Origin of the sequence: Paenibacillus sp. Soil750 (assembly GCF_001428045.1) — a bacterium.
Classification (GTDB): Bacteria; Bacillota; Bacilli; order Paenibacillales; family NBRC-103111; genus Paenibacillus_E; species Paenibacillus_E allorhizoplanae.
In genome coordinates, this window is the sequence record NZ_LMSD01000008.1 from 57,672 (window position 1) to 115,342 (window position 57,671).

Sequence of the window (57,671 nt, forward strand, 5' to 3'; positions counted from 1 at the left end):
AGGCTGCTTGTCATACATGGTGATCTCGAACGGTGAAGCGGCCATCATTGATGGCGTCCGAATGACAGAAGTTTTTGAGAACTTTGCCCAAGATAAAAATGTAACCATTAAACATACGATTGATACGCATCTTCACGCTGATCACATCTCCGGTGGACGGCAATTAGCTGAAAAAACAGGAGGCACGTATTGGTTGCCGCCAAAAGATGCAGAAGAAGTCGTGTTTAACTACGCGAAGCTTGAGGAAGGAAACCGTATTGTAGTTGGGGATACCGAAATTCAGATACAACCTATTTATTCGCCTGGACATACGATCGGAAGCACCTCGTTAATCGTTGACAATCAATTCTTGCTTTCTGGAGACATTTTATTCGTTAAATCAATTGGTCGTCCTGATCTCGCGGGTAAAGCAGAGGATTGGGTAACAGACCTTAGAACAACGTTGTATGAGCGTTATAAGCAATTGTCCCATGACTTAATCGTGCTTCCTGCCCATTTTGGCAAGTTTACGGAGCTGGGAGAAGGAGGTCAAGTCTCTGCCCGCCTTGGAGATTTATATAAGGAAAATCCAGGGTTGAATATTGGAGAGGAAACAGCCTTCCGTCTTACTGTTACTGAGAATTTACCACCGCAGCCGAATGCTTACCAAGAAATACGTCAGACGAATATGGGGAAGATAACGCCAACAGACGAGGAACAGCGAGAAATGGAGATTGGACCTAATCGTTGCGCAGTTCATGATGCTTAAATCACTACTTACTTCATAGACAGGAGGCAACAACGATGTATAAAGAGCAAATGCCGGAAGAAGTTATGGGAAGAATCAACAGAAAAGAAAATATAGTTATTCTGGATGTGCGGGAACAGGATGAGTGGGAGTCTGGTCACATTCCAGGTGCCAAACATATTCCGTTAGGGCAAATTGCAAGAGCGCTCAACGAAATGGATCCCAAGCAAGAAACGATCGTCGTCTGTCGCAGCGGTAACCGCAGCGGGCAAGCATGTGATTTCCTCTCTTCGGTGGGTTATAACGTGCTTAATATGCCAGGCGGCATGTCGAAATGGACTGGGGAAATAACTTACGGTAAATAAGTATTTTAAATATATGGAGGTAATGTTCATGTCAACACTGCAAGTGAATCGAGTAATCGAATGTGAAGGTCTTGCGTGTCCGCTGCCAGTCGTTCGCACCAAAAAGGCGATGGATGAAATGAATGCAGGTGAAGTCTTGGAAATACGTGCAACAGATAAAGGCTCGGTAGCCGACCTGAAGAGTTGGTCCAGCCGTACAGGACATCAGTACCTAGGCTTAAAAGAAGAAAACGGCGTGTTTCACCACTTTATTCGCAAAGCCGAGTCGGCGGATACGAAAATAGAAAAAAAATACCCGCACATCGCTACAAATGAAGAAGTTCAAACTAAGATTTCTTCAGGGGAAGCGGCCCATATTATCGATGTTAGGGAACCCGCTGAATATGCATTTGGGCACATTCCGGGTGCCATCTCAATCCCTCTAGGTCAATTGGAAGAAAAAATAACGGAGCTTGATCCTAGCCAAGCCTATTATATAGTATGCCGTACTGGAACTCGAAGTGATATGGCTTGCCAAATCCTATCCGACAAGGGGTTTCATCATGTTAAGAATGTAACGCCTGGCATGACGCAATGGATCTTTGATCAAGAACAAGATTAATTATAAAAAGGAGACGAATTAACATGACAACTAAAAAAGTAGCTCTTATTGCATCATCAGGTGGTCTGGAGACAGCCTATAAAGTATTGAACATCGCAACAGCGGCGGCAGCATTGGATGCGGAGGTAGCCATTTTCTTTACTTTCGAAGGCTTGTCCATTATTCATAAGGAGTCGGAACACATGCTGCAGCTGAAGCCAGGTAATGAAGGAATGGTAGAAGGCTTTAAGAAAGCAAATGTGCCATCCGTGAAAGAGCTTATGGATATCGCCAAAGAATCTGGGGTACGTCTGATCGGTTGTCAGATGACAATCGACGTCATGGGTCTGGATAAAGAACATTTCATCGAAGGCATTGAACTTGGGGGCGCCGCGACATTCCTAGACTTTGCTTTTGATGCACAAGTGAGCTTGAACTTCTAAGAGAAATTAGCACTTACATTTTAAATAATAAGGAGAGATTATCATAATGACAAACTTAGTTGTAGATGCAAAAGGACTTGCTTGTCCAATGCCGATTGTTAAGGCGAAAAAAGGGATGGATTCTCTGGAATCTGGACAGATTATGGAGCTTCAAACAACTGATAAAGGTTCTATGAAGGACTTTCAAGCGTGGGTAAACCAAACGAAGCATGAACTCCTTGAATCCAAAGAAGACAACGGTGTATTCACCTTTATTGTTAAGAAGGGGTAAGGAAAGTTGAAGAGGGCTATCACTTCATGCAGTGGTAGCCCTCTTAAAGTCCTTAATAGGAGAAAGCAGAATTTTTTTGCCTTATTAAATACCCGTATGGGTATGCATGAATAAAAGGGGGATGATTTTAATGATAGAAAATAAGGAAAAATCAACGATTGTACTTTTTAGCGGTGAATTGGACAAGGCTATTGCTGCATTTATTATTGCCAACGGTGCAGCTGCTTATGACCACGAAGTTACGATGTTCTTTACCTTTTGGGGACTTAATGCGCTGCGTAAGGATGAATCCGTTCTGATCAAAAAAGGATGGCTGGAATCCATGTTCGGAAAAATGATGCCGCGTGGTGCGAACAAGTTAGGGTTATCCAAAATGAATTTCGGAGGGCTAGGTCCCAAGATGATTAAGCATGTGATGAAAAAGCATAATGCGCTGACATTGCCGCAGCTCATTGAATTAGCACAAGAGCAAGGTGTTAAGCTAGTGGCTTGTACAATGACAATGGATCTGCTTGGCTTGCAAAAGGAAGAACTTCTTGATGGTATTGAGTATGCAGGGGTAGCAGCTTATTTAGGTGACGCGGCAGATGCCAAAGTGAATTTATTTATTTAAGAGTAAAAGATAAGAACTTAGAAATGAGGTTTTAAATATGTCTACTAATGCCATCATTAATATCGTGATAGGGATTCTTCTCGTCTGGTTTGTGTATACCCGACTCGCTGGAATCAAGGGACTTAGGAATTTAACGTCCGTTCAATTTCAAGATGAATTGAAGCTAAACCTTAACAGAGTATTAATTGATGTCCGTGAACCTAGTGAAGTAAAACAAGGATATATTGCGGGAGCGAAAAATATTCCCTTATCTCAAATGAAACAACGACTCGGGGAGATCCCCATAGATAAAAGTGTGTTTTTGTATTGTCGCAGCGGAATGCGAAGCAAACAAGGGGCTCGAATTCTACACAAGCATGGTTTCCGAGATCTAGCACACTTGCAAGGTGGCATCATGTCTTGGAGAGGGAAATTAACCAAATAATTTTTTGATCATTAAATACCCATACACGTAAACGTAATGGCAATTGGAGCATAGAAGACACAAGGAGGTCTTGTAGATGGCATTAATTCAAGTCTCGGATCGTGATTTTGAAGAGATCGTTATGAAGTCTAAAGTTCCTGTACTTGTCGATTTTTACGCAGATTGGTGTGGACCCTGCCGACTAGTCGCCCCCATGCTGCAGGAATTGAGCGAGGAATTACATGATCGTGCGGTGATTGTAAAAGTAAATGTGGATGATAATCCAATGACCGCAAGCGAGCAGCATATCATGAGTATTCCGACAATGAAGCTTTTTAAAGATGGCAAGATGGCAGCCATGATGATTGGATTGCAGCCCAAAAATGAACTTACAAAAATGATTCATGATCTCATGCAGGATGGAGATCACAGATAGGAGGAGAAAGCTATGGATTATGGGTGGATTATTCTATTGTTCGGTATTGGTTTTATTGGATCCCTAATCTCTGGTATGGTTGGAATTGGAGGTTCCATCATCAAGTATCCGATGCTCTTGTATATTCCGCCAGCCATGGGTTTTGCAGCATTTACGGCCCATGAAGTATCGGCAATTAGTGCGGTCCAAGTCTTTTTCGCGACACTTTCAGGCATGTTAGCCTTTCGAAAAGGAGGGTATATCAATAAATCCCTTGTATTCATCATGGGGGGAACCATCGTTATTGGCAGCTTTATCGGGGGGTATGGTTCCAAGTTTCTATCCGACTCCTTCATTAACATCACCTATGCAGTTCTGGCTCTGATCGCAGCGATTATGATGTTTCTTCCCAAAAAAGGACAGGAAGACATGGACTTTGACAAGGTGAAGTTTAATAAACCGGTTGCGGCGGTCTTCGCGGCTATTATCGGAGTTGTTTCGGGTATTGTTGGAGCGGCTGGCGCGTTTATTACCGTACCTGTCATGCTGGTCATTCTGAAAATTCCGACACGTGTAGCTATTGCTTCTTCCCTAGCCATTACATTTATCTCTTCGATAGGCTCAACTGCCGGAAAAGTAGCGGGAGGACATATACTTCTTGTTCCGTCGGTTGTTATGGTTATTGCAAGTATCATCGCAGCTCCAATTGGAGCTAAAATCAGCAAGAAATTGAACGCCAAGCTGCTTCAATGGATTTTGGCTGCACTCATTGTGGCAACAACGGTTAAAATATGGATGGATATTTTAAGCAAATAGAGACCCCTGTTTTTTTTCTACTCTTTGGATACCCTAGTACTTATGGGTTAGAATACTAGGCTAAAGAAGGAGAATGAAGGAGATGTTCCATTATACCATTGAAACGGATAAGTCCGTGGATGAAGTGATCGAGGCGTTGACAACCAATTTATATAAAGAGCATTTCGGTATACTGTGGAAATTTAACATCCAAGAAAAGCTCCAAGAGAAAGGCCTCGAGTTTGAAGAGCCATATATTATTTTGGAGGTTTGCAATCCTTTCGAAGCAAAACGCGTATTAAGCGAACATGCAGTAGCGGGTTACTTTTTGCCTTGTAAAATTGCTGTATATGTGGAAAAGGGTACAACTAAAATCGGAATGCCTCGGCCAACGAACTTGATCGGGATGGTTGAAATGGATGCTTATGACCAGCTGTTGGAGATTGCTCAAGATGTGGAAAAACGTCTTATCAACTGTCTGGATAGGAGTATATAAGCTAGTAGTCTGATGTAGCTAAGCAGCGGTGGGGCTTTAAAAGGGTACAGTTGGTAAAGCTGGCAGCGATTATCTCGTTGTCGGCTTTTTTTTGTCAAAATAGATAAAATCGGATAACGATGTATAAATCGTCTCGTATCTTTGACTACCGGATTCGTCCTATATTTATCCATGTAATCCATCCACAAAGGGAAGTGAGTAACGAGAAGCGCAGTTGTTAGGCGAAATGAAATCGAGGAGGATTTATTTATGAGGAAAACCGTTATATGGTTGTTACTTTGCACCATGTTGGTTGCACTGTTTCCAACGATGTCAACGCGCGTTCAGGCAGCAAGTTTACTTAATGTGCTTAATCCCGGGTTCGAAGAAACAACGGTGAGTCAAACGAAACTGATACCGACGAATTGGACCACATCCTTATGGAGTAGAACGACTCCCGTGGATACTAGCGTAACGACAGCTGTGTACAGCAGCGGGACGAAATCACTTTATATTAGTGCAACAGATGCGGGAGCAGCAGGTTGGGTTTCCAAAGCAATTCCGGTTGACGGCAGTGCTCAAACCATCAAGACCACGGTGAAAGTGAAGAAGTCGGCTGATTATGCCGGCAATAATCCTTGGGTTTTCATCAGCTATGGAAATAGTGGTAGTTTCCTCGGGATAAGCTCATCCAATATGACCACCGTAAGCAGCACAGAATGGACAGAGATCACGTTAACGGTCAACGGCAGTCAGTTTCCAGCGGGAACGAATATGCTTTGGTTGAACTTAGCGACATCGAAAGCAGGCAGCGGAAGCAACGCCGGGACACTCTATTATGACGATGTAACGATGGAACTGCTGGATACAGAGGCGCCAACAGCTCCGACTAATCTTGCCATGTCTAGCCAAACGGCGACGGGTGTTACCCTTACCTGGCAGGCATCAACGGATAACGTTGGCGTCCAAGGGTACGATGTCTACAACGGTACAACGTTGATTGGGTCCACGACAGGGTTAACTTATTCCGTAAGCGCTCTCAATGTGGGTACCAATTATACGTTTACTGTAAAAGCGAAGGATATGGCGGGCAATCTGTCTGTGGCCAGTCATGCTGTAAGTCTGACTACGCCAAATGTATTGAGCATCGCCAATCCTGGGTTTGAGATCACGACATCCAGTGGAAGCAAGCTTGTTCCGGTCAATTGGAATTCTGCCTTATGGTCGCGAACGACACCGGTTGATACGGGGGTAACGACGATTGAGGCCAATAGCGGAACCAATGCCCTATATATTAGCGCAGTGGATGCAGGAGCCGCAGGTTGGGTTTCCAAGACGATGACGATTGACAATAACATGCAAATCAAAGCGACTGTGAAGGTCAAGAAGTCCGCTGATTATGTCGGTAATGATGCGTGGGTTTTCTTCAGTTATGCGAAGAATGGTTCCTTTCTCGGCACTGTGGTTGCGCCAAGTGTTGCGCTGAGCAGCAGTGAATGGAGAGAGTTTTCGGTCACTGTGAATACCGCTAACCTGCCGGCAGGCACGAATAACTTGCAGTTGAATCTGGCGTCCCTCCGTGGGGGCAGTGTTAGCCAGCAAGGAACGCTGTTTTATGATGACGCTACGATCGAATTGATTCCGGATACTGTGGCGCCAAGCGCGCCAACGAATCTCCACGCCGTAGGTCAGACGGCAGGAAGTGTTGATTTGGCTTGGAATGCCTCGACCGATAATATCGGGGTGACCGGATACAATGTTTATAAAGACACGGTGCTGGTAGGGACTGTGACAGGCTTAACCTTTACAGCAAGTGGCCTAATCGCAGCCAATAGTTATACGTTTACGGTGAAAGCCGTCGATGCGGCGGGGAATGTATCCCCAGCAAGCCAGGCTTATGTGACCAACGACACACAGGCACCGACAGCACCAACTAACTTAGCCGCATCCGACATTAAGATGAAAAGTGTCACGCTCACCTGGGACCCGTCAACCGACAATGGGGGCGTAACTGGCTACGAGATCAACGATGGAACGAAGTTAGTAGCAACAGTCACCGGGGTGACGTATACGGTAACAGGTCTTGAAGCATATAGCGGATATACGTTTACTGTAAAAGCGAGAGATGGTTCGGGTAATTTATCGCCTGCGAGCAATCCTGTCCATGTGCTTACCACGAGCTATTATGACGTAGCGAATCCTGGTTTCGAAGAAACGAAGACAAGCGGAACGAAACTTGTTCCTGTTAGTTGGAGCTCTTCCTTATGGAGCGGGGCAAGCGGAGTCGATATGGGCAGTACGATGGCAACGGTCAATAGCGGCACGAACGCGGTATATATCAACTCGACAAGTACCGGAGCCGCAGGGTTTTCATCCAAAATCATCCCGATCGACAGCGGTATGCAAACCATTAAGATTTCGGTAAAAGCCAAGAAATCGGCTGATTACGCAGGGAATGGCGCATGGGTGTTCATCAGCTACTTCAAGGATGGTGCCTTCCTCGGCACGGATGCGGCTAACACGCCAACTTTGAGCAGCACGGTGTGGACGGATATTTCATTTACGATAGATAATAGTCAGTTTCCGGCAGGAACGAATCAAGTTCAGTTGAATGTAGCAACAACCAAGTTACCTAGTGTTACGAATACTGGAACAATTTATTACGACGACGCCAGTATGCAGTCCGTTGAATATTTCCCGCTGAAGGCGGACGCCTTCGCAAACTGGTGGAAAATCGGCCAAAACGTGGTGTTCAAGGCTATCCAAGATCAGCTGCCCATTTCCGTGCAAACGTTGACGGGGACGGTTTATGATACGGATAGTCAGGTTGTTGGGCAAGTAACCGTAGATCGCTCAACGTTACTATCAACGGGTTGGAGTTGGACACCTAGTCACGAAGGTTACTATGAAATCGCTTTTGACTATACGAAACAAGGGGTTTCGGGAACACTACCGCTCCAACAATCGTACAGGATCTTGTCCAATCCTAAGAGAACGGCAGCAGAATTTGTACGCAATCGAACATCTGTAGCTGTTGTAGAAAGTCAATCCATAAGCAAAGCGGATCGTAATCCGCTGTTTGGATTTAGTAATGGTTTTAGTGATTTAAGAGCGATAGAACTCGCAGATTTGGTTGGCTTTGATTTTGCGAGAATTCATACGATCCCATGGGGAGGACAATTCACCGATACGAACATGGCAATTGAAACGAGTCGTGGTGTGTTTAATTGGGCAGGACTTGATGAACATGTCAATAAATTGCAAAGCTATGGCATGGACATCATCGGCAACATTATGTTTACACCGCTATGGGCGTCTTCGCACCCGGAAGATACAACTATTTATATCGGTGTTCCTGGTTATGCTGCCTATGCCCCAACCGACATGAATGATTTTGCTAATTTCCTGAGGGCGCTTGTGGCGCGGTATGGAGATCGGATTACCAAATGGGAAATATGGAATGAACCTCATTTGAAGGGCGGAAGTATTTTCTGGAATGATACACCGGAGAAGTTCGTAGAATTGCTACGTACCGGATATGAGACGATTAAAAGTGTTCAGCCGAATTCCGAAATTTGGATCGGAGGTATGGGCGGTCATCGATATTTGCCTTTTTATAATGAGCTGCTGCGTCTAGGCGGAGCAAACTATTATGATAAGTTGGCGCTTCATGGGAAGTTACCCGATCCCAAAGAGTATCAAGCCTATGATCAAATGTATAATGTACCATCAAAGCCGTGGGTGTCTTCGGAGAGTCATGCGGGTCTTGTGAATGCTTCAGAATCATCAAGTATCCAAACGGAGCCCGTGATTGCGAGAAAGATGCTGTACGATTATATGTACCAGATGAAGAATGGGGTCGAACAAATCGCTTATTTTGACATGGTCAATAATACGGAAGCGGAAGCTATCCCATTCGCCCATGCCGAAGGTTGGTTTACGGAATCTTCAGGCTTGTTTCGTAAAAAACCACAGCTTGAGCCAAGACTCGGTTCTGTGGTCATGCATCGATTTATCGAGACACTGGGGAATGATATTGTTTACAAAGGTGAGTATGCGCTAAGCGGAAATCAGAAAGCTGTCTATTTCGAAAGTGACGGATCACCGATTCTCGTCGTATGGTCCGAGGATGCAAATGCGGGTACAATCGCTCCAGCACTTGCCAATGCTTTTACAAGTAACACTGTAGTTCGGGATTGGACCGGCGGTACTGAGGCAGCAGCTTCGACGCTGCAAGTGAAACCGAACAAAATGTATTACATCAGCAACGTGAATGCCGCTTATTTAGCCGGACTAACATCCACTCAGGATGTCTTATTGTCTGACTATGAAAAAGCCGTACAAAATACGAATATTCCCATCGCAGCAGGGAGTAAGAGCAATTTGTTTGACCGTTCCACAGGCGCGTTGAGCACGGATATCCATTGGATTAACGACAATTGGGAGTTCAAAAGCTTGTCTTCCGAACAACCTTCAGGGTTTACCGCTCGAGCTGCCGTGGGGGCGGCCAATGATGGATTCGATCTCGTCATAGAAGTATCGGACGCTAGCTTCGTGCAAAATGAGACCAAAGGTAATTATTATATTGGTGACAGCATTCAATTTGGCCTGGATACATCAGGAATCGGCATGGTTGGGGCACAAGTGGAATTCCAAGCCGCACTGACCGCGAGCGGTCCTGTACTTTACAAGGGGACTACGCCGTATATTGGAGGAGATTTGCCATCCAACTGGACGCCTGCCGGTCAGTTCGTTCAGAACGGAAGCATGCTCGTCGACAGTTCCCAAAGCGGAAAGAAAATATATAAGATTCACATTGCTTGGTCAGAACTATATCCCTACATGCCGGATACGACGAAACCTATCTTTGTATCGCTGCTTGTTAATAATAACAATGGCAACGGTCGGCTCGGATATTTGGAATGGGCAAGTGGTATTGGCGGAGCGAAGAACGTAAGTCAGTACGGTAAAATCTTGTTGCAGAATCCGACCCCAGTGGCTGATGAGGTAAGCGTTCAGTTTAAAGATAGCAGCGGAAACGCCATCAGTGGTGGTGTCGTATCCTATTATGACGGCGGATGGAAAGATTTCGGCGTCACGAATGCTTCTGGAACTGTAAGTAAGTCTTTGCCGGATAAAGCGTACACGTTTGCCATGACCTACGAAGGCACGTATACAGAGAAAGTCCAAAATACAGGAACGGACCCTGTGGTCGCCTTCCAGACCGTTAGTGTGAAGCTGCAGTTGAAAGATAGTCTCGGCAATCCGCTTCCCAGTGGTGCGGCGAGCTATTATGCAGGGAGTTGGCGGACCTTCGGGGATATAGCTGGCGGGGAAATTCGCAAGGAGTTGCTGCCGGGCTCGTATACCTTTTCCATGAATTATGAGGGAACAATCAAGGAAAAGGTGCAAAATATCGGAGCTGATCCCGTGGTCATCTTCCAGACAGTCAACGTGAATGTTCAGTTGAAGGATAGTCTGAGTAATCCACTTAATGGCGGTTCCGTTAGTTATTATGCAGGGAGTTGGCGGACCTTCGGTAGTACGGTTGGCGGTGAGATTCATAAGGAATTACTGCCGGGTTCTTATACCCTTTCCATAATTTATGAGGGAACGATCAAGGAAAAGGTGCAAAATATCGGAGCCGACCCCGTGGTCATCTTCCAGACGGTGAACGTGAATGTACAGTTAAAAGATAGTCTGGGTAATCCGCTGGATGGCGGTACCGTCAGTTATTATGCAGGGAGTTGGCGGACCTTCGGTAGTACGGTTGGCGGCGAGATTCATAAGGAATTACTGCCTGGCGTCTATACGTTCGGCCTGTCCTATGGTGGCGTGTATAAGGAAACAGTAGCGAACACCTCATCCAACTTGGCAGTGAATTTCCAAATGTGACAAAGGAAAACTGGACCACGCGAAAGCGTAGGTTCAGTTTTTTGCTTAAATATAAGAATGTATAAGTTTCACATCATAATATGGCTATATTTCTCCACAAACGCTCCCGTCCTTGAAGGACGGCGCAGTCGTTTATTTTGGGTGGTTAATTCTAGATATAGACGAACTCGAGTGACTCTGCTAGCTTCTATTCCCTAACTATCTAGCATATACTTCTCAGAGATCGATAGTCCACGAGAAGAAGAGGTGCAGCCCTTTTGATAACACTGCCGTTAATCCGTAAAAGAACTCTGAGCACATGGCTCATACTTGGATGCTCTGTCCTAACCCTTGCTGGTTGTAGTGATGCGACTTCCGTTATATCAACGGTCACTCCGGAAACCGTCCCTGTGACGACTACGGTCAGCCCAACGCCTGCGACGCAGCATACTACAACGGTGGAAACGCAGCTCCCTTACAAATTCCCGTTAACCGGCTTGCCAGCCGATCACGAAGTGAAGACCCGTCCCTATATGGTCATGGTCGAAAATGCGCCGCAAGCCCGGCCCCAAACCGGCCTCGATCAGGCCGACATCGTCTATGAAATCCTTGCCGAGGGCGAAATCACTAGATTCGTCTCGGTGTTCCAGAGCCAAGCTGCTGAAGCGATCGGTCCCGTGCGCAGCATTCGGCCTTATTTTGTAGAGATCGGCGATGCGCTGGATGCCATTATTGTACATGCTGGATGGAGCCAGGATGCGATGGATATGATGGCAGGCCGCAATCTGGCCCATCTCGATGAGGTCTATGGCGATGGCGCCTACTATTGGCGCTCCACGGATCGGAAGCCACCGCACAATCTATATACCTCTGTGGATAAAATGAAAAAAGGTGCCGAGGCGCGCAAGTTCCGCACCGAGTGGAACGGGCCTTTGCTCACATTCGCCAAGGCAGGACAGGGCAAACTCACGGGCGCAGCCGTTCATTATATTCAAATTCCTTATCTCATGGGGTATTTCGCTTCGTATGATTATGATGCTGCCAAGGGTGTCTATATGCGTTCGATGGAAGGGAAACCACATCTCGACAAGGAAACTGGCAAGCAGCTGCTGACCAAGAATCTGCTTGTCCTAGAGAGCAAGCATCAGATCATCGACAAAGAAGGGCGCCGAATTGTCGATGTGTTCGGGCCGAACAAGGGCGTGATCTTCCAAGAGGGCTTCTCCCAAGCGATCACATGGGAACGCAAAAACGGCATGCTCCGCGCCTACGCCAGCGATGGCAAGGAAGTGCCGCTGCTGCCGGGCAACACGTGGGTGCAGATCGTGCCAGAGGGGACGAAGTTGAAGGTGGAGTAGTTATGTTTCATGATGTTTAACAATCCCTTTACATTCCCTTAATCACAGGCAAACACTGAGAACCTATGATTACAAGTCATAGGAGGGATAAGATGAAGCTATTTCAACGTAAAATTTCGATACCCGCTTATTTCATCATCATTGTGCTGGTGTTCGGCCTATTGGGCGTTTATTCGGTGTGGGGGCAACAAGATGTGGTGAAGGGCACGGTGGCAGGGAATGCCGCTGAGGCTGCTGAAGTTGGTGACGTTGAACCATTGGTTAATGGCGTTAAGAAAGTAGTCTGGTGGCACTCCATGAGCGGCGAGAACGGTCAAGTGGTGGACAGGCTCGTAACAAGTTTCAATGCTGCACATAAGGATATTAAGGTGGAGGCTGTGTTTCAGGGCTCCTACTTCGATAGTTTGACCAAGTTGAAAGCGTCCATTGGTTCCAATCTGGGACCAACCATGATGCAGGTGTATGATATCGGAACGCGTTACATGATCGATTCTAAGGCGATCACGCCGATTCAGAACTTCGTAGATCAAGACAAGTATGATGTGTCCCAAATGGACGAAGCCATACTCAATTATTATCGGGTGGCGAATACGTTGTATTCGATGCCTTTTAACACATCTAACCCGATTCTGTATTACAACAAAGATCTGTTCAAAGCTGCGGGATTAAACCCAGATAAACCACCAGTTCTCTATACAGACCTTGCCCAAGTGGCGAAAAAGGTAACAAGAGACGGTGTAGCCGGCGCCTACTTCGGCACGCACAGTTGGTACATGGAACAGCTTATTGCCAATCAGGGCGCTGAGCTGGTGAACTTGGGTAACGGGCGCGATGGCATAGCAACGGAGTGGCAGTTGAATGATGAAGCGGGTGTTAAGGCGCTTACTTGGTGGAAGGGGTTAATTGACAGCAAGGCGGCCATTCACTCAGCCGGTAAGAGTGATGAATCTAAGAGAATGTTCGCCGAAGGGAAGGTCGCTATGATCTTCGATACAACGGCAGGGCTGCGAGATATCCTCGATTCCGTAGATGGCAAGTTCGAAGTTGGAACAGGCTTCTTCCCCAAGCCAGCCGAAGGCGTTGGCGGTGTGGTGGTAAGCGGGGCAAGCAACTGGATCCTGAACAACAAGTCGGATGCGGAGCAGCAGGCGGCATGGGCATTCATGAAGTATTTGTCCGAGCCTGAGCAGCAGGCGTTCTTCCATGTCAACACAGGCTATTTCCCCATTACAGAGAAGGCATATGAGCTGCCGATCGTGCAAGACAATATGAAACAGTTCCCACAGTTCAAGACCGCCATTGATCAGCATAGTGCTGCCAAGCAGAATCTAGCGACACAAGGTGGTGTTCTGGGGGTTTATCCAGAAGCGAGAAAGCTGACGGAGAATGCCATCGGGCAGGCGCTAAGCGGAGAGAAAACACCGCAGGAAGCTCTCGACGCAGCAACCGTAGCAATTAACGCCAAAATTGATGCGTATAATAAGACGTTGAAATGAAGTAATGGAAGCCGCGCGAACCGGCTCCATTGGGAGTACTGTAAGTCGAAAAAATCGACTTACAGCGCCGAATCTCGCTCCATGGGGCTCCCTAAGTCGAAAAAATCGACTTACAGCGCCGAATCTCGCTCCATGGAGCTCTCTAAGTCGAAAAAATCGACTTACAGCACCGAATCTCGCTCCATGGAGCTCTGTAAGTCGAAAAAATCGACTTACAGCATCGAATCTCGCTCGTTGGAGTCCCCTAAGTCGAAAAAATCGACTTACAGCACCGAATCCGTCTCCATTGGACTCCTCCCTCTCGTCCAACAGCATACGCTACACACCAAAAACCCTGAGGCAGAGCCTCAGGGTTTTCTCATGCTCTTTTATCAAGCAAATGTGTCCTACGGTACTCGCCAGGCGAAGAGCCTGTGCGGTTCTTGAACATGCGATTAAACGAGGAGATGTTTCGGTAGCCGACTTGAATGCCAATGTCTTGAATGTTCGAGTCGGTATGGACCAGGAGCTCTTGCGCGTAACCTACGCGTCGATCATGCAAATGTTCCATGAAATTGGCTCCGGTTTTCTCTTTGATATAAGTAGAAAGGTAGGAACTGCTTAGCGTTAGTTGATCTGCGAGAACATCGAGTGAAAGATCCTCCGCATACTGATCCTTAATGACGTTAAGCACATGATCAATGATGGGATCATTCGTCTCTTTCTTCTCACGGATGAGCTGAGATACGATACGGAAATAAGTTTCAAATGTTCTCTTATACTCGTCCAACGTACAGCATTCCTCTAATTGAAGCAGGATGGACCTCAGCTGCAACGTATCGTCAGGTTGAACTTTGTAATGGTCTAGCACCATTTTGGCCTTATCGGTTACAGCAAGCACCATATGCTTAAACATATCCACAGATGCTTCTTTCTGGTCAAGCTCATCTAACCACGGAAGAAAGAGGTCGAGCGTTTCCTGCTCCTTGCCGGATTTCAGCGCTGTGGTCAATTCTTGCTCCTGTGTGAGAGTAAGGAAGTACGTAGCGCGATCTGAACGATACTCAACGACAATTTGCGTTTCTTCCAGTAAACGGGCTTGCGCAGCTAATTCATTCACTTGTCGGTAGGCATGACCGAACTGCAGAGAATGCTCGAACGCCGAACTGATGGCGGCAGTCACTAAACAGTATTGCCGGTCTTCGTCTAGAACGCGCTTCAACTCTTCGAGCATTCCAAGGATGCGTTCACGCTCATTGCCAGGGAACACCGTTAGAAACTGATGATGTTCCATCTGCAACGTATGGGAATCAGGAAACCGTTCCTCTGTTACACGTTTGATCTGCTCGCCGATCGTTTGCGAGATGTGTTCTCTGCTCATCGGGACTTCTATGAAAGCAGGCGAACGGAAGCGCAGCTCGTACAGCGCGATAGTGTAAGTTCCCTCGGTGCCTTGAATATGCTGCCATTCATCAGGGTCAGGATGGATATTCTTCAGCTTATTCATGAAATGATAGTTGATTAACTCCGATTGTTGTTCCTGCAGTTCCTGCTGAATTTCACCTTTTTCTTGGATCAATTGGCGGACGGGTCTATGGATTCGTTTACTAAAAAAGACAGAGACGACGAAGGCGATGGCAATAGAAGCGCCCAACAGAATCATCATGAGATTGTCCAAACGAAGAATTCTGGATGTGAATTCGGGACTCGTCATTTTCATGACGTAACGTAAACCGTCTTCATCTTGATACTCAATATTTACCGGCTCATGGAGCTGGCTGGACTCTTTATCTGTCTTATCTGTCTTATCTGACTTATTTGTCTCATTTGTCGAATAAATAACTGTTTGGTTCGGTCCTAATATCGTGATGTCCAGATCGGGCGTTTCCTTCAGAATCGCGTCACGCAAACGATTGCCGTCGATCATCGCAATCATCATATTGTCAGCTAGTGCAGGCTTAATGGAATAAGGAATTAACATTCTTCCTGTTGATTCACCTGATGATGATGGGCTCCCAAATATAGCCCCCGGATGAAGGACATAATTGTCACTGCGATCAAACTGCGATTGCCAGTAAGAGAGCGGATATAGGGAGCTTTGGTAGATGCTGCTGAATAAATCGACTGTTGTGCCAGGACCGAGCTTGCTCAGAGCAAGACTTGTGGATCGGAACATAAGGATCAAATTATCGACATAAAGCTCCGAATCGCTTGCGATGCTCTGCATGTCCAACACAATAGGACGGGTAGAAAGAGACTCGGGATCCTTCTTTAAAATCACTTGATTGTTAAGTGTAATGACCGTCTTTTCAGTAAATTGCTTATATAAAGCTTCTCGCACTTTATCCAATTGAAATTGATAGCGCTCAGCCACTTTCTGCAGGGTAAGACGATTCTGTGCCATCATCTCGCTGCGGAGGTGGTTTTTGACGAGCCAAAAAATCAAGAGATTAAACGAGCAGAAGATGAGAATCAAGATCATAAAGCTGGCTAGGATGTTTCGAAAAAGGGATCTCTGTATCGAGAAAAGTTTCATAAGTCGCAGGCTCCTTCTGATTGTTCCGCTGCCATGCTTCCGGCGAGTTATATACCTCAATTGTAGATGAAATCTGGCGTGAAGGGTATGGGCTTTTTATTGGAAGCTGGGCACTTTTATGTATTTTTCGCTTTATAAAAGCTTAAAAGAAGAATCGTAACAATCGCGCAGGAACGCAAATCATGTGTATAGGCAAGCCGTGAGGGGCTGGATATGATGGGCATGTATCAACGGAAGCTCATGGGAAGGAGAGCCAGGTATGGCGGTAAAAAGTAAGTGCAAATGAATCAATAAGGGGAAGAACACATGCGCAGTAGAACAGAGTTGAACATTAGGAAGAGCTTCTTCGTGTTCCTTTTGGCGGTCATCGTTAGCATAAGTGTAGCTAGTACGGTAGGAGCGCATGCTTCTTCGAGCGGTTACTCTGATATACAAGTAGGCTCAGATACGATGCAGTATCATCTATCTTTAGTCGAACACGACCTTCTACAAATCTTTCCTGATAAAGCAGATGGCGGAGACAAGATAAGTGATAAACAATTATCAACCTCTTTGGAAGCATTAACCAAGCTAGTTGATGACGGCATTATTGTGACGGGGGATGGCAAGGTTGGAACGGCGGTCGTTGTTAGCGCTAAGCATGAGAAACGCGCCAGCATGGATATGATTGGCATTGATATCCGATATAAATTCGCCGCTCCAGTGAAGCAGTATCTCGTGCAATATAACTTCTTCTGGTACAGCGGGGTCGATCCAGCCCATAGCAACTATGCCACGATTCAGGTGGGAGGCCAGACGATTCAGCAAGTACTTGGCAGTCAGAATTATATTGTGCAGATCCAAGGTCCTGGGGCTGGTTCAGGAAACCCGACCATGGCGTCAGCGCCTGCTAGCAAGCCTGCGGTCGATATTACAGCCAGTCATTCCTGGCAGAATACGCTAAAGACCTACGTCCTTATGGGGATGAAGCACATCTGGTCAGGGCTTGATCACATGCTGTTTCTATTCGGGTTGCTGCTGGCTTCTGAACAAAAAGTGTCCAAAATTGTAAAGTTGATTACGGCTTTTACGGTAGGTCATTGTATCACGCTGGTCCTATCCTCGCTGGAGATCGCTTATCTGTCACCCAAGATTGTCGAGCCTCTAATTGCGCTTAGCATTTTGTATATTGCCTTTGAGAACATATGGAAGAAAAAAGAGAGCGCACGTGTAACGGTCACCATGCTGTTTGGGTTAATACACGGCTTTGGATTCGCTGAAGTGCTGCGAGGCACACTGTCTGGGCAAATGGTGCTGCCATTATTCTCATTCAATCTAGGCGTTGAAATTGGACAACTTGTCGTTGTAGCGATTGTGATACCAGTTCTGCTGTTGCTGCGCCGCGTGCCGCTGAAAATCAATTGGAATTTATATGCTTCAGGAATCATTGGTGTATTCGGGCTGTACTGGCTTATTGAGCGAATTATTTCCCAATAGATAGAGATTGTTAATAACGATCATTTGATAATGAGAGGGCGTTAATACGTGTATAAAAAAGGTTTAAAACGATTGGTTTCCGGGATGACCGTATTCGGAATGATGTTCAGCATGCTGGCCCCCATGGCGAATGCGGTGGACAACGATATACAAGTGAATGACGTAGACTATTCGAAGGTGCCTAAGTTGCTGATTACGGAGTTAGTGCCAGATACAACAAATGTGGGCCCTTCAGATGGCTATGAGTTTATTGAAGTGTACAACAATTCAGACAGAACACTGGACTTCAAAGATTACAACTTGGTTTATCGTAATGCAGGAGCAGACACAATCTGGCCGGCTTCCTATAAACAAGTACCATACGGGAGTATGCCGATTCCATCACAATCCTCCATCGTATTTTGGGTAACGAATGCAGATAATGTGGAAGAAACACCAGCAAAGTTTAATAGTACCTTTACTTCCAACCTCCAAGAAGGTGTGAACCTTTTCCGCGTGGAAGGCGGGGGAGGCATGCATAACAGCAGTCCTAGGAGCTTGGTTATCCAAGAGAAAACCGGCAGCGATATTTCCATTGCTAGTTATCAAAATGATAATCAAACGAAACCAAATAAAGGTATTTTCTATAAGTCTCCTGTAGATGGCTCAAAAAATATGGTGATGTACGGTTCAGGTGAAGATACAACTCCAGCTAATGCAACGCCAGGCGTTGTGGATCCCACTCAAGTTCCAACGATCCCACGGACTTATTCAGAGCCTCCGTTAATTAACCATACGCCGGTTACGCAAGCGGATCAAAAGTTGGATGTAACGCTGCAAGCTCAAATCTCCAATCCTGAGCAGAGTGAATCCGTATCCGCGGCTGTTTATTTTAAAACAGGTTCTCAAGCTGCGTATGATTCGGTACCTATGACGGTACTAGGCAGCACCCAGTATCAAGCTACGATACCTAAGGAAAAGCTGACCGATACGCCATTGAAGTACTACGTTCAGGCCGATGACGGTTTTAGTACGATACGATCGAACGTGTATAGTGCGACCGTGGCTATTGATAAAACGGATTTCACCAAGATCCCATCGCTTCTGGTTACAGAAGTTGTACCCGATTCTACGAATGTGGGCACAGCAGATGGCTATGAGTTTATTGAAGTGTACAACAATACGGATAAAGCCATTAATTTCAAAGATTATCAATTGATCTACCGCTACACGGATACTGGACCTGATGCAGATGTCATTTGGCCAGCAGACAAAGAAGACATGATCATTCCTTCGAAAGGTACGCTAGTCTTCTGGGTGATCAACGCGCAGAATGCGAATACGCCTGCAGCAGACTTCAATACCACCTACGGCACGAATTTGGTTGAAGGCACCAATCTTGTACGCATACACAACGACGGTATGGCAAATGGGTCCAATCGTGGCATTCTCATTGCGACGAATACAGGCGTTGAAGTCTCATCAGCTTATTACGTAACTGGAGATGCGAAGGCGAATAAAGGAATCTTGTATAAATATCCAGTTGACGGCAAAACAACGATGACGAAATATAGCGCAGGGTTAGTGGCTGCGACACCAGGAAAGCTTGACCCGACTCAAGCGCCGATCCAAAGTGTGATTGTGAAGCCCGATACAACCAAGCCTGTAATCTCTGATTTGACCAAAGAGACCGAAATTGAGCAATCCAAGGATCTTGAAATCATCGCGGATGCCAAAGATGAAACATCGTTAAAGACAGTTGCGCTTTATTATAAAACGGAGAAACAGCCGAATTATTCGAAGAAATATTTGAAAGAAAGCTTCGCAGATACGTTATATCATTATACGGTTTTCTCACCTGAGCTTATCGGTAATGCTTACATGGAGTATTACTTTGTTACTTCGGATGGCGTGAATGAAACCACGACGAGTACGAAGCGCGTTGCCATTACGGGAGGCTCGGATCACTCAGCTCTGCGTCTTAATGTGAAAGACGGCGATGTGATTGCCAAACCCAAAGTGATTAAAGGAACAGGCGAAGGGTTAGGTGCGGATGACCTGAAGCTTGCCATTGATGGCAAAGAATTAACGCAATCTACCTATCATGCTGTTGAACATGACGCGTATATTGCATTCGAAGTAACGGGTGTAAATTACTATTTTAAAAACGCCATCACGCAAGATAAGGACATTCTCTTTACGTTCCAAGACACTGTGAATAGCTACACAACACTGTCTACGACGATTCAAGCGGACAGATTGAAGGAAGGCAGCAACTTATTTTCCATCCGAGCGGGTTCGAAAGCTTCACCTTTCGATGATCGACCAGCGGAGAATAAAGATAATTTTGACGTGAAGAACGTACGTTTAGTACTGGCTGATGGTACGGTGATTTATGATGCGAAGAACAATGATCCGGCCAAGGTTATTAAAATGGGAGATTCTTCAGGGAAACCGCCAGTTGTCGATTTCGATTTCGTCATTCCAGCAGAGAAATTGGCATCCAAGGCTTATGTTTGGGACACCACATCTACGAATGATGGTCAACATCAGATTACGGTGAGCCATGGCAATGACAAGGCTGCTACATCAACAGTGACAGTCGATAATACAGCTCCAGTCATCAAACCTTCAGTTGAAGAAGGCGTTATGTACCGTGGCGACTTTAACCTGGATGCGGTCATATCTGACGCACTAGCTGGTGTTGACAAGGTAGAGACTACGCTCGACACACTACCAATCACATTGCCATATGCCACATCATCTGCAAAGCTTCCAGGTGGGATGCATGTATTCAGCATCAAGGCTGTGGATAAAGTAGGTAACGTACAAAATGTGACGATCAATTTCGAGGTACCGAATGAAATCCCGAATTTGCCGGAACAATTGACACCAGGGCAAGGCGCTGTTGACGTAGATCGTAATGCTCCTTTGAGTGTTAAAGTATCGGATCCCATGAATGATGAAATGAACGTAAGCTTTAACCAAGGTTTTAAATACGATGCCAGCGTGCAGGGGCAATTTGCCGGGTTCCGCAACGCAGTAGACACGGAGCCTCCTAGACAGGAAAAGCCGGATGGTGAAACCGCATTTTCACAAGAGGATTATACTAAAATTAGTGCCTTGGACGGGCAGTATCTGGTCGATGATTCTGACGAGAAATTCCCGTATCAGCGATTTGAAATCTCGTTGGACGATGCGATCAAGAGCACAGATAAAGTGGAAATTAACTGGAAAGGCAAGTCGCTAGAAGGCCGAAAAGTTACTTTATATGCTTGGAGTCCTAGCGGTCAAAAATGGAACCTACTAAAGACTGTTATAGCTGGTACAGCTGATTTCGAGCTGCAAGCTACCGTAGCTGCGGGTACGTATGCCAACAATAAGAAGATTCAAGTGATGGTTCAGGATGAAATTGCAGCAGCGCCAGCTCAAGCGAATGCCGATGCGACAGCCGATTATGATTTCTCCTTTGTATGGATGTCGGATACACAGTATTACTCCAGAACCTATCCGTATATCTATCAAGAGATCGTGAAATGGATTGCTGATCATAAAGTAGATAATAAAATTAAATATGTGATTCATACCGGTGATATCGTAGATATCGCAGACCAAGAATATCAATGGATAGAAGCAGATAAAGATATGAAGGTTTTGGAAAAGGCCAACATTCCTTATGGGGTACTGGCGGGTAATCATGACGTGGGCCATCAAAACAATGATTACAGTTACTATTCCAAATGGTTCGGGGAAGATCGCTTCAAGGATCAGCCAACGTACGGCGAATCCTACGAAAATAACAAGGGACATTATGACCTTGTATCCTCCAACGGTAATGATTTTATCATCGTTTACATGGGTTGGGGCTATGGTGACAAAGAGATTGACTGGATTAACGAGGTTTTGAAAAAGTACCCGAATCGGAAAGCGATCTTGAACTTCCATGAGTTCATGTTAGTTTCCAATAACCGCGCGCCGATGGCGGAAAAAGTATTCGAACGTGTTATCAAACCGAATAAGAACGTTATTGCGGCGCTTTCTGGCCATTATCACGATGCGGAGCTGAAAGTCGACGCGATTGATGATAACAATGACGGAGTAGCCGATCGTAACGTGTATCAAATGCTTGCTGACTACCAAGGTGCACCAGAAGGTGGACTTGGATATATCAGACTCATGCAGTTTGACATGGCACATGGCAAAATCAACATGAAGACTTATTCACCGCATTTGGATGATTACAATTACTATGATCCAGCCGAGTATCCTGGCAAAGATGAGTTTTCCATCGATTTGAATTTGCAGCCTGTTACGAAACGCGTTGCTACGGACTATTTCGGAGTGAACGTCTATACGGATAATGTGATCGGCAGCATGAATCATGTGAAGAGCGGTGAGGTTGCTGGAGTCATCTGGAAAAATCTAGCGCCACTGACTAGCTACCAATGGTATGCTGCAGCCACAGATATGTATGGCGGGGTGAAGAAGTCAGATATTTGGAAATTGACTACGGGGACAACATCGACTGAATATATGACCGGTCTAAGTCTCAGCAGCGGAGATCTGAACGAGCCCTTCTACTTCTCAAGAACAAACTATACGCAAAGTGTGGTTAACAGTGTTGATAGCTTGACAGTCACACCAACGCTTACCAACGAAATAGCAAGCGTAACGGTGAACGGAAAAACGGTACGAAGTGGTCAAGCGAGTGAAGAGATTCCGTTAAGCCTAGGAGACAATACGATTACGATTGTCCATACAGCGGCGGACAGTTCGACCAGAACGTATACAGTCCATGTTACAAGGATGAGCAACAATGTCTTGCTTTCCAACATCGCTGTCAATCAAGGTAGCTTGAATCCGGCATTCTCTGCGTCCCAACGCGATTATGCGGTAGGAGTATCTAACTCCGTCTCAGAGGTAAATCTATCCATAACTAAAGAGGAACTCTATCAAAAGCTTACCGTAACAGGTGCCGAGTATACAGCTGTCACAGACAATGTTTATGCCTACAAAGCGGCTAATCTAAAGGTCGGGGCCAACCCGATTGAAATTATGGTCGAAGCGCAAGATGGTACGAAGAAGCCGTATAACCTGACGGTATACCGTGCTGAAGATTCTTCATCGGAACCCTATTATCCAACACCACCAACGACACCGATTGACGATAAAGTGACCTCGACAGATGGTACTTTAACACTTCCAATTGGAAAAACGGGCGAAGTGAGTTATAAGGACGAGGTTTCGGTCTTGATTCCAGCGAATGCTTCTATGAAAGAATTAAAGTTAACCATCGAAAAATTGTCAGGAACAGATAACCTATTAACGAATCATGAAGTTCTAGCAAGTCCAGTTTATGAGATTCTCAAAAACTTTACAGAGAACTTCAGTAAACCAGTCACATTGACGTTCGCTTTCGATCCTACAAGTGTCAAAGCCGATCAACGAGCATCCGTCTTCTATTTCGATGAAGTCAATCAGAAATGGGTGGAAGTCAAGGGTGGTAAAGTCAATGGTAATCACATTACTGTAGACGTTAATCACTTCACAAAATATGCGGTCATGGCTACACCGAAAGAAGATGGTAAGCCAATAACCGACAATCCTGGAACAGATGGAACCAATTTGACTGATATTAAAGGACATTGGGCAGAGGCTAACATTCGTGAATTGATTGGGCAGGGAGCGATCAATGGCTATCCAGATGGCACCTTTAAACCGGAAGGCCGCATTACAAGAGCTGAATTCGTCTCCATCGTTGTTAAATTCTTAAAGCTCGGTGATCAGGGCGATAAAACATTCAGCGATACCACAAATCATTGGGCTAATAAAGCCATTGCCACAGCGGCAGCTAATGGGATCATCTCAGGGTACACAGATACGACGTTTGGTCCGGATGATACGATTACCCGAGAGCAAATGGCTGTAATAATTGTACGTGCAGCACATATGAATGATAAAGGCACAGAAGGCATGGGATTCACCGATATTTCAGCTATATCGGAGTGGGCACAGGCGGCAGTAGCTGTCTTGACTTCGAAGGGGTTATTGAATGGTTACCAAGACGGCACCTTGAAACCGCAAGGGATATCAACGCGTGCAGAAGCTTCAGCAATCATTTTAAGATCATTGAAAAAATAGCAACATGTAAAGAGGCTCCTCCGTCTATGAAGACGGGGAGCCTTTTACGAATGAGTTGGCTTAGATGAGATGAGAAAAGAAGAGAAGACAACTATCTGCGCTTGCGCTTAGCCGTGCCAGATGTGGAGCGGCCTTTGCGTCTTTTACCTGTGCCGGATTTCTTACGGCGTTTGCGCTTCGGACGGAAGACTTCCTCTACGTCGCCAGAAGCAACCTTTCCTTTGCCGATAGAGCCAAAGAGGGTCTTCACCATCGGTGCCATTTGCTGAAACGTCGACATGAACTTCTGAACCTTGCCCATCGTGCCGATGATGCCGTCAATACCACCCATCCGCTCGACGAAGCCGGAGATTTGCTTCATATTTAAGCCGCTCAGCGGGTTCGAAGAACCTCCAGCGGCACCACCACCACCGCCAAGGAGATTGCTTAGGAAGTTACCGCCACCACCACCACCGGTATTTCCGCCGCCACCGCCAAATAAACCACCGCCTGCGTTGCCACCACCGCCGCCAAAGAAGCCACCACCAGCATTGCCACCTGCTGGAGGGCCGCCGAAGAAGCCGCCTCCGCCTTCAAAGCCGCCGCCACCACCGAAGGGATTGCCACCGCCTAAGCCTGGGTATTGACCGAAGCCTTCACCTGGAAGGGTTAAGCTCCTTGTTTCCACTTCAGGACGATTTCCGCCATTACCAATAATTTGTTGTCTTGGGTTGGTCACTAGGATTCACGATCCTTTTTATCAGATTTGTCTCCTACAGGATATGTCACTTGCCTACCTTTGGTATGGACGAATGTCACGGGTCTTGGGGATTTGTTGCTATTTAGCCAATTAACGCATAGAAATTTTAACGTTCTGCAATCCTAAAGGAAGGAATTACCCAGCACGTGTCGAATGATACACAGGAGCTTAGAGAACCATGAAGCCAACATGCTTTTTGACCGGGAGTTGACAGCAGATGCAATTAAAAAAATTAAATGATAAAGCCATAGACCAGCTTTTTGAAGCTGTACTAACGTTGAAGGATATTGAAGAGTGTTACGTCTTTTTTGATGACTTGTGTACGGTGAATGAGATTCAGTCGCTGTCCCAGCGCCTTGAAGTGGCTCGTATGCTGCGCAAAGGGTGTACGTATAACCAGATCGAAGCAGAAACAGGGGCATCAACAGCAACCATTTCGCGGGTCAAAAGGTGTCTGAATTACGGGAACGACGGTTATGTACTGACATTGGATCGTTTGAATCGTTAAATAATAATTTGCAGAATCCTGTATTACCTCGTGTAATGCGGGGTTTTTCTCTGTTTAAGCAGGCTTCAAATTGACATAGGTGACCACTTTCGTTAGCATAGGAAGATAGGCTTAGTTCGTACGGGTGGGGGAAGTTAGAATGAAGTTGTATGGTGTGCTGGTCATTAGCCATGGATCCCGTGATGAGGGTTGGGTTCAGCTGGTCGAGGATGCCGTGAATGCGGTTCAAGTACCTGATGCCATGCCCATTTATGCATCATATTTGGAGCTCGTCGAGGGTAAATTGATACAAGATGGCATTTATAGTTTAGAGGCGCAAGGTGTGACCGATATCATCGTCGTTCCGCTATTCGTGTCCTCTGGGAGTACACATATTGATGAGATCAGCTACGCGTTAGGGGTCATTGCTGAGCCTGTGCTCGAAACCGACATGGAGCTCTTAGACATACGCGCGCGAATTCACTTCACGTCGCCGATTGATGATCATCCCGATATTGCAGCCATTCTTTATGGCAAAATCGCAGAGCTTTCCGAGTCGCCCCAGGAAGAGATTCTGCTATTGGTGGGACATGGGAGTAAGGAAGATGGCTTCCACCAGAAGTGGCGCCAAGGACTTACGCAGCTCGCGGAGCGGGTTAGAACGCTGGGCGGCTTCGCCGAAGCGGATATTGCTATGCTTTTGCCAGATCAACTAGTAGAGAAGATGGCCTGGTGGGCCCGCGAGAAGCCAGCGTATAAGGTGATAGTAGCACCGCTGTTTCTAAGTGAAGGGTATTTTACACATAAAGTGATTCCTTCCCGTTTGGAAGGGTTCGCATATAAGTATCATGGACGGGCCTTGTTGCCGAGTCCGCAAATTTCCAAATGGATGGAGGGGCAGATTGCCTCCGTATTCCCAAACGATGAACAGGGGATGACATAGAGTGGTCAAACGAGCACGATTGATCTACAATCCGACTTCAGGCCGGGAAGAAATGAAGAAAAGATTGCCCGAAATTCTCCAGCGCTTAGAGCGCGGAGGGTTTGAGACCTCCGCTCACGCGACTATCGGTGAAGGAGATGCCACACTCGCAGCGGCAGAGGCCGTGAGTCGCGGGTTCGACTTAATCATCGCGGCTGGAGGCGATGGCACGATTTGCGAAGTCGTCAACGGTATGGCCGAAAGAGAAGGCAGACCGCCGCTCGGAATTTTGCCGCTCGGGACGACGAATGATTTTGCGCGTGCGCTCGGTATCCCCAAGAACTTGGAGTATGCCTGCGACCTCATCATTCAGCAGTATTCAACCGCTATTGATGTTGGCAAAATCAACAACCGCTACTTCATCAACATCGCTGGTGGCGGCTCGATGACCGAGCTGACGTATGAAGTCCCAAGCAAACTCAAAACCATGATCGGCCAGTTGGCCTATTATATGAAGGGACTCGAGAAGCTGCCTAGGCTCAAGCCAATCGAGCTCTATATCAAAGCCGGCGATCGCGAGATGCATGAAGAAGTCATGCTCTTCCTCGTAGGCAACACCAACTCTGTAGGTGGGTTCGAGAAACTGGCACCGGAAGCCAACATTAATGATGGCATGTTCGATGTTATTATTTTGAAGAAATGCAACCTGGCAGAATTCATCCGTATCGTATCATTGGCGCTGCGCGGCGAGCATTTGAGTGATCCGAATCTGATCTATTTTCAGACCAATCATATCGAAATTAACTCCCCGGACTACGTTCAGTTGAACCTAGATGGAGAGTTTGGCGGGACATTGCCTTGCGTGATGACCAATTTGCAGAGCCATTTGCGGGTGATTGTGGATGAGTCGGGCCAGTCGATTTATAAAAAGAAGTTTCTTGATGCTTTGACCACGCCGTTTCATTTGAAGGGGCATGGAAATGGGCATGATGAGCATGAGTAGGGAAAAAGATTTCTCCCACCTTTTCATCCTCATCCCACTGCTTCGATGAAGAGATAAATGATTAATTTTAGCTAGAATTAAGTGAGGTAATTATGAAAACAAAAGGTACATCTGGCTCCGCGCCAGGTAAACATAGAGGTAGTGGCAGGTCGGGAACTGCTGGAAGAGCGGGGAGTTCGGCAGCTGGTAACAGAGGGAATGGAAACAGCAAAGGGAAGAAAGAAGTGCCATCTTGGATGGCAGGCTTGCCTGTGCAAATCGGACAGCAATACGAGGCTGAGATCATCGGGATCAGCCATGATGGCGAAGGGGTGGGCCGTGTGAACGGCTTTACCCTTTTTGTCGCGGGGGCGCTGCCAGGTGAGCGGGCGCTTGTACGCGTGGAACATTTGAAGAAACAGTATGGATATGCTGATTTGGTGGAGCTGCTGGCAGTGAGTCCGGATCGCGTAGCTCCCGACTGTGTGATTTATGATGAGTGCGGCGGCTGTCAGTTGCAGCATTTGAGCTATGAGGCGCAGCTGCGGGTGAAGCGGCAGCAGGTCGTGGATAATTTGGTGCGGATTGGGAAGTTGGCGGTACAATCTGATGAGGGTACAGAAGGAATCATTGTTCATCCTACGCTTGGGATGAGCGATCCGTGGAGATATCGGAACAAGGCTCAAGTTCCTTTTGGGGAAGAGCGGGGCGGCCTCATCGGCGGATTCTATGCGCAGGGCAGCCATCGCATCATTGATATGGAGGCTTGTCTCATTCAACACGAGGCTAACGACGAAGTCGTTGCACGTGTGAAAGAGATCGGCTCGCGCTTAGGGATTCGCGCTTACAGTGAAGAGACAGGGACTGGACTGCTGCGCCATGTCGTCGTCAAAGTCGGCTTCCGCACGGGCGAGGTCATGGTTGTTTTGGTCACCAATGGCTCAGAGATTCCGCGTGTGGATGAGTGGATTGCTGGCATTCGCGAGGCTCTGCCTGCGGTGAAGAGCATTTGTCATAACATTAATGTGAGACAGACCAATGTTATTTTTGGGGATGAGACGCGCGTCCTGTGGGGCAGCGAGGTCATCTATGACTATATCGGCGAAGTGAAATTTGCTATTTCCGCGCGATCCTTCTTTCAAGTGAACCCCGTCCAGACGGAAGTCTTGTACGGGAAAGCACTGGAGTACGCCGCGTTGACAGGCGGCGAAACGGTTGTCGATGCCTATTGCGGCATCGGCACGATCTCCCTGTTCCTGGCGCAGCGCGCGGGACAGGTGTACGGCGTCGAGATCGTCGAAGAGGCGATCTCCGATGCACGTAAGAATGCCGAGTTAAACGGCATGACGAACGTGCACTTTGAGGCAGGACCCGCCGAGGTCGTCCTGCCGGAGTGGACACGTCAGGGCGTTCGGCCTGACGTGATCGTGGTCGACCCGCCGCGCAAGGGTTGCGACCCGGCACTGCTGGCGACCATCCTCGAGCTGCGGCCGCGGCGCGTGGTGTACGTGTCGTGCAGCGCATCGACACTGGCGCGCGACCTGCGCGTGCTGGTCGATGGCGGGTACGGCGTCGCGGAGGTGACGCCGGTGGATATGTTTCCGCATACGGTGCATGTGGAATCGGTGGCATTGTTGGTGAGGGATGTTGTAGCCAACAAATAAAGACCTGACATTCAAAATAAACCAGTGACAAAAATCAAATAAAGTCCTGCTAATGCGGTAATAGGTGTGGGTAGAGGTTAAAATAGAAAGCCAAAACAACCGAGTGAAAATCAGGTCCTAACCTGAAATCACTCGGTTTTTCTTTTTGTCAGGGTAAAGGTAATTAGACAATGCAAGAAAGCAGGCTATTTTATCGCCGAGGCAAAATAATCCCTGATTATTGAAGGCTTATTTTCAATTATGAATTCAATAAATTATTCAGCTCGATCATGATCCAATTGGTTTTCCTCAATTGTTTTCCAACAACGACCTTGCGGTAGAAAGCGTGTTTTGAGAGCTGTTTTTAGCAGGGATATATCTAATATTGAACAATAATAGAAGTGCCTATGCTTACATATCAATTTCCTTTCCGTAAGAGGATTAAGTTTAATTGTAGATTTTCAGCTCCTTGTGCAGATCATGCATCATCTTTCCAAGCGGCTTTGTTCTCATCGTTTCTTTAGTGATCTTGGGACCAAAGACCATTTTCTTGATTTCCAAATCTGTCAAACCGACTCGACCCAGCATCGCTTGAAGCTCATCCTTCTGCGTTCTGTTATACATCTGTTGCTTTTCGATTAATTCAAGCACTTCATCGCCATGTATTTGATAAGCTTCGCGAATTCTCATTCCTTGCATATTGTTTTCTAGATTCCCTTTGGCTTCGATAATGATCTCCATTTCGTTTAGAGCGCTCCTATGATAGGAGAAAGTTAAGTCTTCAGCCCAGTTAATAGAGCTGTCGTATGGGGAAGCAAAGGTCAATGCCTTGCTACTCTTAACTCTATTACAATTGCCACAAACGGGAATAAGGTTGTAGAGGCAGATGGAGAACAAAGGGAAGGTGGATCTGTTGAAAAAATGATCCAGTTGTGCCCCCGAAACCTTTTCCGCTCTACAGTTAATGTAATCTCTGTTGCAATAAGGGCAGACAGTAAGACCTGCTTTCCGAACTATTCTTACACGCAACGATGTCCCACCTACGACGGAATCTGCAAGACTCGTGTAAGAGTCATGAATTGTTTTATACATCGCTCTCATCGGAGGTTTGTTTCCATTTGAATTTCTAAAACATTCCTGATTCATGATATTGATTGTCTTGCTGGCGATATATGCTTGCGCGGCTATCAAATTTTCTAATGGAGCAAGAATTAAGGACTGGAATTCGTCCTGACTACCCGTGAAAAAGTCGGATGGCATGTATTTTTTACAACTGTCCACGATCTTCCTTCGAACGGAAGTATCTATTCTATCTCCAACAGCTTTCCAATATTCATTTTTAAACGTATCCGAATAAGTTTCCAGTTGAATCATTTTCTCTCGCCCTCGCTTAACCGTCTAATCTCGCGATCAAGATCAGCCCGTTGTCGTAACAATAGTTCTAATTCAGAAGGTTCTTCTAACTTGGATGTACTGAGTGTGTCCAACAATTTTTCCCTATAGACAGGCTCGCCGATTTTATTTATCAAAAGGCGTATCTTTTTCGAATAGTCCACTGGCGCTATAGGCCCTTCAAAATATCGGCTTAACTCCTTACCGATAAGGCTTACCTCGTCTTCTTTAAGACAAAGCCAGTCAATAATCCGTTCAATCAGTTCTCGACTATACTCGCCGATAGTGTAAGACATAAAAAAGTTGTGTTTGAGCAGTTTATGAATATTTTGCCCAAAGGTTTGGTCAAACTCCTGCTGTTCTTTTGAAAGATAAGTGATATCCTCGCTGAGAATATCTGAAATCATAAATGGCGAATTCGTCGTGATCACGATTTGAATTTGGGATTCTATACTAGTGCTGTGTATGAAGTTTATGAGCATAGTAACAAACTTTCGCTGCCACTCAGGATGGTAATAGAGCTCTCCTTCATCGATGAATAGAAGCGCTGTCTCCCACTCTTGCAGCACCTCATCCTGGCTAAAGATGTTCGTTCCGATGTAAGGCCCCAAACGTTCGGCATATTTCCGATGACCTTCCAGAAACCAGTAAAGCTTTGCCAAGAAAGAAAACTTGGCGTATTGTCCCGATGAGAAGTGTTTCAGTTTGGTATCTGGCGCTGTAAAGAATGGTTGAAGAGATGCGAGCTTCTTATCTACATTCGTTGCCGTAAGCCCGACCTCTTCCAGACCGAGTAATTCGCTTTTTATCGTAAATACCTTATCTTCCGGCATATCGAAATACTTTTGCAGCTCTCCCTGTGGTAAACAGGCCAAAAATGTCAGTTGATAGCACAAGTCTCGATTGATCGATCTTAAAGGGTTATCCCACTCTGCTGATTCCATGTCTTTGCGCTTTTGTATAAAACTTGAAGCTTCTGAATAATCGGCTTGTCCAAAATGGTTAAGAGATAGGGCTAGTTTTTCTTTGTCGCTTTTGTCCCTATGTGCTATGGCTCCATCCGAAAAGAGGTTATCTTGATGAACGCTAAGCATATTCGAGAAATAGACGACTTTGCCCAATTTATTGACGGTCGTATAAGTTTTGCTATCAAATGGTTTTGCTGCCGAAGCAGTTGCATCTATAATATTGGTCAAATAATAAGGCTGATCGCCTAAGTGAAATACGACAAAAAACTCACTACCGCTGTCCAGTATACCATAGGCTTCATAATCGATTTCCTTGACATACCCCTGATTACAAGTAATTTGTTGCTCATCTATCAAGTGGAGGAGTTTGAAAAATGTACCTCTTAAAAAATCCACCGTGCTTGTTTTCCCTGTCCCATTTTTACCAACTATACAGGAGAGAGAATAAATCTTCTCTCCATAAAAATGCGAGATATCAGGTGATTCTAGCACTGAATTAAGCTCATTTGTATTTGTGTTATAGGTGAATCGGTGATCGAAATCGACCAATTGTTTGTGCAATCCTCTATATCGATGAAGGAAAAGGAGCGAAAATGTCAGACGATGATGCTGAGGGTCAGCTTGCTCGTCGTGGTCTCCGTTAATAAATTCTAACAATTTCTGATTAGCATCCATGGCACGATATTGATCTAGCATCCAATCGTTGTAAAGAAACTCAAAACGAATTTCGGTACGTGGCATATCCAAATAAGCTACCGAAACCTGTTTTTGGGCAATATGCAGACGGATGTGAATAATTTCTTTTCCATCAACAACGAATTGTCGGTCTATTGAGCATTGATGCGTCCAGTAGGCGTAAGTACTCTCTAGATAATCGTTAAAAATAAGTCCTATGTTACCTGCCTTCAGCGTTTGTGTGGAAGAGAGATAATTTCTACTAAGGTGCTCTTGATTTCCGTATTTGCTGTAAAGGTCACTGTTCATGACATTAGCTAGTATCAGACTGTCTAAGTAACTGAATTTATATGTCTGTTTCTCTTCTTCTGTCATAGAAGCGTTGTCAATGATCGTAAAAACCTGATGACGATAGACTTTCTCATTGATGATCCTGTATAACTCATATTTCTGAAGTAATTGATCAATAACGTCTATCGGCAGACGACCGATGTTCTCCTTAATTAATTCAATGCCTCTGAACGCAAAACCGGTATCGCTCGATGTCCCCGCATTGGAGACATGTCTGAATAAGGCAGATACGATATCATCTTTGTTTTCTAATAGGCTATCATTAGCGGGGTAAAACTTGCAGAGCAACTTAATGGCTTCCTGATTGTCGGAAAAACTTCCATAAAACTTGTTGTAGAATTTCACCAGGCCGGAGTAAAGCAGCTTTTCAATATACGAATCTTTTAAAATGGGAATACCCTCTGCTGAATTGTTTCCAAGAGCACTGTAGAAGCCATAAGCAATATGTCGCTGGGTCAGTAAAGTTTGATACTCTTCATACTCTTTAAGCTCGTTATGGCTTGTAATCATGGAAGAGATAAGCTGCTTGGCGAAAAATCTTACATTATTCTCGTAAGTATCTGTCACGAAGTTCTTGCGATTCTCTGCTTCAATAGCATCTTCTTCCAGAACAAATGCATCGCTGAGTATGGATAAGAGTTGTTCTATGTCCATGGAATCAATGTTTGTTAATAACGTACGCCCTTCAGGTACTTCGTTTTTAAAATAGTTAATCGTATTTTTAATCTCTGTTAACCATTGTGATGCCAATGTGAATCGCTCCTTAATGGTAATTTCGTCCATTTTACCGATAATTCTGTATTTAAATAGTATATCAAAATTTGTCATTTCGGGTATAAGAAGATCGGAAAATACAACATAACTCGACAGCAAATGCAAAACTAGAGTGTGAACTCCCTTTGATTCTAGGCAGTCCATCAAATTATTCCGCTGTGTTATGTTCAGTTCAACCAAAGAGGATCGATTTTCGAACCGGACTCAATATGATAGGCGGAAAGTATGACGGCGACAGAGTATGTATTCTAAATAGTTTTATGTTAATAATTCCGCTGGCTGTTGAGTGAATGGTTTAAAAATTAAAGACCTATTGAGATGGGGAGTGTATACTAAAGAGAAAGACCTACTCCTGATTTTATATCTAAGGCTTATAGGTGAATAAAGTTTAACAATTAGAAGGAGTTTTCTGAACAGAGGATTTATTTAAGGGATCAAGTGTAGTTGATGTAATATGTTCTAAAACTGGCTTACTCTCAATATTCTCTTTAGAGAAAGGGGGGGTGAGCAAAGTGTTAGAAGATAAATTTGATGAGATTAGTCTAAAAGAACTGGATAAGAAGTTAAAGGAAATCCAACTATGGGCAACAATGCAAAGAAGTGACGAGCATATGTTATATCATATGATTGACAACCTGTGTAGGGTAGCGGTTATGTACAATGATGTCTTAATGCAGTTACTCAGAGATGGACATATTGTAACTAGTGATCCACTAAACTATATAGAGGCGAAGTTCTCTACTCCATATAGTATTTACAAAAAAAGAATGAATATTGACAATGAACAGTATAAATAAGTGAAAGAAATCCTAAGAATTTGACCTTCACCAATGCGGTGGAGGTTTTTTAACATATACATACTGAAAAAACTGTGACTTTAATGTTGTTAATAATAGATGGGATTAATGTGCGAAAAAGGTAGTTTTGGATTGGAATAAGTCTTCTGGACCCTCCTTTTGGACCATATAAGAGGTACAAAAAAAGATCCATCCCTTTTCAAAATCACTATGTCTAAACTGATAAAACTTTTGGGAAGGGAATAAGCCAAATGTTCTTTTCAACATGTACGAATGAGGATTGGAGAAAAATATTGTTTTTTTGTAATTAGTACTAACAACTTAAGTTGCGATGGCGGTATTGCCTAATGAGTAGTTCGAAAATCTTAACATTATTGTAAACTCATAGTGGAAGAAGTGGATGAGGCGAAAAGTAACTCTTAGGCCGGCGTGACTATAAAAATAGTTCAATAGTTTTGAATTGAGGAAGGATGGATAATGTTGGGTGTCGAATAATGTAAATTAATACATATATAGTTTTAAGGGGTGAAGCTTATGTTAGAATCATTTAACTCCCTTTGCGAGTTTAGGAGACTAAATCCAGGTACTAAGGGAAGTGCAATGCTCAGTAACGACCCCGTACTAGAGGGTGTAAAAAAAGATCTATCGTCCGTAGTAGATTGGCTCAAAGATAGGTTTCAGGGTTATAAGGGTGTAACCTATACTTTTGAACAATCAAAAGGGATAGCAAGGTTTCCTAGTATATTCCATGTCTCGCTTTTACCCCCGGGTCAACAGGTCTCTAAAGGGATATATGTTGTAATTTGTTTTGATATAAAAGGAAGAGGCGCATTAATTGGTTGCGCAGAATCTAAAACAAATCCCCAAGGATTGAATAGAATTCTACGTTCAAAAAATAAAGATTTACGAATAGATGTAGATGGAAGAAGACCAACAACAAAATATAATGATGTTTTTGAGAATCCTAAAGAGTTTTATTTTGAAAGGTCCACTATAGAGGAAATAGAAGAACATTTGAAGGAATCGTTAGAGCTATGTCTTTATCATTTGAAACTAATTCAAGATAAAGAATCAGATCTTAAAATTTCGACATTAGTCCAAGCTAATTCCGATCTTCCTTTTAATCCTGAAAACATTAATAACGCAAAAGAGAAAATAGCGAGGTACATCTCATATAGAAGAGGTCAAAAGAAATTTAGAGAAAAGCTTCTTGCGGCATATAATGGTAGATGCGCAGTAACTGGCTGTGACGTTCTTGAAACCCTAGAAGCAGCACATATTGTTCCGTACCACGGCGAGGAAACAAACAATAGTACTAATGGACTGTTATTAAGAGGGGATATTCATACCTTGTTTGATCTTGGATTGATTACAATAAATTCAGGAACCTTAACAGTTAGAGTATCTAGTCAATTAAATACATCTATCTACTGGTACCTACATAATCAAAAACTGAATTTACCTGAAAAAAAGTCTCTATTCCCTAGTGAAAAAGCCATAGAATACCATAATCGTAACTTTCAAGATTAATTTTGGGAAATAATATAGGGGATAGTTTAAATGAACCTATTCAAACTTTGTAATTGAAAAAAATGATATAATAACGCATTTGTCTTTCAATCTATGAAATAAATTAATAATATGCTATCCTGGTTCTAGATAAACCATTGACAGGTGGATAGTGATGACAATGAGCAAAGAAAAAAAATATACTGTTCTAGATCTCTTTTGCGGTGCAGGCGGAATGTCAGAGGGATTCATGCAAGCGGGATTCTACATTCCATTTGCTAGCGATTATAGTAAAGAAGCAGCGGAAACGTATAAAAATCGACACGCGCAGTTAGGCCATGAGCTTACTTTCTTTCAAGGAGATATTAGAAGTCTCTCAAGAAAGCCTAATCTTGCCGAATTCTTAAATGGGGCTTCAATTGATGTAATTGTAGGAGGGCCTCCGTGCCAAGGATTTAGTCTTTCAGGGAAAAGGGATGAAAATGACCCCAGAAATAAAATGTTTCTTGAATATTTAAAAATTGTTAAGAGTGTGCAGCCAAAATATTTTGTTATGGAAAATGTTGAGGGTATTTTATCGTATAGGTTTACAAAGATTAGAGGAGTTTCTGGTAAGGTCTATATAAACGAGCTTGCGTCAAAAATTATTGAGGAAGAAGCACTTAAACTAGGCTATAGAGTCCAATGTCTTCAATTAAATGCAAAAGACTATGGTGTTCCACAGAATAGGCCGCGGGTAATTTTTATTGCAAATAAGGTTGAAAAAAAAGGTAAAGAATATATTGATGTAGTTCCTAGGCCAAGCCTCCCCAAAAAAAGAGAGAAAATAGTTACTGTTCAAGAGGCAATTTCTGATTTAAGCTTCTTGAAAAATGGAGAGAGTTCAACCAATTATAATGAAGAATATGAGCAAACTGCCTATCAATCAATGTTAAGAAATGGTCTTACTCCAGGGGCTAATAATAGAACTATAAGATGCGAAGAGTTGTTGAATCATAAAGCATCAAAACATTTAGAAAAAACGGTAGATAGATTTAACAAATTAAACCCAGGCGAGACTATTGCCGAACTATTAGGCAGACTAGATGAGATAGATCATGCTTATTATTTTACTAAGAAATATAGATGTTCTAAGTTAGATAGAGATCAAGTTTCCCCCACCGTTCTCACTCTTCCAGATGATATTATTCATTATGATGAAACGAATCCACGGATTTTAACAGTGAGGGAGTTTGCTAGACTACAATCTTTCGACGACAGTTTTGAATTTTGTGGGAAAAGAACAACGGGTGGAGAAAGAAGAAAATTTGAGACTCCTCAATATACTCAGGTCGGGAATGCAGTACCTCCTTTATTTGCTAGAGCTATTGCGGTGGAAGTAATGTGTGCTTTACAACAAATAGAGACTACCAGAGAGGCAGTAATTATTTAGAAGCAGTTTCAAGTTAAGGATTGTCTAAATGATATTTAAAAAATCTCTGTCTAAGAGAGTGATGAAAATGGAAAAAGATACGGTTAACTTTAAAATAAGTTCTGGATTAAAAAACCTGATTGGTAAAGAGTTAATTACTGATGAGCTTATTGCAATATTTGAGTTAGTTAAAAATTCATTTGATGCACATGCGAAGAGTGTGAAAATTTTTTTTGAGAACATATATTCTAATAGGGATGCTCGAATAATAATTGTCGATACAGGAAAAGGCATGGATATTACTGATATAGAAGAAAAATGGTTGTTTGTAGCTTATTCAGCCAAAAAAGATGGCTCCGAAGATAATAACGAATTGGATGATTATAGGAATACGTTAAAGGGACATCGAGGTTACGCAGGAGCAAAAGGAGTAGGCCGGTTTTCTTGTGATCGACTAGGAAGTAAATTAAATTTAATAACAATAAAAGATAAACCAGAATCTCTTATAGAAAATATTAAGATTAACTGGGAAGACTTCGAAAAAGATTCTAAAGAAGAATTCTTTGAAATCGAACTTGAGCATAACGTACTTCAATCACATAGCTATGAGATACATCACGGAACTATTTTAGAAATATTAGATTTGCGAGATACATGGGATAGAACCAAACTTCTGAAATTAAAACAATCTCTTGAAAAATTAATTAATCCTAATCAACAAAGTGATGAATTCTCAATTGAACTAATAGTTAATGAAGAATTAGAAAAAGATGCTAGTATAAAAGATCCACGCAAGAAAATTAATGGCTTCGTAAATAATACTATCTTTGAAGTTCTAAAAGTAAAAACAACTCGAATAAATACAATAGTATCTGAAGATGGAAGTAAAATAACTACCACTTTAGAAGATCGTGGGAAATTAATCTATAAAACAGTTGAAAACAACCCTTTTTCTATTTCAGGTGTTGAGATTGAACTCTTCTATTTAAATCAAACAGCGAAGATCAATTTCACTAAGTTAATGGGGATTCGCCCAGTTAGATATGGATCCATTTTTATGTATAAAAACGGTTTTAGAATCTATCCTTTCGGTGAAGTGGGAGAAGATCCTCTGAAACTTGATGCTAGAAAAACACAAGGTCATAGTAGATATTTGGGTAATCGTGAACTAATAGGACGAATTGAAATAGTAGACCATAAAGATTCATTTATTGAAACAACAAGTAGAGATGGCGGTTTAATAAAGAATCACAATTATGAAGATCTTGTACAATTTTTTTATGATAAGGCTTTGAAAAAATTAGAGAGATATGTAGTTAATATTATAAGATGGGGTGAGCCCTACAGACTCAATAAAGATGATGAAGAAAAGCAACCAGCATTAAACCCTGAAGATGTGAAAAACGATATTCAGGGGATTATAAAAAATTTATCGGCATCCGATGAGATACTTTCGATTGAATTCGATGATGATTTTTTAGCCATTATTGAAGAAAGGCAAGAAAATAGTGTTACTAGAACACTAACTGAACTAACGGCAAAAGCTGTAGTCTCTTCTGATGACCCTGCATTACATTTAGGTCTGGAAAAGCTAGGTAGAAAAGTAAATAAGTTAATAGATGAAAGAAATCAATTTGAAATAGAGACTGAGGAAAAAACTGTAGAGTTAAAGAAAACTACTAAAGAATTGGAGCAAATTAATAATCAAAATCTTTTCTTAAAATCAATTGCTTCAGCTGATATTAAGGAAATAGCAAGCTTACAACATCATATAGATCATGGAACTGTGAAGATTACTCGTAATCTAACAAAGCTTGCTATTGCAATTGAAAATGATGCACCAAAATCTGAATTGATGAGCTATGTTGAGAGAATAAGTCTAGAAAATAATAAAATTTCCACCATAGCAAGATTTGTTACTAAAGCAAATTTTAATACTACATCAAAAAGTTTAACGCGTGACTTAGTGCAATTTGTTAATGAGTATATTGAGAATGTTTATAAAGACTATGAAGATTTACGAATTAATAACCAATTATTAAGTGTAGATATTTCTACACCAGAGAATCTTTCGTTTGTGTGTAGATTTAAACCGCTGGAAATTATAATAATAATTGATAATCTACTAAGTAATTCATATAAAGCAAATTCTAAAGAAATTTCTATCTCGTGGAAGAAAAATTCTGATTCGAAGCTACTACTCTATTATCAAGATGATGGTAAAGGAATACCTGAGAGTATTATAGGTAAGATTTTTGAATTTGGATTTACAACAACTGATGGTTCAGGTCTAGGTCTATATCATGTTAAGCAAATGATCGAGAGTATGGGTGGAAAAATAACAGTGAATAACAAAGTGGAAAAAGGTGTTCAGTTTATTCTGGAGGTACATCATGGGGCTTAACTATAAGATTTTGTGGTTTGAAGATGACGTTGAAATAGTCGAAGAAAATAAAAAAGAATTAGTAGAATTGCTAGCTGACTATGGTTTAAAGTTAGAGATTCTTCATAAGGATAATGGAATGGATTTGGAAAGTTACATCGATGAAGGATTCGATCTAATATTGACTGACTTGAATTTAAATGATGAAGACACTGGGGATAAAATTATTGCAAGGATTCGGGATCATAGTATCTTAACTGAAGTGCTTTTTTATTCTAGCAATGTTAAAGAGATAAACAATATAATACAGAGACATGAATGGGTCGAGAGGGTCTCTTTTGCAGTTGGAGCTGGTCAAGTACAAAACAAGATCAAGCAATTAGTGTCCCTAACCATAAAGAAGTTACAAGAAGTAAATACTGTAAGAGGATTGGTTATGGCTGAGACAAGTGATTTAGATTTGAAGATGACTGAGCTTTTAACGGACTTTTTTGATACTTTTAGTGACAGTGAACTGAAAAAGCAAGAGTTGATCAATTCCACTGTGAATAATAGACATGATAGACTTGAAAAATTAAAAAAGACTCAGCCTACTGATATTAATCAATTTTGTGAACGACTTGATGCAGCAGATAGACTCAATGCTATTGTTAGGTTAATTAACCATACTGATAATAAGTTAAGTGAAAAACATTTTAATAATAATAAAGAAACATTAAGTAAATATGTAGAAGAGATACTGAATATAAGAAACGCTTTAGCTCATGCAAAAGAATTTTTTGTCGATGGACGAAAGGGTGTTAAAAGTACTGTAAATCAAGTTGAAATATTTTTTGATGACGATTCATGTAAAAAAATAAGAAAAGATATTAGTAATCACAGAAGCAATTTAGAAGAGATTCATCTAAAGGTACAAGGCTTGAAACTATAACCAATATTTCTTGTTACTTTTCCTAAAACAAAAAGAGCACATAAACCATTCTACTTTAACGTCAAACAGCTGGCTATGAAGAGGAATATTGAAGCAATTATAATTGCTACATTTTGGGCATTTCGCTGAGATAGTACTTTTCATAATAGCTTCCCCCTGTAGCTAACTGTATTTCCTGTTGGATAAAGAGATATACCTCTTAAAGATATATTTTTTGATCCTAAAAAATATTCCTTGTGAACTTATAACCAGATACTTTATTGTTTCAAACAGTTGGAATCAATTTAGCTCTCAACCTATTCCAAGCTTCAAAGCAAGATAGATGCTTATCACCAAGAGATCTGGCCAAGGCTTAGCGGAGAAGTTCTTGGATCAATTCATCATGGATAGTCCAGAAAAAGCATACGATCGGACAACTAAGCCAAGAGGCAACAAAGAGTATAATATTGAATCGGTTGCATGTGGATCAAGGGGGTTAGGTTGGGGGATTAAAAGAGGGGGAAGGCATTCTTAGGTTGTTCCACATTACCAAAGTGTAGGCAGACGAGGTCAGATTGAAAATGAAAAATAGAAAGAATTTAGATTCGAAATTAACGAAACCCTAGACAAAAATCTAGGGTTTATTGTTTTTTTTATTCCTCGATTAAATCTACAATCTCCCTTATATCCTCGATCCCCAACGCCTCTGCAATCTTTACAATATGACTAAAATTAATATTCTCACGCTTTCCATTCGCCAACTCGCTAAGCGCGGCGTGTCTCACATCCGATAGTCTCGACAGCTCACGCAAGGAGATATTGTGTTTCTGAGTAAGTTCCGCGATTTTAACGACGACTTTTTTTGCCATAGGGGATCACCTTTCAAATGTTTGGAGGTTGACTATACGCGTTAACGTACCATATAATATTTTTAAAACTGGTACGCTTGTGCGTATCATTTACTCTCGGAGGCGATCCCATGCACCCCATCCAATCCCAATACCAATCCATCATCCAAGAAGAAGCCACGCTAATGCAAAGAATCTCCCTATGTAAGGTCTCCATCGATATCCTACTTGAATATATCTCCCGTCACGCCGATTCTATTCACATCCTCACCGCTGAGGATATCGTCACGTCGATCCACACGATGACACAGGATCTCGACACAGAACTGCTCCACGTCAGATTGGAGAAGGGGATCCTCGAGAACAAGCTCCACGGGTTACAGCTGCAAGCCGATCTATCCACTGCCACTGTGCAATCCAGTTGAGCTCCCTATCCATTTCAAAACTGCAGGGCTATTTTTCAACTTGAATCCTTTAAAAAGTGCACTAACTCCATAAAATCGTGCAGGTCTAACTTTATGATCTCATCTATACTGAAGTAGATGACTCACAAAGGAGCGTGTAATAATGACTAATTTCAAGCCGTTGACAAGCAGAGCTGATTTGGAGGCTTATGCGCTTTCCGTAACGTTGCCGGTGCTAGATGAGGCTGATCAGGTTTGGGACAAAGTTCGCTATAAAGGGCTGCACGATAATGCTGGCTATCAATTTTCACATACAGAGCAGATCATTCGCCCGCTTTGGGGATTGGGTCCCATTTTGTCGCATCCCAAAGGGCAGCTTTTGCATCGAGACATTGATGTCGTTTGCTGGTTTCAGAAAGCGATTACAGCGGGGAGCGATGTTCAATCACCGCATTATTGGGGCAAAGGGCTTCCAGAGGATATGGGCAGCAATTTCTACAATCAGATGAAGACAGAGCTATGCGGGCTGATGATTGCGTTCGTCACAGCGAAGGAGCAGCTGTGGGATACGCTGTCGGAGAATGAGCAGCAACAGATTGGCGATTGGGTGTTAGAGATTTCGCAGAAGGCATACCAGGTTTGCTGGCCGAACAACCATGTCTGGTTCATCGTGCTAAACATGCTGGCGCTGCGTAAGCTTGGATTGCCGTACAGCCGGAGCATTGTTAACGAGGGCATCGCGAGGCTGGATGGCATGTACATGGATAACGGCTGGTACAAGGACGGCGATGAGGGGAGATACGACTACTATATTCCGTGGGCGCATCATTTTTACCCACTGCTGTGGATGCTGTTGGAGGATGAAGAGGAGCCTGGTTATGCGGAGCGCAAGCGCAAATATGTGGAGCGGACGAATGCGTTCCTGAAGTACTATTTGTATTTCTTCGACAGCACGGGGGCGCACGTGCCGTTCGGACGATCGCTGGCGTATCGCTACGCCGTTACGAGCCTGCTGCCGCTGGCTGTCTATCAGGGTTGTGAGATTGACCCTGGCCTTGCGCGTTCGGTGACGCTTCGCAATATCGACTTTTTCCGGCAGGCAGGAGCCGAAGATGGCAAGCGGATTGTACCGGGCTACACGTACCCGAATGTCAATATGGTCGAGCGCTATATGTCGGACGGCGCACCGTACTGGTCATCCAAAGCGTTCCTCGCACTGCTGTTCGCAGAGGACCATCCATTCTGGACAGCGCCTGCGCGAAAGCTGCCCATTGAGGAAGGTGACTTCCTGCATGAGATCGAAGTACCAGGCGTTAATCTGCTGATCCACGGTGAGGCTTCGGGTAGCGGGGTTACGCTTTATAACAATTGCATGATGTATAACTACGGCATCAAGTTTAATGATACAGCTGCACTATATAGTAAGTTCGCCTACAATTCACGAGCGGGCTTCGGAATGTCCACACGTGAGAATGTATCCCTCGACAGTATGATTGGTTTGGAGACGCCAGACGGACAGTTGACTTCCCATCGCTACCGTTTTGAGGATTTAGGCAAGCATGATGGCGTGTTGTATAGCAGACAAGTGCCATTCTCCAATGATGGGAATACGGTTATTCAGACGGCGCTGCTGCCACTGAAGGACGGTTATCATGTTCGCGTGCATCAAGTGACACTATCGCAGCCTTATGTGGTGCTTGAAGGCGGGTTTTCGATAGGGAAGTCAAGCGACTATGAGTGCATCAGCCAAAGAGACGATTGGATCGGCTACGGCACGGAAGCGGGATATTCTTGGTTCCGCCTCTATGACAATAGGAACGAGCTTAAACTAGAGGCGGAACAAATTCATCCCTCAATGCATCTGATGTATCCACTTGCGAAGTATCCAGTCTGGCGGACGGCGGAACCGCTGCAGGCCGGCGTTTATACGTTTGCTACATGCTTTCATGTGCATGACAAGGAGCTTGTGGAATCGGAGCTGCAGCAATTGTACACGCAGTCGCCCGTTATTGAAGTGGACAGAAGTAAGCTTCAAACCTCTGTAACTTTTCAAGGGGAAACGTATGTGATCCGTTTATAGCTCCTCAGCCCTCGAGAACACCTGAACCCAATCAGGCCACTGAAAAAGTAAAATTCAACAAAGGTGTAGTATTCTCGCGAAAAATGTGAGGAACTGCATCTTTTTCTTGTATACTTTTATAAAATGTAAGTACTTCATAGGTAGGCTGTAGCCATATCTGCTAGTGAATCCCTGCTTCATTTGCCATTTGCTGAAAACATGACTGCAAGGTTGGAACAGTTTAAGCAGTGCGTAAAAGGTCCCTAACAGAAAAAGGACTTGTACAACAAGCCCTAATTATGTATCCCTATATATGTATAATCAATAACTAGAAGTCGAGTTTCTTAACCCCGAATCAACGTTACCTTAAACACACTTCCTGACTCGGAACTTGTCTCCAGTTCAAGGGTCCCCTGGAAAAATGCAAGCAAATGGCGGACTATCGACAGGCCAAGACCAGCTCCGCCATTGCTGCGTGCCCGTGATGAGTCGATTCGATAAAACCGCTCAAAAACCAGTTCCCTGGATGTAGGAGATATTCCCTTCCCCGTATCCGAAACCCGAACCACAACCCGTTCATCTTCATGCAAAACCTGCAGCGTAACGCTCCCATTTGGCCGATTATACCGGATGGCGTTGTCCAGCAGGTTTCGAAAGACCAGGAATAAGAAGCTTTCTTCCCCCTTAACCAAACCAGAGAAGGGCTCCGTCAGATGAAGCGTCACTCCGTATTTGACTGCCATCGGTTCCATAAATGAAGTTGCATCTGCGAGAATGGTTGCAAGCTCAACAACATTGTGCTCATCATGTGTACGATCGTACGTTCCGTCAGCCAGCAGCAGCAAATCCTCCGTTAATGACTCTAGTCGCGAAAGCGTCCGCTCCGTTGTCTCCCTGTAATCTCTCCATTCGCTTGGATCAATACCATAGTTGTCTCCGGCCACTTCAAGATTCGTGCGTAGGATGGAAAGCGGTGTTCTTAATTCATGCGCGGCGGCGGAAACAAACCGAGCCTGCTGTTTAAATGAGTGCTCCAGCCCATCCAGCATCGTATTAAATGCGATCCCGAGCTTCTTCAATTCATCATGTAGTTGGTCAATCTCTAACCGATTGTGCAGGGTGGTTGCCGTTATACCAGCAGCTGTTTCACTCATCTGTCTCACAGGCTTCAGGATAATCACTGCGAGCCATTGCGCGCTGAGAACCATGCCTGCTAAAGCTACAAGCAAGCTTATGATTCGCCCTTGTATCTCTGATACAATCCTGTAAGCGGAGAAAAAAGACTCTATGGCCGCATATAGAATAATCATTATCGCCAAAAAAAGAATAGCAAACAGCGTCAATCTTGAACGCAGCGAAAGACGGTTCCATCGTCTCATTTCGTTTCCTCTTTCTTTTCAGCTGTGCGCAGAGCCCATTTATACCCATAACCTTGAACGGTCTGAATATACCTTTCTCCTGCCTCTGGATCATGGTGCGAGAGCTTTTTGCGCAGGGAATTGATGTGAACCCGAACCGTTGAGGTAAGTGGGTCCGCATGGATATCCCATACGTGCTCAAGAAGCTTTTCGGATGAAATGACCTCGCCGGGATGCAACATCAGATATTCGAGCAAACCGAATTCTTTTTTCGTCAATGAAATAAGCGCATTCTCGAACCAGACCTGCTTCGTTTTCGAATCAAGGGTAAGCTGCTCGAACTGCAAGACTGGGCTTTTCACGGAAGAACTTCGGCGAAGGAGCGCCCGTATGCGGGCAAGCAATTCATTGAACACAAAGGGTTTGCGGAGGTAGTCATCTGCACCTGAATCGAGCCCTTCTTCCACCTCGTCCGGATGGCTGCGCGCTGTCAACATGAGGATAAAAACATCGTTATGGTGTGATGACTGGCGAATTCGTTGACAAAGTGAAATGCCATCCAGCTCCGGAAGGTTGATGTCGAGGAGAATCACATCATATTCATTGGTATCTGCCAACTCCCATCCCGTTAGCCCGTCCACAGCGCTGTCCACAGCATAACCTTCCCGCTTTAAGCCCTTGGCTAATGCACGTGAAAGATCCTCCTCATCTTCAACAATGAGGATTCGCATAATACCACTCCCTTCTTTTTATGACAATAGCATACCACTCACATTTTTGCGATGCGAGGAAAATAATCGCATCTTTCGGAGCTTACTTAACAAGGATTTAACAGCTCGGCCCTTATAATCAAAGCATATCTTCCTTTTGCATGGAGGGTGTTTGACAGAATGATAAGAAGGAGGAGTTCCTTTGTTAATTGAGGTTGTATCAGCTGGACCGGGGTGTTCGATTTGTCAAAAAGCGCTAAAGCTAGTTAAGCAAGTAGCGGTGGAATTTCCGCAAGTTGAGACTCGTGAGTTACATGTGGTCGAACAGTTTGAACGTCTCCAAGAATTGAACATTTTCAGCGCTGGAGCGATTCTCATCAATGGGAAAGCTGAATTTGGCTCTTTACCTTCATTGCCTAAGCTTCGTGATCGTGTATACCAATTGCTCAATTAGGAAGAAAATCTACTAGATCAAAGGAGAAACTAATGGAAGGTTTATATCAGTTTACGATCACAGGCGGAATTTCCGGCTCTACCTATATCCTTGTGTTCGTCGTCGGAATCGTGAGCGCGGTTTTGGCATGCTATTTGCCTGTGCTTGCTATGTTTGCGAATTATGTCCAGAGAGGAGCAGCAGGTGATAAAAGAAAAGCCATTCGGATATCCATCAACTTTATCTTGGGCATGGTGGTCACTTCACTGATAACTGGTTTGATCTTCGCGCTGCTCGGCCAACAGTTCCTACCCTTTGTTGGGAAATATCGTTTACTAAGCTGGGTTCCGCCCCTCTTTGACATATTGGCTGGTCTGCAGTTGCTTGGTGTCATTTCATTCGCTATGCCTACTTTCCATAAGCCGCCCAGCCGGCAAGAAGGAACACAAAGCACAGTGGGCGCTTTCAGACTAGGCATTCCTTATGGACTTGTCATTTCGCCCTGTGCCATCCCAATCTTTTTTGCTCTGATTAGCTATATTGCACTTCAGGGAAGTCCGCTTCACGGAGCGTTGCTCATGACTACCTATACGTTAGGGAAGGGCGCGGTACTCGCAGCTGTTGCAGTCTTTTCCATTACTATTCTACGCAAATTGGCAAAATGGGGCGGTCCTGTAAAAAAAATTGCCGGCTACCTCTCAATCGTAATGGGTATTGTTTTTTTGGTTATCGGGTTTATTAAATAATTGCCTTGGAAAACTGCTTCGTGTCCTGATACACTTGGAACAAGACAGGTGTCCACATTGGAAAACTAAGAATGAGTAAGAATACAGAAGAATTTATTGTTACATCTAATAGGAGGAGAGTTATTCATGTCATTAAATCAAGAGCTAGAAGAAATGAAACAACAGTTTATCGCCCATTCGCCTGCACAAATACAGGCTGAGATGTTCCGTTCGATTCGGGAGCAACAGGAGTCGGGAGTACAGTATGGCCTGCAGGAAGGGCAGAAGGCGAAGGACTTTACGCTGAAAAACTCGATGGGCGTCCCCATTCACTTGTACGATGAACTGGCCAAAGGTCCTGTCGTTCTCACCTTCTACCGTGGCGGCTGGTGCCCTTACTGCAACTCGCAGCTCCGGGCATATCAGAGAGTGCTGCCGGAGATTGAAGCGCTAGGTGCCAGACTCATCGCCGTTAGCCCACAAAGCCCAGACAACACGCTTTCCCATCAGGAGAAGGAAGAACTGCAGTTCCAAGTACTGAGCGACACGAACGGTCTAGTGGCCGCCTTTTACAATATTTTGTACGACGTACCGCCTTACATTCAGGAGACCATGACGAACCTGTTCAAGCTGAATCTTGCAGAATATAACGCAACTGAGCGATGGATACTCCCCATTCCTTCCACATTCATGATCGACGAGTCCGGCATTATCCGTTCCGCGTACGTCAACCCAGATTTTATGAAGCGTTTGGAGCCAGAGGATATTTTGGTTGAGTTAAGGAAGTTGTGAACTGTCATCGACTCGAATTAAGGCAAAGACCCATGCGACGAAGACGCATGGGTCTTTGCCTGTTAAGACTTATGCCCCTTATATTCCCTAAAACCCCCCCATTTACATAAAATTATCCCCTTTTAACAATCCTCTCACAATCTTTTAACTCTTTAATAACAAAGTTCCAACAACGAACACAATCATGTTGAAATGATCATAATGTTTAACACTTTGAAAACAGACATTTGTACTTTCCTGTCGTACCATGGCAATAGACAGATGAACTCAGCAAATAATCGAAGGTGAATAGGATGCGCAAGTGGCTCAAATTGTTGATAAAGATAGGTCTTGTCCTTGTGATTGTGGCCGGTGCGATTTATTATTGGCTGCGTCCGCTTTTGGTCAGAATTGAAAGCACGACGCTGGCTAGCGGCATACATGTGAAGTTTAAGACTGAAGGAACGAATGTAGAAGAATACACGAATGAAGCCTGGCAGCCCTATTTTGCTAAGGGAATTAATATGGGGGCGACGATCCCAGGACATTTTCCTGGTGAGCTGGTCATTTCGGAGGACGAATATGAGAGATGGTTTGGCATGATTCAGGACATGGGAGCGAATGTGATTCGGGTGTATACGATTATGATGCCTGAGTTTTACGAGGCGCTTTCCAAATACAACATGAAACATCAGAAAAATCCGCTTTTCTTTCTTCAGGGCGTATGGAGCCCCGAGGAACAGCTGATTGAAGGGCAGGATGCCTTCGATCCCAAGATCAAGTCGAAGTTCGAGCAAGAGATTAAAGACGCGGTTGCGGCGGTCTATGGCAAGACGACACTCACGCCCGAGCCGCATTCGGGAAAAGCCGGAGGTGCCTATACCTATAATGCAGGTCCTTATCTCATGGGCTGGATTATCGGGACGGAATGGGATCCGAAGATGGTGAAGGGAACCAATGATCTGCACGCGGATACCCCAGACTATGCCGGGAAATATTTCCGGAATAAACCGGGGGCGAACGCTTTTGAAAAGTGGCTGGCCTTGATGGTCGACACGGCGGCGCAAACGGAAATTCAGTATGGCTGGCAGCATCCGATGGCTTTCGCCAATTGGGTGACGACGGATCCGCTTGCACATCCGGGCGAGCCGCTCATCGAAGAGGATCTGGTTAGTGTCGATCCAACGCATATTGAGGCAGTGAATTGGGAGGCGGGCTATTTTGCCTCGTATCATGTGTATCCGTATTATCCGGATTTCTTTGCATTTGATAAGTCTTTCCAAGAAATGACCAACAACAAGGGGGAGCCAGATAGTTACCTCACCTACCTCAATAAGTTAAAAGCAGCGCATCCCAATATGCCGGTGATGGTCACCGAGTATGGCGTGCCGGCTTCCTTGGGCGTAGCCCACTTGGGCACCCTTGGCCGCAATCAAGGCGGTCATAGCGAGAAGCAGCAAGGAGATATTGATGCGGAATTACTGGGGCAGATTCACGAGTCTGGCTATGCAGGGGCGATTTTGTTCACGTGGCAGGACGAATGGTTTAAGAAGACGTGGAACACGCAACGCTACGATGAAGCGGATCGCCGGGCGTATTGGTATAACACGCTGACGAATGAGTCTTTCTTCGGGGTACTCGGGATGTTCCCGGGCAAAGACGAAGCGATTCACATCGATGGGGACGCCTCGGATTGGAACAAGCTAAAGGATAAGACGAAGCTCGATGTGCAGGCTCCTGGCTTTGAGGAGATTTGGGCCACGCATGACGAAGGCTACCTGTACTTACAGGCCAAGCTATCTGAGCCATTTGATCCGTCAAAGGAAAGCATCTATTTCGGGGCGGATACGCTGCCCGGCGGTAATCGCCATGGACCCGAGCTTCACGGCATGACTCTTGATGAAGGATTGGAAACGTTAATCGAGCTGTCGGATGAAAATAAAAGCCGCATGACGATCGCTTCCAATTACGATATCCACGCTAGAATGTATGAGCGTTCCGGGCTGCCGGATATCGATCCGAAGGAGAAGCAAGATGACTCGGGGATTTTCAAGCCTTGGAAGCTGGCTGTCAATTATCTGCTGGAACATCCCGACTCCCGGGTGGACCACCCCTTCGGGGATGTAGAGGTTGGCCTTTTAGAGAGAGGCTACAGTGATCCGTCGCGTGCCGAATACAATTCGAAGGCGATGTGGCAAGTGCAAGGGCAGGTGCTAGAAATGCGTATACCGTGGATGCTGCTGGGATTCAACGATCCAAGCTCTCTGAGCGTTATCAACTACAAACAGCCGAGTAACAATAAATTTGAAATGACGCACGTGAAAGGTGTTCGCTTTGTTCCATGGATTGTGAAGAATGATGGGGTCGTTGGTCGGGATAATTCGGCTGCGGCGCAACCTGTTCCGGTGTCCACGATGCCGCTATACACATGGCAGGGCTGGGAAGATAAGGTGAATTACGTGGAACGACCGAAACAAAGTTACTACATGATGAAAGAGGCGTTGCATAAGATCAACGGACCCGTTACCAGTACCGTTCCATCGAGCAGTTAAAGAAGAGGAGAGTGCAGGTGTGTACACCAATCTTAATGCAGCCATACAAGCGTTATATATCATTTTGGCTTTTAATCTAGTTTGTGTGGTCATCATTTATGCCATCAAGATGAGAAGTATAAGAAGGAGAAAACTGAACGACCGATTCCAAACAAAGTTTAAGGATTACCTAACTTATGTTCAAGCGAATCTGGATGGGGTAGAGCCGTTAAGAGTCCCTCCCTGGACGATGAATCCGGTGGAAAGGGAGGCCATGCAAGAGAAGCTGAATGATATGATGGAAATCTTCTCAGGCGAACAGCGTCACAAGCTGGCTCAGCTTTGCGTAGATATGGGGCTCGTGCAGCACCATATGGAACGCTTTAATAGCCGGACATATCGGGTGAAGTTGGATGCCGCGTATCATTTGGGATGCATGCGGGTGAAGGAGGCGGTACCGGCTTTACTGGATATGTTAAAGGAGCATCCTCTGGATTCGTCGCTGTTTGTGGTAGCCCGAGCTGTCGCCAAGTGTGCCCGCAGCCAGCAGGAGCTCGGAGCCATGGTTCAGACGCTGCTTCAGCACAACAAGAAATGCTACGAACTGATTGTGGATATGATCGCCGATTCGGACGTGGATGCCGGTTCCTTGTACACGGGCTATGTGAGTCGTCAGGATCCAGCTTACGTTCGGATTGGGCTAATTGGGCTCAATGTCTACACCGATCCGGCAGCAGCTTCTGCGGTTTATCGTCTTATGGATTCCAAGCACGAAGACATTCAAATCAAAGCTGTGGAGTTGTATCTGAAAAGTTCCCGTCTGCTGCCTAGAAACGTTGTTAGCAAGCTGCTGAGTCATCCCAATCTGGGCATTCGCCGATTGACGATAGAGGCATTGGCAAACATCAAGAATACGGCTTACGTCGAGCTGATGAAAACCAGTCTAAGCGACGCCGATCAGCGAATCGTCTACTCGTCGGCCAAAGGGTTGCTCCATTTGGGAGAAGCAGGTATGGTGGCGCTTTGTGAAAGTGCAGCAGCGGTTCAAGGGATGGAACGCGGGCAGTTCATGCAGCAGCTGATTGATGATGAGCTCAAGCATCTGTCTATGCAGCTGCATAATTGGGATAAGCTCATGCAATATAACACACTGATGTACACCTATGACAAAGTATTTCACAGGTCTAAACGTATCTATCGTGTCGTATAGGAGGGTAGTGTAAACATGTGGGTTTTCGGATATCAAGTGGTGTTAGATTCATTTCTGAGCGGATTAAGGGAGTTTTTGCTCTATTACAGCTATGTCGCGCTCTTTTACGTTGTTCTCGTCACACTGCTCTATTATTTCATCTTCGGATTTTCGATTCGGCATATTTTCTCCATCAAGCGGGGAATCCAGTACAATCGGATCAATAAGCTATCCAGTTCCAGTCAGCTCCCGCCGGTTTCCCTGTTAGTACCGGCCTATAACGAGGAGTTAACCATTATTGAGAACGTCAGGTCACTGCTGGCGCTCAATTATGCGGAATATGAGGTGATCGTCGTCAATGACGGTTCACAGGATGGGACCTTAAAGTGCATGATTGAAGAATTCAAGCTAGAGCTCCTTCATCCGGTACTGTCCAGCTCCATTAAGACTGGAAAAGTCAGAGGGGTGTATCATAATTCCGAGTATCCCAATCTATATTTGGTAGATAAAGTGAATGGTGGGAAGGCAGATTCGTTAAATGCAGGTATCAACCTTTCCCATTATGCGTTGATCTCGACGATTGATGCGGACTCTTTGCTTGAAAAGGATGCTTTAACGCGGATTGCCCGGGTCTACATGGAGAACCCCGAGGAGACGGTCGCCGTTGGGGGAAATGTTCGAATCGTGAACAGCTGCACGGTGGAAGACGGCATTGTGAAAGATGTTCAATTTCCTCGTAAGCCGCTGCCGGCATTGCAAAACGTCGAATATACGAAAGCTTTCCTCGGCGGCAGGATCGGCTGGAGCGCGGTCAATGGTCTCATTATTATCTCGGGTGCCTTTGGTGTGTTTCAAAAGGAAAAGATCATCGCCGTCGGCGGTTACCGTGGGGGCTATCCCGGTGAGGATATGAACATTGTCATTAAGCTTCACCGTTACTGCTTGGACAATAAAATTCCCTACCGGGTAGCGTTTTGCCCAGATGCTGTTTGCTGGACACAAGCCCCGGATTCGTACCGGATCTTGAGCAGTCAGCGCAAGCGCTGGGGGCGGGGAAATCTTAAAAATATGATTGAAGAAGGTATTCACATGGTGCTGCGCCCGAAATACAAAATATTCGGGCTGCTGACACTTCCCTATAACATTGTGTTTGAAACACTGAATCCGTATTTCCGCCTCAGCGGCCTATTGGCTATATTGGGCTACTGGATGCTGAATATGACGGATTGGTACACCGTTGTTATCTTTTCGTTAGTCAATTTATTCTCCTGTTTTGCCTTAAGCTTGGGGGCCTTGTTTATTGAAGAGACGGCCTTCAGCCGATATCCCAAGCTGCGTGACCTGAACAAAATGATCTTGTATTCACTCTTAATGTTTGCGGGTTATCGGCAAATTGGTGTTTGGTGGAGATTAAGCGGACATGTCCAATTCCTGCGAAATAACAACTCGTGGGGAACGATGGTCCGTACTAATTTTAATAAATAGATAAGAGGAGTGGAGAAGATGGCGGTACTAGTTCATGATCCGATTCAAGAAGCAATGTTCCAATTAGCAGAAAAAGTTCAGGTTTCCTATGAAAAGGGTGCTCCCTGCGGGATGATTCTTGCGCCGTGCGCAGCGGTGGGCCAGAAGGTGCTGGAACAAATGCAGTCCTATGTGAGTGGCTTTGAGCCGGAGGCATCTCTTCATTGTTTCTACTTGGATCCAAGCGGACTTCTCGGAATCGTTCTGTCTGGGCAAAAGCTTATTAATACCCACTATGCATCGCTCGTGCTCAAAGAGTTCCTAGACCAGCAAGATTTGCTCGAAGGTCAGACGGTCGTCGCCAGTTTCCCGGAGAGTGGGGAGCTGACGGAACAATCGATGTCACAGATGCTCCAGACGACGCTGTTAGGGAAAGGGGAGAGCAAAGATATTCACCTGTTCATGAATCATGGGGTTCAGCAGGGAATTACATCGATTCTCATCGCCGATCCGGACGAGGTAAGCAGAGAGTTCGTCAAGTTGCGGCTGGAGATCAACGGTTACAAGGTAGAAGAGGCCAAGGATGGCAGTGAAGCGCTCGAGAAATTTGAGAAAACAATGCCGAACTTGGTAATCACGGAGCTGAACCTGCCGATTCTTGATGGATACCAGTTGATCGACAAAATCAAGAGGGATTATGACGGCGAAGGACAAGTCATCGTTCTTACGGATAAGCAGCTGCCGAAAAGTATGGATCGTGCCTTTGAATTAGGTGCATCCGATTATGTGACGAAGCCCTTCTCCATTTCGGAGCTGGAGTGGAGAATCAAAAAACTAAGTTCCCGTCTGAGCTAATAAACGAGAAACACGAGAGGGTGGAATCATAATGAACGCATATAACCAATTAAAATATAAATTTCAGACAAAAACGGCCGAAATCGGGGTCATCGGTCTCGGCTATGTAGGGCTGCCTTTATGCATGGAGATGACGAAGGGCGGGTTTACCGTATACGGCATCGATCTCGATTTCCGGAAGGTAGAGTCGCTTCAAAGCGGCCAATCGTATATTCAAGACGTTCCGAGCGAAGAAGTGGTGAAAGCCATCGAGTCCGGTCGATTTATTCCGACGGACGACTACCATACGGTTCAAAGGCTGGATGCCATCTCCATCTGCGTACCGACTCCGCTTAGTGAAAACCAAGATCCAGATACCTCTTATATTCAGAGTGTCGTCCGGGAAATTAAGAAAAATCTTAAGCGCGGAGCTTTGATTATCTTGGAGAGTACCACCTATCCGGGAACGACGGAGGAGCTCATCCAGTTTGAGTTGGAAGCGCAAGGACTCAAGGTGGGCAAGGATTTCTTCCTCTGCTTCTCGCCGGAGCGGGTCGATCCCGGTAATCCTAAGTTCAACACTTTCAATACGCCAAAGGTTATTGGCGGTACGACGGAAGCGTGTATCGACCTCGGCGTAACGTTATACAGCCATGTCGTAAAGGACGTTGTACCTGTCTCCTCGCCGAAAGTGGCGGAGATGTCCAAGCTGCTGGAAAATACGTTCCGTAGTATTAACATTGCGTTCATTAACGAAATGGCCATGATGTGCGACAAAATGGACATTGACGTCTGGGAAGTCATCAAAGCTGCGTCGACGAAGCCGTTTGGCTTTATGCCGTTCCATCCGGGACCTGGCATCGGCGGTCACTGCATCCCGCTGGATCCGATGTATTTATCGTGGAAAGCGAAGGAATTCCGCTTCTACAGTAAGTTTATCGAGCTGGCGCAATCCATCAATGATAATATGCCGGAGTATGTCCGCTATAAAGCTTCGCAGATTCTCAATATGTATGCGAAATCTATCCGCAATTCGAAGATTCTTATTCTAGGTATGGCGTATAAGCCGGATGTGGATGATCTCCGTGAATCGCCGGGGCTGGAGCTGTACGAGCTTCTTCGGGAGAGCGGAGCTAAAGTGGACTATTACGATCCACATGCTGTCTCCTTCCTCGATAAAGATGGTGAGACGGTACATTCTGTGAAGTACGATCTGTCCGCTTTTGCTGAATATGACGGCATGGTGCTCATCACGAATCACCGCTGTTTCAACAACCGTGAACTTGCGGAGCTTGGCGTGCCGATCATCGATACGCGCAACGCTTTTGTCGATATTCAAGGGGACAATATTTATCGATTAGGTACGGGTATTCGCAAGCGAGAAGTGAAGATCGCCGTAGGCGTTTAAACTCAGCATAGAAGAGAGAGGAGAAAACAACGATGTGTGGCATTGTAGGATATATTGGAAAGCGAGACGTACAGCCGATTCTGCTGAACGGATTAAGCAAGCTGGAGTACAGAGGGTATGATTCCGCTGGGATCGCGGTACTAGAGCAGGATCAAGTCAAGATTAGCAAGGCAGAAGGACGGTTGGAGAACTTATCGGATCAGCTGGATAAACAGCCGTTGAAAGGATCGATGGGCATCGGGCATACGCGATGGGCTACTCACGGTAGACCGTCGGATGTCAACTCCCATCCACATACCGATATGTCGGGTAAATTCACTGTCGTGCATAACGGCATCGTGGAAAACTATATGGAGCTGAAAATAGAGATGGAGCAAAAAGGCATCACTTTTACTTCCGAGACCGACACCGAGGTGATTGCTCACTTGCTGGCCGAGCATTACGAAGGCGACCTCTTCACCGCCATGCTTGCGGTCATTCAGAGACTGCAGGGGTCTTATTCCCTTGGTGTCATGACAGAGTATGAGCCAGATAAGCTTGTCGCGGTCAGACAATCAAGTCCACTTGTTATTGGTGTGGGTCAGGGAGAATACTTCATGGCTTCGGACATCTCTGCGCTTATTGAGCATACCCGTGAGGTCTATATCTTGGAGGATGGCGATTTGGCCATCCTTACACAGGAGGGTGTCTCCATCACGAAGGTTGAGACAGGAGAGCCAGCGACGTGTAAGCTGCTGCATATTGATTGGAGCGCAGATCAGGTCGAGAAGGGGCCGTTTGAGCACTTTATGCTGAAGGAAATTCACGAACAGCCGTTAACGCTGCGCAATACGATGCTGGGGCGTATTAACGACCAGAACGAAGTGATTTTCCCGGAATTAGCGCACGCATCAGGCGCGTTTCAACATGTGGATAAAATCTTTATCGTAGCTTGTGGTACCGCCTACCATGCCGGACTAGTCGGCAGCACGGTCCTTGAGAAGCTAACACGAATCCCGGTTCAGTGCGATATCGCATCGGAATTCAGATATCGTGACCCGATCATCACGGAGCGTACGCTCGTCATCGTTGTGAGCCAATCTGGGGAGACAGCGGATACGCTTGCTGCTCTGCAAGAGAGCAGAAGGCAAGGCGCTAAAGTATTGGCTATTACGAATGTGTCAACCAGTTCGGTTGCGCGAGATGCGGACTATGTCATCGCAACGAAGGCCGGCCCGGAAATTGCCGTGGCATCGACCAAAGCATATACCGCTCAGCTGCTAGCCTTCTATTTGTTCAGCATCTACTTGGCCCAGGAAAGACAGACGCTGTCTACCGAGCTTCATACGAAGCTGGTCCAAGGCTTGAAGGCAATTCCCGTTCAGGTGGAGAAGGTGCTGGAAAACGCCAACGAAGTGAAGCTGTATGCGGAATCGATCAAGGATGCGGACAGCCTATTCTTTATCGGAAGAGGTTTGGACTACGCCGTTGCGTTGGAGGGCTCTCTCAAATTAAAGGAAATCTCTTATATCCACTCGGAGGCTTATGCAGCCGGAGAGCTCAAGCACGGCACATTGGCGCTGATCGAGAAGGATACGCCAGTGATTGCCCTGGCTACACATATGGACTTGTACGAGAAAACAGTTAGCAATATTAAAGAAGTTAAGGCTCGTGGCGCACATGTCATGGGGATTACGGTGGAAGGCAATGTGGGGCTGCTGAATAGCGTGGATGAAATTTGCTTTATCCCACCGTCCCACCATCTTCTGGCACCAATATTGGCCGTCGTGCCGCTTCAGTTAATCTCCTATTATGCCTCCCTGGCTCTGGAGAACGATATTGATAAACCGCGCAACTTAGCCAAAAGTGTGACGGTTGAATAAACCATCCAGAGAGGAGCTGAACCACATGGAAGCATTCGCTATTCTGTTAGCTGCAGGGAAGGGCACACGGATGAAGTCGGAGCTGCCCAAAGTGCTTCATCCCGTCGGAGGCGTACCGATGATCGCCCGTTTGGTGGGCAAGCTAGAAGCGATGCCGATCACTAAGATTTTGGCAGTGATCGGTCATCGGGGAGAGCTGGTGAAGAAGTGCTTGGGAGCGCGGGTTACTTACGTCCAGCAGGAGGATCAGCTTGGAACGGCACATGCCGTTCATCAGACTGAGCCTCTGCTCCGTAACCGCAGTGGCTCGACTTTGGTACTTACGGGCGATACGCCGCTCATCAGGCAATCTACCATCGAAATGCTGCTGGCGGCCCAGCGGGCACACACAAGTGCTGGTGTGGTGTTGACCGCGATCGTTCCCGATCCAACCGGATATGGAAGAATTATCCGAAATCCTACAAGCGGCGAAGTTGTCGATATCATTGAAGAGAAAGACGCAACGGCTGAGCAGAAACGGATTAACGAAATTAACACAGGGATTTTCTGTTTCGATAATGAAAGCTTGTTTCAAGCGCTCCCTGGCATTTCCAATGACAATGCACAGCAGGAGTACTACTTGACCGATATCGTGAAGGTCATGCGACAGACCGGTATTGCCGGTGGCCAGAAGAAATTCGAGGCGATGATCCTCGACGATCCGACAGAAGTGATGGGGATTAACACCCCTGAACAATTGGAGGAGGCGAATCGAGCCTTTTATGAACACATGGGGATTTTTGCCTAACAAGTGATAGGGAGGAGAGCTGATATGGGAGCTATTTTCGGTACAGATGGAGTCAGAGGGGTTGCCAATCGCGAGTTAACGCCAGAGTTGGCTTTTGAATTAGGGCTTATTGTTGGCTACATGCTGACGCGCAGCTGTGAAGGTAAACGGCCCACCGTCGTCATAGGACGGGATACCCGTATCTCCGGGCACATGCTAGAAGCAGCTTTGGCTGCCGGGTTGTTATCCGCCGGGGCGGATGCCGTAAGGCTAGGCGTATTGCCGACGCCAGGTGTGGCTTATGTCACACGGCAATCAGGCATGGATGCAGGGGTGATGATCTCCGCATCTCATAATCCGGTGGAGGATAACGGGATTAAATTTTTTGGCAGGGACGGCTTCAAAATGCCGGATGCGTGGGAAGCGGAAGTCGAGAGCCG

General features: G+C 45.1%; 44 protein-coding genes (2 of these 44 cut by a window edge). 37 read left to right on the forward strand and 7 right to left on the reverse strand.

The window, feature by feature from the left end:
• The 13 genes from ASL11_RS09300 to ASL11_RS09360 all read left to right on the forward strand — a co-directional run.
• Window positions 1–748: the 3' portion of an MBL fold metallo-hydrolase gene (locus ASL11_RS09300; protein WP_056612794.1), read on the forward strand. The gene continues 401 nt to the left of window position 1, outside the view; the window shows 748 of its 1,149 coding nt (coding positions 402–1,149); its start codon lies off the left edge, out of view; the stop codon is at window positions 746–748.
• 35 nt (window positions 749–783) lie between these two features.
• Window positions 784–1,092, forward strand: a complete 309-nt coding sequence (locus ASL11_RS09305) for a rhodanese-like domain-containing protein (RefSeq protein WP_056612797.1) — start codon at window positions 784–786, stop codon at window positions 1,090–1,092.
• Between the two features lie 28 nt (window positions 1,093–1,120).
• Window positions 1,121–1,693: a sulfurtransferase TusA family protein gene (locus ASL11_RS09310; protein ID WP_056612799.1), complete on the forward strand. Its 573-nt coding sequence runs from the start codon at window positions 1,121–1,123 to the stop codon at window positions 1,691–1,693.
• 23 nt (window positions 1,694–1,716) lie between these two features.
• The gene (locus tag ASL11_RS09315) at window positions 1,717–2,115 is read left to right on the forward strand and encodes a DsrE/DsrF/DrsH-like family protein (RefSeq protein ID WP_056612801.1); all 399 of its coding nucleotides are present in this window, start codon (window positions 1,717–1,719) and stop codon (window positions 2,113–2,115) included.
• A 46-nt stretch (window positions 2,116–2,161) separates the two neighbouring features.
• Complete coding sequence (locus ASL11_RS09320; protein WP_056612803.1) at window positions 2,162–2,386, forward strand: sulfurtransferase TusA family protein; 225 nt, start codon at window positions 2,162–2,164, stop codon at window positions 2,384–2,386.
• Window positions 2,387–2,516: 130 nt separating this feature from the next.
• Window positions 2,517–2,999 carry a DsrE/DsrF/DrsH-like family protein gene (locus ASL11_RS09325; protein ID WP_056612805.1) on the forward strand — a complete coding sequence of 161 codons (483 nt, stop codon included), beginning with the start codon at window positions 2,517–2,519 and terminating at the stop codon, window positions 2,997–2,999.
• A gap of 37 nt (window positions 3,000–3,036) precedes the next feature.
• Window positions 3,037–3,423 carry a rhodanese-like domain-containing protein gene (locus ASL11_RS09330; protein ID WP_056612807.1) on the forward strand — a complete coding sequence of 129 codons (387 nt, stop codon included), beginning with the start codon at window positions 3,037–3,039 and terminating at the stop codon, window positions 3,421–3,423.
• Between the two features lie 76 nt (window positions 3,424–3,499).
• Window positions 3,500–3,838 (forward strand): thioredoxin, encoded by a 339-nt coding sequence (gene trxA / locus ASL11_RS09335; protein ID WP_056612809.1) that lies wholly within the window; start codon window positions 3,500–3,502, stop codon window positions 3,836–3,838.
• Between the two features lie 12 nt (window positions 3,839–3,850).
• On the forward strand, window positions 3,851–4,633 hold the full coding sequence (locus ASL11_RS09340) for a sulfite exporter TauE/SafE family protein (RefSeq protein WP_056612811.1): 783 nt from the start codon (window positions 3,851–3,853) through the stop codon (window positions 4,631–4,633).
• A gap of 82 nt (window positions 4,634–4,715) precedes the next feature.
• Window positions 4,716–5,108 (forward strand): DUF302 domain-containing protein, encoded by a 393-nt coding sequence (locus ASL11_RS09345; RefSeq protein WP_056612813.1) that lies wholly within the window; start codon window positions 4,716–4,718, stop codon window positions 5,106–5,108.
• 249 nt (window positions 5,109–5,357) lie between these two features.
• Complete coding sequence (locus ASL11_RS09350; protein ID WP_056612815.1) at window positions 5,358–10,982, forward strand: fibronectin type III domain-containing protein; 5,625 nt, start codon at window positions 5,358–5,360, stop codon at window positions 10,980–10,982.
• A gap of 437 nt (window positions 10,983–11,419) precedes the next feature.
• Entirely contained in the window at window positions 11,420–12,319 is a 900-nt protein-coding gene (locus ASL11_RS09355; RefSeq protein WP_268796190.1) for a DUF3048 domain-containing protein, read from the forward strand.
• Between the two features lie 92 nt (window positions 12,320–12,411).
• Window positions 12,412–13,815 (forward strand): ABC transporter substrate-binding protein, encoded by a 1,404-nt coding sequence (locus ASL11_RS09360; RefSeq protein WP_056612819.1) that lies wholly within the window; start codon window positions 12,412–12,414, stop codon window positions 13,813–13,815.
• Window positions 13,816–14,173: 358 nt separating this feature from the next.
• On the opposite strand, the gene ASL11_RS09365 is transcribed toward ASL11_RS09360, so the two are convergent.
• Window positions 14,174–16,330, reverse strand: a complete 2,157-nt coding sequence (locus tag ASL11_RS09365) for a helix-turn-helix domain-containing protein (RefSeq protein ID WP_056612821.1) — start codon at window positions 16,328–16,330, stop codon at window positions 14,174–14,176.
• 306 nt (window positions 16,331–16,636) lie between these two features.
• Here ASL11_RS09365 and ASL11_RS09370 point away from each other — a divergent pair, with 306 nt between their 5' ends.
• Both ASL11_RS09370 and ASL11_RS09375 read left to right on the forward strand, forming a co-directional pair.
• On the forward strand, window positions 16,637–17,806 hold the full coding sequence (locus ASL11_RS09370) for a HupE/UreJ family protein (RefSeq protein WP_056612824.1): 1,170 nt from the start codon (window positions 16,637–16,639) through the stop codon (window positions 17,804–17,806).
• A 48-nt stretch (window positions 17,807–17,854) separates the two neighbouring features.
• On the forward strand, window positions 17,855–23,926 hold the full coding sequence (locus tag ASL11_RS09375) for an S-layer homology domain-containing protein (RefSeq protein ID WP_056612826.1): 6,072 nt from the start codon (window positions 17,855–17,857) through the stop codon (window positions 23,924–23,926).
• A gap of 91 nt (window positions 23,927–24,017) precedes the next feature.
• On the opposite strand, the gene ASL11_RS09380 is transcribed toward ASL11_RS09375, so the two are convergent.
• A complete protein-coding gene (locus tag ASL11_RS09380; protein ID WP_056612827.1) occupies window positions 24,018–24,644 on the reverse strand; it encodes a hypothetical protein in 627 nt (208 codons plus the stop codon).
• 238 nt (window positions 24,645–24,882) lie between these two features.
• Between ASL11_RS09380 and ASL11_RS09385 the strand changes: the two genes are divergently transcribed.
• From ASL11_RS09385 to rlmD, 4 genes are all read left to right on the forward strand, one after another.
• On the forward strand, window positions 24,883–25,173 hold the full coding sequence (locus tag ASL11_RS09385) for a YerC/YecD family TrpR-related protein (protein ID WP_056612830.1): 291 nt from the start codon (window positions 24,883–24,885) through the stop codon (window positions 25,171–25,173).
• Window positions 25,174–25,312: 139 nt separating this feature from the next.
• Window positions 25,313–26,095, forward strand: a complete 783-nt coding sequence (locus ASL11_RS09390; protein ID WP_056612832.1) for a sirohydrochlorin chelatase — start codon at window positions 25,313–25,315, stop codon at window positions 26,093–26,095.
• Window positions 26,096–26,147: 52 nt separating this feature from the next.
• Window positions 26,148–27,077 (forward strand): diacylglycerol kinase, encoded by a 930-nt coding sequence (locus tag ASL11_RS09395; protein ID WP_235550432.1) that lies wholly within the window; start codon window positions 26,148–26,150, stop codon window positions 27,075–27,077.
• Window positions 27,078–27,169: 92 nt separating this feature from the next.
• Window positions 27,170–28,720, forward strand: coding sequence for a 23S rRNA (uracil(1939)-C(5))-methyltransferase RlmD (rlmD, locus tag ASL11_RS09400; protein ID WP_082595344.1), 1,551 nt, complete (start codon window positions 27,170–27,172; stop codon window positions 28,718–28,720).
• Window positions 28,721–29,146: 426 nt separating this feature from the next.
• Here rlmD and ASL11_RS09405 read toward each other — a convergent pair whose 3' ends face one another.
• Both ASL11_RS09405 and ASL11_RS09410 read right to left on the reverse strand, forming a co-directional pair.
• Complete coding sequence (locus tag ASL11_RS09405; RefSeq protein ID WP_056612835.1) at window positions 29,147–30,073, reverse strand: hypothetical protein; 927 nt, start codon at window positions 30,071–30,073, stop codon at window positions 29,147–29,149.
• Window positions 30,070–32,835, reverse strand: a complete 2,766-nt coding sequence (locus ASL11_RS09410; protein WP_162261628.1) for an AAA family ATPase — start codon at window positions 32,833–32,835, stop codon at window positions 30,070–30,072. Before ASL11_RS09410 ends, ASL11_RS09405 begins: the two co-directional genes overlap by 4 nt.
• A gap of 536 nt (window positions 32,836–33,371) precedes the next feature.
• Between ASL11_RS09410 and ASL11_RS09415 the strand changes: the two genes are divergently transcribed.
• The 5 genes from ASL11_RS09415 (at window position 33,372) to ASL11_RS09435 (ending at window position 39,890) form a co-directional block, all read left to right on the forward strand.
• The gene (locus ASL11_RS09415; RefSeq protein ID WP_056612839.1) at window positions 33,372–33,656 is read left to right on the forward strand and encodes a hypothetical protein; all 285 of its coding nucleotides are present in this window, start codon (window positions 33,372–33,374) and stop codon (window positions 33,654–33,656) included.
• A gap of 534 nt (window positions 33,657–34,190) precedes the next feature.
• Window positions 34,191–35,186, forward strand: coding sequence for an HNH endonuclease (locus tag ASL11_RS09420; protein ID WP_056612841.1), 996 nt, complete (start codon window positions 34,191–34,193; stop codon window positions 35,184–35,186).
• A gap of 154 nt (window positions 35,187–35,340) precedes the next feature.
• Window positions 35,341–36,597, forward strand: a complete 1,257-nt coding sequence (locus ASL11_RS09425) for a DNA cytosine methyltransferase (RefSeq protein ID WP_235550429.1) — start codon at window positions 35,341–35,343, stop codon at window positions 36,595–36,597.
• Window positions 36,598–36,664: 67 nt separating this feature from the next.
• Window positions 36,665–38,980, forward strand: coding sequence for an ATP-binding protein (locus tag ASL11_RS09430; protein ID WP_063795528.1), 2,316 nt, complete (start codon window positions 36,665–36,667; stop codon window positions 38,978–38,980).
• A complete protein-coding gene (locus ASL11_RS09435; RefSeq protein WP_056612846.1) occupies window positions 38,970–39,890 on the forward strand; it encodes a response regulator in 921 nt (306 codons plus the stop codon). Before ASL11_RS09430 ends, ASL11_RS09435 begins: the two co-directional genes overlap by 11 nt.
• 632 nt (window positions 39,891–40,522) lie before the next feature.
• On the opposite strand, the gene ASL11_RS09440 is transcribed toward ASL11_RS09435, so the two are convergent.
• Entirely contained in the window at window positions 40,523–40,738 is a 216-nt protein-coding gene (locus ASL11_RS09440) for a helix-turn-helix domain-containing protein (protein ID WP_056612847.1), read from the reverse strand.
• A gap of 110 nt (window positions 40,739–40,848) precedes the next feature.
• Here ASL11_RS09440 and ASL11_RS09445 point away from each other — a divergent pair, with 110 nt between their 5' ends.
• Both ASL11_RS09445 and ASL11_RS09450 read left to right on the forward strand, forming a co-directional pair.
• Window positions 40,849–41,142, forward strand: a complete 294-nt coding sequence (locus tag ASL11_RS09445; RefSeq protein WP_056612849.1) for a hypothetical protein — start codon at window positions 40,849–40,851, stop codon at window positions 41,140–41,142.
• Window positions 41,143–41,284: 142 nt separating this feature from the next.
• The gene (locus ASL11_RS09450; RefSeq protein ID WP_056612851.1) at window positions 41,285–43,201 is read left to right on the forward strand and encodes a DUF2264 domain-containing protein; all 1,917 of its coding nucleotides are present in this window, start codon (window positions 41,285–41,287) and stop codon (window positions 43,199–43,201) included.
• 323 nt (window positions 43,202–43,524) lie between these two features.
• Here ASL11_RS09450 and ASL11_RS09455 read toward each other — a convergent pair whose 3' ends face one another.
• Window positions 43,525–44,559: a sensor histidine kinase gene (locus ASL11_RS09455; RefSeq protein WP_056612853.1), complete on the reverse strand. Its 1,035-nt coding sequence runs from the start codon at window positions 44,557–44,559 to the stop codon at window positions 43,525–43,527.
• Window positions 44,556–45,269, reverse strand: a complete 714-nt coding sequence (locus ASL11_RS09460) for a response regulator transcription factor (RefSeq protein ID WP_056612855.1) — start codon at window positions 45,267–45,269, stop codon at window positions 44,556–44,558. The genes ASL11_RS09455 and ASL11_RS09460 overlap by 4 nt, the downstream gene beginning before the upstream one ends.
• A 181-nt stretch (window positions 45,270–45,450) precedes the next feature.
• On the opposite strand from ASL11_RS09460, the gene ASL11_RS09465 reads away from it, so the two are divergent.
• From ASL11_RS09465 to glmM, 11 genes are all read left to right on the forward strand, one after another.
• Window positions 45,451–45,702, forward strand: a complete 252-nt coding sequence (locus tag ASL11_RS09465) for a thioredoxin family protein (protein WP_056612857.1) — start codon at window positions 45,451–45,453, stop codon at window positions 45,700–45,702.
• Between the two features lie 32 nt (window positions 45,703–45,734).
• Window positions 45,735–46,427, forward strand: coding sequence for a cytochrome c biogenesis CcdA family protein (locus ASL11_RS09470; protein ID WP_056612859.1), 693 nt, complete (start codon window positions 45,735–45,737; stop codon window positions 46,425–46,427).
• A gap of 126 nt (window positions 46,428–46,553) precedes the next feature.
• Window positions 46,554–47,198: a peroxiredoxin-like family protein gene (locus ASL11_RS09475; protein WP_056612861.1), complete on the forward strand. Its 645-nt coding sequence runs from the start codon at window positions 46,554–46,556 to the stop codon at window positions 47,196–47,198.
• Between the two features lie 293 nt (window positions 47,199–47,491).
• Window positions 47,492–49,729, forward strand: coding sequence for a hypothetical protein (locus ASL11_RS09480; protein ID WP_056612863.1), 2,238 nt, complete (start codon window positions 47,492–47,494; stop codon window positions 49,727–49,729).
• Window positions 49,730–49,748: 19 nt separating this feature from the next.
• On the forward strand, window positions 49,749–50,918 hold the full coding sequence (locus ASL11_RS09485) for a HEAT repeat domain-containing protein (protein WP_056612866.1): 1,170 nt from the start codon (window positions 49,749–49,751) through the stop codon (window positions 50,916–50,918).
• Between the two features lie 15 nt (window positions 50,919–50,933).
• The gene (locus tag ASL11_RS09490; RefSeq protein WP_056612868.1) at window positions 50,934–52,382 is read left to right on the forward strand and encodes a glycosyltransferase family 2 protein; all 1,449 of its coding nucleotides are present in this window, start codon (window positions 50,934–50,936) and stop codon (window positions 52,380–52,382) included.
• Window positions 52,383–52,400: 18 nt separating this feature from the next.
• Window positions 52,401–53,216, forward strand: coding sequence for a response regulator (locus ASL11_RS09495; protein ID WP_056612870.1), 816 nt, complete (start codon window positions 52,401–52,403; stop codon window positions 53,214–53,216).
• A 31-nt stretch (window positions 53,217–53,247) separates the two neighbouring features.
• Window positions 53,248–54,603: a nucleotide sugar dehydrogenase gene (locus ASL11_RS09500; protein WP_056612872.1), complete on the forward strand. Its 1,356-nt coding sequence runs from the start codon at window positions 53,248–53,250 to the stop codon at window positions 54,601–54,603.
• Between the two features lie 32 nt (window positions 54,604–54,635).
• Entirely contained in the window at window positions 54,636–56,465 is a 1,830-nt protein-coding gene (gene glmS / locus ASL11_RS09505; RefSeq protein WP_056612874.1) for a glutamine--fructose-6-phosphate transaminase (isomerizing), read from the forward strand.
• 25 nt (window positions 56,466–56,490) lie between these two features.
• Window positions 56,491–57,252: an NTP transferase domain-containing protein gene (locus tag ASL11_RS09510; protein WP_056612876.1), complete on the forward strand. Its 762-nt coding sequence runs from the start codon at window positions 56,491–56,493 to the stop codon at window positions 57,250–57,252.
• 24 nt (window positions 57,253–57,276) lie between these two features.
• Window positions 57,277–57,671, forward strand: the 5' end (the start) of a protein-coding gene (gene glmM / locus ASL11_RS09515; protein WP_056612878.1) for a phosphoglucosamine mutase. It continues 964 nt past the right edge of the window; only the first 395 of its 1,359 coding nucleotides appear in the window; its start codon is at window positions 57,277–57,279; the stop codon falls past the right edge of the window.

What these genes read in the sequence shown, in the direction of transcription:
- ASL11_RS09305 (WP_056612797.1), top strand. Translation starts at nt 784, where the DNA reads ATGTATAAAGAGCAAATGCCGGAAGAAGTTATGGGAAGAATCAACAGA.
- ASL11_RS09310 (WP_056612799.1), top strand. Translation starts at nt 1,121, where the DNA reads ATGTCAACACTGCAAGTGAATCGAGTAATCGAATGTGAAGGTCTTGCG.
- ASL11_RS09315 (WP_056612801.1), top strand. Translation starts at nt 1,717, where the DNA reads ATGACAACTAAAAAAGTAGCTCTTATTGCATCATCAGGTGGTCTGGAG.
- ASL11_RS09320 (WP_056612803.1), top strand. Translation starts at nt 2,162, where the DNA reads ATGACAAACTTAGTTGTAGATGCAAAAGGACTTGCTTGTCCAATGCCG.
- ASL11_RS09325 (WP_056612805.1), top strand. Translation starts at nt 2,517, where the DNA reads ATGATAGAAAATAAGGAAAAATCAACGATTGTACTTTTTAGCGGTGAA.
- ASL11_RS09330 (WP_056612807.1), top strand. Translation starts at nt 3,037, where the DNA reads ATGTCTACTAATGCCATCATTAATATCGTGATAGGGATTCTTCTCGTC.
- trxA (WP_056612809.1), top strand. Translation starts at nt 3,500, where the DNA reads ATGGCATTAATTCAAGTCTCGGATCGTGATTTTGAAGAGATCGTTATG.
- ASL11_RS09340 (WP_056612811.1), top strand. Translation starts at nt 3,851, where the DNA reads ATGGATTATGGGTGGATTATTCTATTGTTCGGTATTGGTTTTATTGGA.
- ASL11_RS09345 (WP_056612813.1), top strand. Translation starts at nt 4,716, where the DNA reads ATGTTCCATTATACCATTGAAACGGATAAGTCCGTGGATGAAGTGATC.
- ASL11_RS09350 (WP_056612815.1), top strand. Translation starts at nt 5,358, where the DNA reads ATGAGGAAAACCGTTATATGGTTGTTACTTTGCACCATGTTGGTTGCA.
- ASL11_RS09360 (WP_056612819.1), top strand. Translation starts at nt 12,412, where the DNA reads ATGAAGCTATTTCAACGTAAAATTTCGATACCCGCTTATTTCATCATC.
- ASL11_RS09365 (WP_056612821.1), bottom strand. Translation starts at nt 16,330, where the DNA reads ATGAAACTTTTCTCGATACAGAGATCCCTTTTTCGAAACATCCTAGCC.
- ASL11_RS09370 (WP_056612824.1), top strand. Translation starts at nt 16,637, where the DNA reads ATGCGCAGTAGAACAGAGTTGAACATTAGGAAGAGCTTCTTCGTGTTC.
- ASL11_RS09385 (WP_056612830.1), top strand. Translation starts at nt 24,883, where the DNA reads ATGCAATTAAAAAAATTAAATGATAAAGCCATAGACCAGCTTTTTGAA.
- ASL11_RS09390 (WP_056612832.1), top strand. Translation starts at nt 25,313, where the DNA reads ATGAAGTTGTATGGTGTGCTGGTCATTAGCCATGGATCCCGTGATGAG.
- ASL11_RS09395 (WP_235550432.1), top strand. Translation starts at nt 26,148, where the DNA reads ATGAAGAAAAGATTGCCCGAAATTCTCCAGCGCTTAGAGCGCGGAGGG.
- rlmD (WP_082595344.1), top strand. Translation starts at nt 27,170, where the DNA reads ATGAAAACAAAAGGTACATCTGGCTCCGCGCCAGGTAAACATAGAGGT.
- ASL11_RS09405 (WP_056612835.1), bottom strand. Translation starts at nt 30,073, where the DNA reads ATGATTCAACTGGAAACTTATTCGGATACGTTTAAAAATGAATATTGG.
- ASL11_RS09420 (WP_056612841.1), top strand. Translation starts at nt 34,191, where the DNA reads ATGTTAGAATCATTTAACTCCCTTTGCGAGTTTAGGAGACTAAATCCA.
- ASL11_RS09425 (WP_235550429.1), top strand. Translation starts at nt 35,341, where the DNA reads ATGACAATGAGCAAAGAAAAAAAATATACTGTTCTAGATCTCTTTTGC.
- ASL11_RS09430 (WP_063795528.1), top strand. Translation starts at nt 36,665, where the DNA reads ATGGAAAAAGATACGGTTAACTTTAAAATAAGTTCTGGATTAAAAAAC.
- ASL11_RS09435 (WP_056612846.1), top strand. Translation starts at nt 38,970, where the DNA reads ATGGGGCTTAACTATAAGATTTTGTGGTTTGAAGATGACGTTGAAATA.
- ASL11_RS09440 (WP_056612847.1), bottom strand. Translation starts at nt 40,738, where the DNA reads ATGGCAAAAAAAGTCGTCGTTAAAATCGCGGAACTTACTCAGAAACAC.
- ASL11_RS09445 (WP_056612849.1), top strand. Translation starts at nt 40,849, where the DNA reads ATGCACCCCATCCAATCCCAATACCAATCCATCATCCAAGAAGAAGCC.
- ASL11_RS09450 (WP_056612851.1), top strand. Translation starts at nt 41,285, where the DNA reads ATGACTAATTTCAAGCCGTTGACAAGCAGAGCTGATTTGGAGGCTTAT.
- ASL11_RS09455 (WP_056612853.1), bottom strand. Translation starts at nt 44,559, where the DNA reads ATGAGACGATGGAACCGTCTTTCGCTGCGTTCAAGATTGACGCTGTTT.
- ASL11_RS09460 (WP_056612855.1), bottom strand. Translation starts at nt 45,269, where the DNA reads ATGCGAATCCTCATTGTTGAAGATGAGGAGGATCTTTCACGTGCATTA.
- ASL11_RS09470 (WP_056612859.1), top strand. Translation starts at nt 45,735, where the DNA reads ATGGAAGGTTTATATCAGTTTACGATCACAGGCGGAATTTCCGGCTCT.
- ASL11_RS09475 (WP_056612861.1), top strand. Translation starts at nt 46,554, where the DNA reads ATGTCATTAAATCAAGAGCTAGAAGAAATGAAACAACAGTTTATCGCC.
- ASL11_RS09480 (WP_056612863.1), top strand. Translation starts at nt 47,492, where the DNA reads ATGCGCAAGTGGCTCAAATTGTTGATAAAGATAGGTCTTGTCCTTGTG.
- ASL11_RS09490 (WP_056612868.1), top strand. Translation starts at nt 50,934, where the DNA reads ATGTGGGTTTTCGGATATCAAGTGGTGTTAGATTCATTTCTGAGCGGA.
- ASL11_RS09495 (WP_056612870.1), top strand. Translation starts at nt 52,401, where the DNA reads ATGGCGGTACTAGTTCATGATCCGATTCAAGAAGCAATGTTCCAATTA.
- ASL11_RS09500 (WP_056612872.1), top strand. Translation starts at nt 53,248, where the DNA reads ATGAACGCATATAACCAATTAAAATATAAATTTCAGACAAAAACGGCC.
- glmS (WP_056612874.1), top strand. Translation starts at nt 54,636, where the DNA reads ATGTGTGGCATTGTAGGATATATTGGAAAGCGAGACGTACAGCCGATT.
- ASL11_RS09510 (WP_056612876.1), top strand. Translation starts at nt 56,491, where the DNA reads ATGGAAGCATTCGCTATTCTGTTAGCTGCAGGGAAGGGCACACGGATG.